Here is a 57,671-nt window from a genome sequence, read left to right as displayed (position 1 = left end):
AGTCACTGTACGAACACCACAAGCTTCTTACCTACCCGAGGACGGATTCAAGATACCTTACGGACGACATGGTGGATACTCTTCCGGATGTTCTCAAGGCAATAAGTCTTGACAAATACAGGCAAACCGCCTTCGGCATACTCAAGAAGCCTGTCAAGAAGTCAAAGTCCTTTGTGGACAACAGCAAGGTTTCAGACCACCATGCAATCATACCGACGGAAGAATCCATGATGAGAGGCTCACTAAGCTACGACGAAAACAATATATACGAACTTGTAGTCAAAAGATTTTTGTCCGTACTTCTTCCACCGTATGAATACGAAGAAAAAACTGTTAAAATGGAAATAGGTGGAGAAATTTTCACGACAACGGGTATAAAGGTAATAAGCATGGGATGGAAATCACTTTCCCCGGAAGATTCCATGGATAAGATGGTGCCTGATTTCAAGAACGGAGACAGTCTGAAAATCAAAAAAGTTGTAAAGACTACCGGCGAAACGTCTCCTCCTCCTTATTTCAACGAGGGAACCCTCCTGTCCGCCATGGAAAATCCCGTCAAATACATGTCCACTTCTGACAAGGACCTTAAAAAGATAATCGGAGAAACAGGCGGTCTAGGTACTGTTGCAACAAGAGCCGACATAATCGACAAGCTCTTCAACACACAGCTCATTGAAGAAAAGGGTAAAAGCATCAGGGTTACAAACAAAGGCAAACAGCTTCTCTCTCTAGTTCCTGACGACCTGAAATCTCCCCTTCTGACGGCAGACTGGGAAAAAAAGCTCGACCTGATATCAAAGGGGAAACTGGACAAAAATGCTTTCATCATGGAAATGAAGGGCTATACCAGGGACCTGGTAAAGGATATAAAAGGCAGTACCGAAAAGTTCAAATACGACAATCTGTCAACTACAAAATGTCCCGAATGCGGCAAGCTAATGCTTGAAGTGAAAACAAAGCACGGCAAAAGCCTTGTATGCCAGGACAGAAACTGCGGCCACAGGATCAACATTTCAAGAACGACCAATGCCAGATGTCCAAACTGCCACAAAAAACTTGACCTTGTAGGCAAAGACGACAACCAGAAATTTGTTTGTCCCAACTGCGGCTACAGGGAAACACTGGCTTCATTTGAGAAAAAAAAGAAAAACCAGAGTTCAAAAGGCGGAAAAAGGGACTTCCAGAACTACAAGAAGAAGGCTGAAAAGGCTGCAAAGGAAGCTGAAATGGCAGACAACCCATTTGCAGCTCTGGCAAAGCTCAACTTGAACAAAAACAAAAATGACAATAAAAAGTAAAAGTCATTTTGCCTTGAACATGCAACTGCAGTGGAAACGGTTCAAAACAATGGGAAGGTGAATTATATGATGGATTTCAATATTTCGCAAATACGAGAAATTACCGGAAGATACAGGGAGCACCATGTAACGGCCTTCAGTGCGCAGATGGCTTTCTTTGTATTTCTTTCAATATTCCCCTTGATTATGTTTATCCTTTCTCTTGCTTCAAGGTTCAATCTGAATATCGACCTGATGTTTGAAAATATCACATCAAGCCTGCCGGAGGATATAGGCATTTTCATAGTAAACTTCATTGACAACTATATAATCAACGACAGCTTGAGCCTGCTGTCCGTGTCAGGTCTTACTGCACTGTGGTCTGCTTCCAGAGGGGTAAATGCACTAATGAGGTCCTTCAATATGGCCTACGGCTACAAGGAAACAAGGAATTTCATCATATTGAAGCTGACAGGAATCTACTACACCCTCCTGCTCATAGCATCCATACTGATTACAATTGCCATGCCGGCACTGGGACTTGGTTTCTTTCACTTTATAAGCAGCTACCTTCCCATATCCGTAAGACTTATAGATACCTTGTATGCGCTGAGGTACCTTCTGTACCTCATGGTGTTCATCTTCTTCATACTGTCTGTGCACAAGGTACTTCCAGCCGGAAAGCTGAAATACAGGGATGTTTATTGCGGAGCTGTATTCTCCCTTATAGGATGGTATATCCTCTCAAGGTCCTTCAGTTTCTTTGTAAGCACCTTCACCAATTATGCCGCTGTATACGGAGGTCTTGCATCAATAGTGATCTTCATGATGTGGCTCTATTTCATGAGTACCGTACTAATGCTTGGAGCCGAAATGAATTCGGTGATAATGCAGTACAGGAAACCGCCGGAACAAGTAGAGTAATTTGGATACCCTTCGAATTGGCATAAAAAATCGCCTGAATCGGCGATTTTTTGTTTATATACACTTTTACACTATTGCTTCGTTTCGATTCTCTTCCAGGAACGCTGCGAAGTCGTCGAGGGTGACTCTTTCCCTGTCCCTGTGGTATCCCTGCATTCCAAGGTCTATTGCAGCTTCAACATTTTCAATCCTGTCGTCAATGAAAATTGTCTTTTCCCTGTCATAGCCCGTCTGCAGGAGAGCCGACTCATATATCCTGTGGTCAGGTTTCTCCATTCCCTCATAGGCTGAAATTACTACCTTCTGGAAATACTTTCTCAGATCCAGGTGGTCAAAGGCCCAGTCAAGGCTCGGCAATGCATTGGATATTACCGACATGTTGTATTTGCCGCTGAGCTCTTCAAGAATCCTCACTGTTTCAGGATACATCTCATAGTGGATTGTATCCACTGTAAGCATGAAAAGCTTCCTTCCGAGGGTCTTGTTGTCCCTGTCTATGTATTCAGATATTGCGTCAAACCTTCCCTTAAGCCATGCTTCCTCTTCATCCCATGTATAGAACCAGTCTATATCCATAAGATAGACCCTGTCAAACTCATTTCCTGCATCCACGGCTTCCTCCACGGAAGACTCCGCATATCCCATTGACAGAAGCAGCTTTCTCACTACATCGTCACGCTTGTTTCTGATGAAGAAAAGCACTCCTCCTGCATCAAAAAATATATTCTCAATTTTCATATGAATCTTCCTCGTCTATAATGCCTACTGCCTTTTTCACGATATCAAAGTCATAACCCTTGTAGAAAAGGAATCTGAATATCTTCTGGTCCCTTTCATGTTCGTCTACGAAGGTCATGGTCTTAAGCCTCTTCCTTGCAACAGACAATGCATTTTCAACAAAAACATTATCATCTATTACGGATATCACCCTGTCGATGGTTTCCATATCTATTCCCTTCCTGTAAAGCTTTGTCCTTATTTTCCTTCTTCCATCCTTGCTGAAACTCAGCTGGTCGTTAATGAAGGATTCGGTGTATTGTTCGTCATTGATGTACCTTTGCTCCTTCAAATAGCCAACAGCATACTCAATGATGTCCTTCTCGAAATCCAATACTCCAAGCTTTTCCCTGACTTCCTTTTCGGTCTTCTGGCTGGCTGTAAGAAACTTGAGTCCCTGGTTTACAGCCTTGTTTCTTTCTTCGCTAATAAGAACCTCCTCGACAAATTCTTCAGTTATTTCCATGTCTTTTTTTAGATTGTATTTCTCACATATGCTTATATTCAATCCAAAGGCATATTCGTTATCAATGTATATACTCATTCTATTCTTGTTCTTTTTTTGTTGTTCAATATTTGTAATTTTCATTATTTCTCCAATTATTGATGGTTTTGATCAATGGACCAGACCACCCTTATTTTAACATATTTGTGATAAGGTTTTCAAATGAATTTGTTTCGGGAATATGCTCCAAACACTTGCAATTTAGCGAAATTATGGTTTAATAGAAATATAATGATATTCAAAGGAGTAACTATGAGCAAGGTATATTTTATAGAAAACGACACAAAAGACTACAGCGAGCTTAGCGGGATAGCCGTCGAACTTTTGAAGAGTATTGAAGAGGATACGGACCACAAATATGAAAAAATAGTTCCCATCAAGGTTCACTTCGGAGAAAAGGGAAACAGGACATTTCTGCCTGAGGATTGCTACCTTGGTGTAATAAACCACCTTAAGGACAAGGGAGTAGAACCTTCATACATAGAATCAAATGTACTTTACAGGGGGGCAAGAACTACAACCTCCAGTCATCTAAAGCTTGCAAGGGAACATGGTTTCACTTCACTTCCGATAATCATTGCAGACGGTGAAACGGGAACTGAGTATGATGAAGTTGAAATCAACAAGGAATATTTTGATGTCTGTAAAATAGGCAAGGCTTACGGTAACTACAGCCAGTTCATAGTAATGAGCCACTTCAAGGGCCATGCCATGGCAGGCTTCGGAGGGGCTCTCAAGCAACTTTCAATGGGATTTGCGGCGAGAAGCGGAAAGATGGCTCAGCATTCAAGCGTTTCTCCTGTAATAAGCAAGAAAAAATGCATCTCATGCGGACTCTGTATTGAAAAATGCAATTTCGATGCAATAACCATGGATGGAACCGCCGTAATCGATGATGAAAAATGCACAGGCTGTGCAGGCTGCATAGCGGTCTGTCCGGAAGGAGCAATAAGAAACAGATGGGACAGCAAGTCCTTCCTTTACAACCTGGCGGAATACGCCTACGGAGCAGCCAAGGGCAAGGATAATATCTATATATCCTACCTGGTGAACCTTACCGTAGACTGTGACTGCATAGGAAAGCATCTTGATACTGTACACGGCAACATAGGAGTTATGGCAAGCAAGGACCCTGTTGCACTTGATGCTGCTTCACTTGACATCCTTCAAAGGGAATCGGGAAAGAACCATTTCGACAAGGGTAGAATCACACTTGAGCATGCAGAAAAAATTGGATTGGGTACAAGAGAATACGAACTGATAAAGCTGTAGGGGCAGGAAAAACCGAATATTAATTCGAAATATGCCAACAAAAACATTCTTTGTCATATTCTGAAATTTGAATTATTGTTCCATGTATGGTAAAATATAAGGAAATAAATATACTACATGGAGGGGTTCATATGAAGATTAGTTGCATACCCAGAGACACAACTGGAACAAGTACAGCAAAGAGACTAAGACAAAATGATTTTATCCCTGGAGTTATCTATGGCAGAGGCATTGAGCCGGAGAATATTTCAGTCAGCAAAAAAGAGATTGAAAGAATACTCAGGAAGTTTGGAGAGAATGCCATTCTCGACCTTACTTTAAGGGACAAATCCTATCATGCCATGGTTAAAGACGTTCACCATGATTATGTTAAAGACCAGCTTTTGCATATTGACTTCTACAAGGTCAGCAAAACTCAAAAAATCCACGTTTCCGTTCCAATTCACCTGGTGAATTCAGAACACATTCAAAAGGATGGAGCTCTGGTTCATCAACTTGATGAAGTTGAAATCGAATGTACTGCAGACAATATTCCTAAAAACATAGACCTTGATGTTTCAGAACTAAAGGTAGGACATGGAATAACAGTCGCAGAGCTTGTTGTGGACGATTCCATAACAATCCTATCCAATGCCGATGATACAATCGTTTCATTGTCACCTCATAGAACAGAGGCTGATGAAGAAGCCGAACTTGAAGCTGCAGAAGGCCAGGTAAGCGCCGAGCCTGTAGTTGTTGGAAGCGAAGAAGATACAGAAGAACAATAACCATTAATATTTGCGGATTTGCCCACGGGCAGATCCGTTTTTATGTTTGATGACAATATTTGTGATATAATAATTAATATGTCTTCATGACATACAAATATAGTTAAAATACAGGAGAAGCCTATGAAAATAACAATAAACACCTATCCCTTCCCCGATGAAGACTTGAGACAGCTGGAATTGGATTTCAAGAATGTGGATTTTTCCTTTGTAAGCAGCAAAAAAGACCTCTTGAATGAAATAGAAGACTCGGATGCAATAATAACCTTCTACCTGAAAAAATCTCAGATGGAGTCAGCATCCAAGCTCAAGTGGATTCAGGCTATTTCTGCAGGAGTTGACCATTTTCCCCTTGACTACATAAAATCCAGAAACATCAATCTTACAACAGGAAGAGGAATCCACAAGATTCACATGACTGAATATGCCCTTAGCATGATGATACTTGGCGCAAGAAGGCTGGACAAGATGATGCTGGATAAAAATAAAAGAAACTGGAATCATGATATACCCCAGAATGAAATATTCGGAAAAAAGCTGGGAATCATAGGGCTTGGTTCCATAGGTATGGAAATAGCAAAAAAAGCCTCCATACTTGGAATGGAAGTATATGGAGTGAAAAGCTTGGAAGATGAAGTGCCCGGAATTGAAAAGATCTATACGCTGAAGGATTTGAAGCAGCTGACATCAAAGTGTGACTATATCATTAACCTGCTTCCCCACACAGATGAAACCGACAAGGTAATTGATGAAGAAATTTTCAATTCAATGAAGAAGGAAAGCTGCATGATCAACATGGGAAGAGGCGGCACAGTGAACGAGGACCATCTGCACACGGCTCTTTCGGAGAAAAAATTCAGGCTCTATATTTCCGATGTTTTCGAAGAGGAGCCCCTGCCGGAAGAAAGCAAACTCTGGGATCTTGAAAACATCGTAATAACACCCCATATCTGCGGTCCAAGCACCAACTATATGAAGAAGGCATACCCAATAATAAAAGAAAATATAAGTCGTTATCTCAATAACAAAGAGTTGATGAACAGATATTCTTTCACAAAAGGCTACTAGAATACAAAAATTATAGTTCGTGTTTTCTTTTTCTTATGGGAATATTGTGATAAAATATATATACAAGAAAGCAACTATGCTGTGTTAAATGCCTAAGCAGATAAATGTGCAAGCAGATAAATGTGCAAGCAGATAAATGTGCAAGCATTTATCAAGAAGTCGTAGAAAGTTTCCATATAAGTGTAATACCAACGTTTCAAGGGATTACACATTTTAACTTTCCTAAGCTGAGACAAGGCAGCTAAGTCAAAGAAGGTGATTCTGTGAAGAAGAAAGAAAGGGCATCCAGGATTCTAACAGAACATATAAAGAAAATCCGAAGCGACATTAAGTCAAAACTTGACGAATGCAGGGAATCCATGTCTGTGGACTCAGTACATGACATAAGGGTTGATTTGAGAAAGCTCATGTCCATATCTGAGCTGACTCTCAATTTCAAAGACGTGGACCAGAAAAACAGAAAATTCCTTAGAAAAATGCAAAAACAGTTCAGCAGCACAAGGGACATTCACGTAGCAATGGATTATGTCAAAAGCAATTTTGACGAATCCGAAGCACTTGAATTCATTGGATACCTTGATACATTGAGAACAGAAAGAGAAAACCTTCTGAGGGACGGATTGATTGAATTCAATACACCAAAACTTATAAAAAGGATTGACCGGCTTGCTTCTGCAGCATCCTCCAGTGAATTCAAGAACAACTTCCCGTCTACACTAAGAACTAGGCTTGACGACTCCTTCCTGGAAGTTGTGAAAAACATTGAACTTATCGACAAGAACGATATTGCAACAATTCACAAGGTCAGGATTTCCCTGAAGCATTTCCGTTATCTTTTTGAAATCCACAGCTTGGTTTTCAAAGAAGAAAAAGAAAGGCTGACCAGCCTGAAAAGCCTCCAGGACTGGCTGGGTGAAATACAGGACCTTACAGTTCTGGAAAAGCTTCTTAAAGACTATAACAAAAAAACAGGAAATGACATCGAAGGAATGACTGCATTCATATATTCCAGAACCGATTTTCTTATTGAAAGCTTTTACAACAAAAGGTACGATGTGCTCTATTTATGGGAAATAAAAACCTGAGGATGTGTTCATATGGATAGAAAGGAACAAATCATAGAATATTTCAATTCACTTGACAGAAGCCTTTTCATGGATATCAACAAGGATCTGGCAGATGTGGATACGGCCCTGCCCATAGGGTATGGCCAGACAGTATCCCAGCCTTCCCTTGTTCTTGAAATGACTCTACTGCTGGATCTTAGGGAGGACTCCAAGGTGCTTGAAATCGGTACGGGAAGCGGATATCAAACTGCCTTCCTTTCAAAATTTTCAAAGACGGTTTTCACCATTGAAAGAATCCGGGAACTCTACGACAAGACGAAAATCCGACTCGAAAACATGGGATTTGACAATGTATATTTCAAACATGAAGACGGTACCATGGGCTGGAAAAAATTCGCTCCCTTTGACAGGATAATGGTCACTGCAGCAGCCAGATTCATACCTCCTTCCCTTCTGGAACAGCTTGCCCCCAATGGAATAATGGTCATTCCCGTTGGTGGATCCAACTACCAGGAGCTTCTTGTCGTAAAAAAAGATTCTGAAGGAAAGGTTTCCACTGAATGCAAGGGTTATGTGAAATTCGTGCCCCTTATAGGAAAATATGAATGAAAATTTATATTGACAACCCTTATCCAATTTATTATAATCAAAAATAATTAAATACACTTTTTCAGGTGCCGTTTATCGGAGAATAGGGAATCGGGTGTAATCCCCGAACGGGCCCGCCACTGTAATGAACAGTGACTGTCACACGCCACTTCACATTCCAATGTAGAGGGAAGGCGGCAGTCACGCAAGAAAGCAACCGCGTTGCGTTAACTGCGTAAGCAGTTATTAAGCCGCGAAAGAAAGTTTCCTTTAAAGCATAATACCAACGATTCAAGGGATTATGAACAGTCTAACTTTCTTGAGCTGAATGTCTAAGTCAGGAGACCTGCCTGGAGAATCAGAATATTCCTCTAAGCAAGGAATACATTCGTATGGACGATGGAAAGTTCACACTTTTATAAGTGTGGGCTTTTTTTATTTTCCTGGAGCCAGTCCGCAGATGATTCCATGTTACAGTTCCCTGTTCACTCGGTGCAACAAATCTGATTTTATAAGGATATTTAATGCACCTCGAATTCACGACCTCACTGTACCATGAAATCACCTGCTACAAGTTTTGACTAAAATATAAAAACTGATTCTACACTTGAAAACTGTGAACAAAAAATTTAACAAAAGGGAGAAAAAAATGGAACTATTGAAAAGAACCGTAGAAAGAATCGAAGGACTCAACGAGGATGTAATGAAGGAATGCAGGGACAGGGTGGACAACCTTATCAAGCCCCAGGGCAGTCTTGGAAAGCTGGAGGACCTTGCAGTCCAAATGTCGGGAATCACTGGAGAAATGTTCCCTGTTCTTGACAACAAGGCAATTATTGTTATGGCAGCTGACCATGGCGTATGCGATGAGGGAGTTGCTTCGGCACCTCAGGTCGTTACTGTTGTTCAGACATACAACATCCCCAAAGGGATAACAGGAGTAGGTGCCCTGGCTGCCGTTGCAGGCGCCGATCTGGTAACTGTGGATATAGGTGTACAGGAAGATCTCGAGTATGGTGATACAATAATAAACAAAAAAGTCAAATACGGTACGGACAATATGACCAAAGGACCTGCAATGACATATGAAGAGGCTGTGAAGGCTCTTGAAACAGGAATCGAGGTTGCCGAATCAGAAATCAAGAAGGGAAGAAAAATAATCGGTACTGGAGAAATGGGAATTGGAAACACCACTCCTTCGACTGCAATACTTTCCGTTCTAGGTGAAATTGCTCCGGAAGAAATAACGGGAATCGGTGCAAACCTTGATGCTTCAATGGTCGAAAACAAGGCAAATGTAATCAGAAGGGCAATAGCGCTGAACTGTCCTGATAAGAAAGATCCAATTGACGTCCTTGCAAAAGTTGGTGGTCTTGATATAGCTGGAATGGCTGGTACAATGCTTGGATGTGCGGCAAACAAGACTCCGTGCATAGTGGACGGTTACATTTCCACTATGGCGGCACTAATAGCCTGCGCCATTGAACCTAAGACAAAGAATTATCTCGTTACATCCCACTTTTCAAAGGAAAAGGGTGCAAAGACTGCAAGCGAACTACTTGGTCTCACTCCTATGCTTGACATGAACATGAGACTGGGAGAAGGAAGCGGTGCCGTTCTCGTATTTAATATAATCGATGCAGCCATAAACATGAACAAGGCAATGATCACATTCCAGGAAGGCGGAATAGGAGTGGTTTAATAGCCAGAAGTCAAGAAGACGGAAAACCTTTTGGCTTTCCGTCTCATTTTTAATCTTCTATCTAAGGTATATCATAAGGCTCCAAACTTTCTACTGCCTTAGGTTCCTCAGGTAATTGCCTGGTCGATAAAATCTCGATAAGGTTGTCATAGTAATAGACCCTTCCCTTACTGCTTTCATTATAGCTTACAATCTTGTCGTCCTCAAGGGTAACAAGATGCTTTCTTACAGTCTGATAGTTGAATCCTGTTTCCTGGGCTATCTGGTTTATGGTGAATACCGGATTCTTATAGATGCTCTTGTAGATGCTTCCTATATACTTGTTGAACATTATATTCTCAACCTTTTCATAGTCCTGAAAATACAGTCTTTCAAGCTCAAGTACAAATTCCATCAGCATCTTTGCCTGGGTCTCTATCATCTTCAGGAAGTACTTTATCCATGGTACCCAGTTCTTATTCTTTCTAATCTGCTCAAGATTCTCATAGTACAGACATCTGTTTCTTCCTATGGCTTCACTAATGAAGAGGTTTGGATTGTCCATGAGTCCAAGCTTGTTTACGAATATGGGAAAAAGTATCCTGCTCATTCTTCCATTTCCATCATCATAGGGATGGATTGATTCAAACTGATAGTGAAGTATTGCCATCTTCACAAGAAGATGATAATCTTCATTGGCCTCAAGATATTCAATAAAATTTTTCATCAAATCATCTATCTTTTCAGCAGAGGGAGGCATGAATCCCTCGGTTGGGTCGCATGCCTTGTTTATCACCTGGTTCGATTCGGTTCTGTAGCTTCCCTTCCTAAAAGGCTCTTCATATCCTTCAGTAAGATAATAGTGAATCCTGTTGAAAAGTCTTTCGTTAAAATCCAAACTACTGAACAGATCCTTTGATTTCGCCAAGGTATCCATATAGTTCTGGATTTCCTTCAGATACTCATGGTTCCTGTTCTTTTCTACGGAAAGCTCAAAATATTCCTTGACCGTAGCCTTGTTTTCCACAAGGTTCATGGAGTCGACGGCTTCCCTGGAATACAGGATATGAAGAAGAATATCCCTGTCCATTCTTAAATATTTTAGAACGGTCTTGTACTCCTTCACGGCTCCGTATGCTTCAACAAGCTCGTCAATATAGTCTTCAGCATTAATTTTTATGTTGGGTGGAAGAAGCTGCGGGGTGAAATTTTTCATTGTTCTAACCTGGCGGTTGTTATACGCCTATTACCTCTTTGACTCCCGGCACATCTTCAACAAGAGTACGCTCGATAATCATTTTTATAGTCATGAGTGCTCCCGGACATCCGCCGCAGGCACCCTGCATCTTAACCTTTACAACACCATCTTCAACTGATACGAATTCCACATCTCCACCGTCTCTCTGCAGAATCGGTCTAATTTTTTCCAGTGATTTTTTTATTTGCTCTTCCATTGTAATCTCCTTTAATCCTTTAAGATTGTTATTTTTTTAACCATTATAGTATAATCCCCTGAGACATTTAAGTCAACAGGAAAGATATTACTCCGGTCACTTCCCTACCATTATATTTTATTATATAATTATATACAAGGGAAACTGTAATATTAGATAATTTCTTCATAAATAGGGAGCTGATTAAATGAAAAACATATTCATGTGCGGTATGGACAGGACCTGCAAACTTATTCATATTATCATCATGGCACTTTTCATACCTGTATTTTTCTATGTTTTCTACAATAACTATTCATATATATACAGCAATACAACACTCATAATGTCTTTTTTATCGGGGTATATGATTCTGTTTCTTTTACGACACTCAACTTCATCAGTAAAAAAACTGCACTACATATCACCCTGGCTGGAAATGGCACTGGTATCCTCAGCTGTATACCTGGACAGGTCCGCTAATTCACTTGGCCTTTTCATGATACTTACAATAGACATAATAATCGACTATGATGAAAAATTCAGCATTCTGTATCTCATAGTCGGCTACATGGTATATTTCTGGCTTTACTACAACAAGACATTCATTTTCAACACCTCGGACCTTGTGATTATATTCATAATAGGAGCACTGCAATACACCCTTACAAACAGTGTCGGTTTTTTTCTTAAGAAATTCATGACTGTAAATGAAAAGCTTTTGAAAACCACTGCAGAACTGAATTCAAAAATTATTGAAGCAGAAGAGACCGCAGCAATAAAGGAAAGGAATAGAATTGCAGGCGAAATCCACGACAGGGTGGGACACGGTCTAACAACTGCAGTCATACAACTTGAAGCTGCAAAGATAGTCCAAAAATCAAATCCCGAAAAACTGGACGAACATCTTGACATGATTAAGGGACAGGTACGGGAAAGCCTTGATGAAATAAGAAAATCAGTCCATTCCGTCAACGACGACTCAATATACATCAATGTAAATGAAAATCTTGAAAAAAAATTTTCCTATATAAATGAACACACAGGTCTGATGCTCAGATGGGATATTCCAGAACTCGACAGCCTGAAACTGCCACTGAAAAGATTCATCTATCTTTCCCTCATGGAGCTCATCTCAAATGCCGTACGCCATGGCAGATGCAAAAAAATCGATATAGACCTGAAAAACGACAGGAACCTTATGCTATCTGTAACAAACGACGGTCATGTACCTGATGCCATAGACTGGGGATTCGGCCTCAACAATATCAGAGACGGACTTGAAGAATTCGGAGGGCATATGGAGATTTCAACATCAAGCAATCTTTTCAAGGTTGAAATTAATATCTAACGGGGTGACAAAATGATTAAAATTATGCTTGCAGATGACCAGACCCTTTTAAGGGATGGACTTAAGACAATAATAAATTTCCAGGAGGATATGGAGGTCACAGAACAGGCTTCCAACGGAAGGGAAGCTGTTGACACAGCCCTTGCCGCAAAGCCGGATGTTATTCTCATGGATATACGGATGCCTGAAATGGACGGAGTTGAGGCAGTAAGAATAATAAAAGATGAAAATCCAGATATAAAGATAATCATGCTAACCACCTTCGACGATGACGATTATGTAGTGGATGCCATATACTATGGTGCCGAGGGATACCTGCTTAAGGATATAGATACTGAAAAGCTTCTTGGCTTCATAAGGGATGTATCACGCGGCGAAACCGTACTGCCTTCAAACATAGCTGCAAAGCTTGCAAAAAAAATCAAAATGGAAAGGTCCACAAGCGAAAATGTAACATTGAATGCCGGGGAACTTACAAACAGGGAAAAAGAGATAGGACTGCTCCTGGCAGAAGGACTTACAAATTCAGAAATTTCACAAAAACTCTATCTTTCAAATGGAACAGTCAAGAATTATATATCCTCCATCTACAGCAAGTTCAACACCAGCAACCGCACAAAGGTAGGCCTCATGATAAAGGAAATGGCAGATCAATAACCAACTCAAACGACCAAATCAAAGGTCGTTTTTTTATATATTACTTTTCCATTACTCCGGTGACTTATCATATTACCATGACTCATTGTATCATTTAACCATAAACAGACAACACACAGCTAATACAAGACTAAAACTCCGTCTGTAATATTTAAGGAGCGATGAAAATGAACGAACTGCTTAATCTTCAAAACCTTGCCCTAATAATGCCCCTTGCATTGCTGCAGATAGGCCTTTTGATATTCTGCATACAAAAAATCATAAGAGAAGGTACCAGAAACCTGAGCAAACCCTTGTGGATATTGATTGTAGTATTCATCAACCTGCTGGGCCCTGTAATGTATCTGTTTCTGGGGAGGAATGAAAATGTATAGTTTCTGCAACATATCAAAACACTTTAAAAATGAAAAGGTGTTGAAAGACATCTCCATAAACATGAATGAAGGTGAAATCTACGGATTTTTAGGCTGCAACGGCGCAGGAAAGACTACCACCATGAACATACTGTCCGGACTTGCATCATACGATTCCGGCATATGTTTGTGGAATGGCAGGAATATTGAACTCGAAAGAATACCACTTGAAATTCCTCTTGGTTATATGATGGAAGAGCCAATATTCTACAACTGGATGACAGGATTTGAAAACCTGTCACTATACAGCTCAAAACCGCCTGAAAAGAACACCATACTAAGGCTTCTTGACACAGTCGGCATGCTGAAATCCTGCAACAAGAGGGTATCATCATATTCAAGAGGCATGAAGCAAAGACTTGGAATGGCATGCGCTCTCGTAAACAATCCTGACTTCCTGATTCTCGACGAACCTACTTCAGCCCTCGATCCTGAAGGTCGAAAGGACATACTTAATCTTGTGTCAGACTTAAGGGACAGGGGAAAATCCATAATATTGTCAACCCATATATTGAATGATGCGGAAGCAATATGCGACAAGGTTGGCATCATCAGAAACGGCAAGACCATACTTGAAGATTCAATGGAGAACCTTCTTGACAATCACCTGTCTCAAATATATTCCATAGAAACGGACATCTCCATAGATGAAAATCTACTCTATTCTCTAATCAGGAAAAAGGTCATCAAAGACTTCAGAAACGAAGGATCTGTCTCCTCTATAACACTCAAAGGAAACAAAGGAATAAACGATGTTCTATCCGTCCTAATGGATAATGGCATGAGAATATTGGAGGTAAAAAGGATAAAACAAAGCCTGGAAAACATATTTATTGAAAGGACAGGTGACAATGATGAAACTTCTGTTGCTTAAGGAATTGAAGGACGGCATGAAAAACTATAGATTTATTATAATGCTTGCCGCATTCATATTCTTTGCAATATTAAATCCTGTGATGACGAAGTTTATCATGCCCCAGATACTAAGGGAACAGATGGGAGACCTGTCGGAAGAATTCATAAGCTCCATGATAGATACCTCCCAGCGAGGAATAATCCGGGCATATATCTCGGATGTTTATGAAGTATGCATCCTGATTTTCATCCTTGTAATGTCCGGCATAGTGTCTTCTGAATTCAGGTCGAGAACCTTGGCAGTGTCCCGCCTTTCAGGAAAATCATCAGCACAGGTTGTTGCGGCTAAATTTGCAGTCTTCAGTATCTTCATCTTTACAGCTGCGGTACTGGCAAACTTCATAAACTATTTCTATGCTTCAACGCTTTTCGGCAAGGGTATAGATGCCACTGCAATGCTAAAATCAGGAACACTTCAGGGCTTATATTTCATATTCATTCTATCATTGGTAATCTTTACAGGTTCATTCTTCACAAAGCCGATGATGACAAGCCTTGCAAGTCTCCCGCCTGCATACGGCATACCTATTGTCGGCAAGCTCCTTGACATCGAAGAATATCTGCCTTCAGGACTCGCCTCCGAGTCCGCACTCTTAAGCATAAGTTCGCCGGACTGGCTTTTTACAAACATTTTGATTACCGTATCATTCATAGCATTGTTTCTCGTAATATCTACAGCAAGACTGGATGATGTTGAATTTACAGGAAGGAGAAAATGATGAAAAACCGAAACAAGATGAATAAAAAACTTATTGCACTGCCCCTGATTGCCGCTTTACTGCTGATTCTGACTGCAGCAACATGGAAGGGAGAACATTTCCCGGGCAAGGACGGCAATATCTATGGCGAAACAATCCACTGCAATTATGACAAGATTGTTTTAATAATTGCAGGATCCGGCCCTACGGACAGAAATGGGAACACTCCCATTTTGAAAGGTAGAAACGATTCATTGAAACTCCTTGCTGAAGAACTTGAAAAAAAAGGAATATCAACATTCAGATACGACAAAAGGACGGCGGGAATAAGCAGGAAATCATATCTCAATCATGATATAAGGTTTGATGATTTCATTTCAGATGCAATATCCGCTGTTGAATATCTGAAAGAAGAGGGATATGAAAAAATCTATCTTCTTGGTCACAGTCAGGGAAGTCTGATAGCATTTGAGGCCGCCTGCGAATTGGAAGTAGACGGTTTGATATCTGTATGCGGACCCTCAGAAAGCATAGATGCGGTTCTCGAAAAACAATTAGGCAACGCCTTTAAGCAGGACAGTATTGAAATAAAAGTCATAAACAATCTCAGGGAGGAAAAAATCACAACTGAAGGTGTGGAAAACATCCCCATGTTCAATGTTGAAAACCAGAAATTCCTCCTTTCCTGGATAGAATATTCACCTGTTGAATCCATAAAAGATGTAAACTGCCCGCTTATTCTTATTGGCGGAACAATGGACAGCCAGGTCTCAACTGAAGATATTGAAAAGCTCCTCATAGCAAATCCCGAAAGTGATTCAATGGTCATACATGGAATGAACCACGTACTGAAAGTCGTATCATCTGAAAAGGAAGATATAAAAACATATACGGATCCTTCCTACCCCGTCAGCAAAGAACTGATTCAGGCTGTGGCAAGGTTTGTTGAGTAGAATATTTCAACGTCCAAAATTGAAATACCCCGACAGAATTGACTTTCCGCCGGGGTACTGCTCTTATTGTTCCACAATTTCTTTGAGGGCTTCGAGCACATCATCGTAATCAGGCTCATCAGCCACCTCGTATACGTGCTGCACATACCTTATGATATTGTCCTCGTCAATTATGATTACCGCCCTTGTAAGGAGCCTCAGCCCTTCAAGGACAAGACCGAATCTGTCACCGAACTCAAGATGCCTGTGGTCGGATACGGTCCTTATGTTGTTGATGTCATTCGCTCCACAAAATCTCTTTTGAGCAAAGGGAAGATCCACAGTCACAGTTATTATTTCAACATCACCGCTCAACTCTTTTGCCTTTTCATTGAAATATGCGGCCTGCAATGAACATGTCCCCGTATCCAAGGACGGTGATGCACTTATTATCTTTATCTTGCGGCTTGTATCATTATAAAAATCAAATACGGACAAATCATTGTTTACAGCTCTGAAATTAGGTGCCTTATCTCCGATTCTCACCGTATCTCCCGTTACCGCTACCTTCTTTCCTCCGAATATTGCAAATTCTCTATCCATAATAGCCTCCTGTAATTATTATCATTCAAGGATTATCTTAATATGATTTTATCACAGGATGGACATGTTTTAAAAGGTGAATTTTCATCCTTGATTCCTGCAGAATGTGTTTTCATCGAATTCATAAACCCTTACAGCACCCTTTATTGTCTTTTCCTTGGCCTTTTCACCGTGGATATCTACTGCATTCTTGTTTTTAGGCTTGTGGTTAAGTGACAGGGGACCGTTTATGCATCCTCCCTCGCATGCCATACCTTCAATGAAATTGCCGTTTAGTTTTCCAAGCCTTGCAAGCTTCAAAGCCCTGTCGCATTCCTTGATGCCGGAGCATACTACAGGCTTAAGCTTCACATCCAGGCCGTATTCGTCTATTGCCCGGTTTATGGCGTTTGTTACCCCTCCGGACCTGGCAAATACCCTTCCATAGAAGGATGCATTGTCTATGCTTTCCTCAGGTGAATTCACAAGGTCTATATTGTATGCATCCAGCATGGCTCTCAGTTCCTCAAAGCCAATGGCATAGTCTATAAATGAATTGTACTCGTTCTTAAGAGTCTCAACCTTCTTGGCGGTGCATGGACCTATGAATACTACCGTTGCATCCTTGTCGGCATCCTTGATGAGTTTTCCCGTAATAACCATGGGAGACAGCGCCGGCGATATGTTTTCTGCAAGATCCGGATAGTTCTTCTCTATATAGCTTACGAAGGCAGGACAACAGGAAGTCGTAACAAAGGATTTGTGCCTGAGCTCTTTTTCTATTAGCTTTGCTTCCGCAACAGCTGCAATATCTGCTCCCAATGCCGCTTCAAGTACAGAGTGGAATCCTATCTTCTTCAGGGAGAAGTTAATCTGTTCAAGGCTAACATCCTCGAACTGGGCAGCAACTGCCGGCGCAACCACGGCATAAACCCTTCTGCCATCTTTTCTGCTGCTGTTCTTAAGAGCCCTCACTACGGACAGGATGTTTGAAGTATCAGTTATTGCCCCAAAGGGACACTTGAAGACGCATTCTCCGCAATTTATGCATTTTTCTTTGTCTATTACCGCCTTTTTCGACTTGTGGTCAATCTGAATAGCCCCTACCTTGCATGAACTTATGCAGGGTCTTCGCACATCGGAAATGGCATTGAACTGGCATGCACTGCTGCACTTGCCGCACTCTATGCATTTTTCCTGGTTTATATGCGCTCTCTTGTTGATTATCTCTATTGCTCCCACGGGACAGCTTTCCACACAGTGATGCGCAAGGCATCCCCTGCAGGCTTCCGTAACGGAAAACCTGTTTATTGGACATTCATCACAGGCTATGTCTATTACCTTTATAACCTCGTCATCATACTGATAGAGCATGTGTTTTATTCTTTCGTTTATGATTGCTCTTTCCATATATATGCAACACCTTGAATCGGACTTTGGTCCCGGTATTATCTTCTTTGGAATAACCAGCAGTTCGTTTATAAGATTGTCCTTAAGCTCAGCCTTCACAAGCTCCTTGAGGACGCTGTATTTTATTTCCTGTACATGGTTTTCAAATTTTTTCATTTCATTCTCCTGCTTCTTCAACCCCCCCAATGCTAAAACTTCAAGGGATTACAAATATTTGGCTTTTACTGCCTTGACAGACGGCTAATAATATATCGACTTCACCGTCTTCCCGCACATGGTCAGTTCCTTCATGAGGGACTCAATTATATTGAACTTGATGTTGTAACCTGCCGGAAAATCTGGATTCTGATGTGCCGGGTTTACTGCCCTTCCTATATGAAAGTTTATATGGGTGCTGTTCTTCACCAATATCTTCACCAGCAGGTCTACACCGTTGTAATCGTTGATCCTGATATCCTCATCAAATGCCGACTGGTTGTAGCATTTCACCTTTTCGAGTGCCTTGCCCAAAGTCAACACTCCTTCAGTGACAAGGTCAAAGCCTTTCATGTATGCAATTGGAGGGATATCCGGAGAAATGGTGTCGTTGTCCACTTCCAGTTCCCTCTTGAGTTCCCTTGATGCTATGAGAGCCGTTGTCCCTCCGCATATGACCTTCTTTCCTTCTCCCTCAGCCATTCTCTCCACCAGAAGGGCGTCCAGATTCCTGTCAAGGGGAGGTCCTGTGAACAGATCCACAACAGAAGGCTTTTTAACCTTTATTGTCATGATTGTCGTGTCGTCTCCCGGCTTGTTATTGTACAGATTGCTGCACACTCCAAGGAAATTACCGTTTATGAGGTTTGACGAATCATTCACATGGTTAAGATTCATGAGGTATTCGTTGATCTCGTCCCATGCCCATCCAAGATTCAGCATCTGACCCACTCCGGCATGAATAGCACCGTCGCTGACAACACTGAGCGAGTCCCCCTCTTCAAGCCTGATCTGGCTCTCAAGGATCTTCTTGCCTGCAACCATGGTTTCCTTCTTGTCCAGAGGGATGTTCCTTCCATGCCTGTAGAAGAAGGCAGGCGGGTTGTCGTATTCAGCAAGGTACATATTCCTGTCCCTGTCTATTTTTATCATTGTAAAGGTGGAATAGGCAAGCTTTCTTACCTGGCAGGTGGGCAGTGTATTGATTATGGTTTCAACCGTATCCCTGAGGGTAGCTCCCTGCTTAAGCATGGTTGATGCAATCTTGGAAGTAAGTGTGGACAGTATGTTTGCCTTGACTCCGCTTCCAAGACCGTCCGATAAAACTATTACAGCCTCATCCTCATTGTTTATAACAACCACATTGTCTCCGCAAAGCTCCTCGCCATGCTTGTTTATGCTTTTGTGGTTTATGTCCAGATAGCAGCTCATTTCAATTCACCCTCTTCATTCTCAACAACCTTCTTAAGGTTAAGGAGGGCAATCTTTGCTTCGGCAGTGGTTTCACCAAGAAGACCTGCTATCTCCTGGGCAACTCTCATCTGTCTGTCTATTACAGTATTGACGGTGTCAAGGGTGTTGAATTTCAACTGCGCAAGCTCGTTGTTCCTTTTTTCCTCATCCGTCACATTTGAGAAAAGCCCGTATATGAGCTTGTGCTCCTTTATGTGAATGATATTTTCCTTAAGCTTAAGGCCATAATTTGGAAAATTGATTTTCTTGTCGATTATGTTTCTTCCTTCTTCAACAACTTTATCAAAGTCGTTTGACGACATTATCATTTCTATGCTCTTGCCCTTTATATTGTTGAGCTTGACGTTGAACGCCTTCTCTCCCTTGGGATTGATGTCAAGTACATTCTTGTCTTCATCAAGAAGTATGAGTATGTTGGGTGAATATTCGAATATTATGTTTGAAAGCCTTTCAGCCTGCATCCTCATATAGGGTATGCACATCTCAGGATGGGAATTCCCTTCATATACCGCAATTGCCTTGTCCCGGCACGAATCATACCCGCATGCTCCACAATTGAGTTCGTCATCCTTTGAATATTTGCCCATTCTTGCAAGGATCTCTGCCATTTCCTCTTCTTCTAATACTGGAGGTTCATATTTCTTCCTTGTAAATATCCTGTCATAGGGTCTGAGTCTTTCAATGTTTTCAAGATAAGTGTCTTCAATATTCTCATTCTCAAGTTCGTCTATGGAATTCATTGCCCTTATCTTTCTTTTATAGATATTGTCGAAATCCTTGGGAACTGCAGGTCCTCCGATACATCCGCCGCTGCATACATTGGCTTCAATGCAGATATTTTCAATCTCTCCATCCCTTAGTGCCTCGAATATCATCATGCAGTTTTCAAGACCGTTCACCGAAATCGGTGTCATGGCGTTTTTAGCAAGGCTTTTTTCAAGTCCTGAAAGTATTCCCCTTTCAAGAGGATATCTGGAGCCTGTCCTGCCAGCTTCCATGTCCGGCATGATTTCATCACAGTCATCAATATTTATATCCTCGTCCCTGAGCCATCCTTCAAGCTCTTCGAAGGATATTACTGCATCTATTATTCCCTGTTTCTGATATCCGCATGCTTCAATTTTTTTGGAAATGCAGGGACCAAGGAATACCACATAGGCATTGTCTCCATATTTTTCCTTGAGAAGCTTGCTGTGAATTATCATTGGCGTATCGACAGGTATTATGCTGTCCCTTATTTCAGAAAAATATCTTCTTATGAGGAGATTTACCGAAGGACAGCAGGAGGTGATTACATTCTTTCCAGGATTATCCTCCATATACTTGCCGTAAAGGCTGGTTACCAGTTCGGCCCCTACTGCCGTTTCTTCAACCTTGTCTATACCAAGGGTCTTGAGGGCCCCTATAAGTTTTTTATAGTTAGGATATATGCCCCTGTAGCTTGGCGCTATGCTTACAACAACCTTTTTTCTCTTCAGGGCTTCTCTTACATTGTCAAGATCGCTGTGTATATTTCTTGCATTCTGGGGACAGACATTGAAGCATCTTCCGCAACCTATGCATTTGTCTTCTATTATTTCCGCCTGGTCATTCACTATCCTTATTGCCTTAACGGGACAGTTCCTTACACACTTGTAGCAATTCTTGCAGTTGGCGGGATAAAAATCCATGATCTTCATAATTGTCTGCTCCATGCAATGTTTTGGTTTATGAATTCCTCGACACTGTCGGGAGATACTGAATAAATTTCCTCTCCCAGCTTAACAGATACTGCATCAGTACAGTGCCCTAGACAGAATGAAGCCTTGACTACAAAGTCGTCTTGAAGTTCATTATCCTTTATCCAGTTTTTAAAACAATCTATTACGTCATACGACCCTTTAAGATGACAAGCACTACCTACACATACAAATATTTCGTTCATTATAATACTCCTCTTTTCCTAATATTAACTTTTCAGTCTATCATTCTGACAAATATATAATTTTGCTTTATACAGGGAAAGATAACCTTTCCTCTTTTCACCGATAGTATACATCCGAGAAATATTAAAGTCAATAGTTTTTGTTAATTTTTTAACTATTGTTTTTATTTTATACAATCCCAGTTTTATGAATGATTGCACGAGTCATACCAAAAGTTTTTATATTACATTACTGAACCTAGTACCGTATTTTAAAACGCCGTTTGTGAAAACGTTACTATCTCGTTAATATTTTAACATCTCTGGTCGAATGCTCACTCCTGGAAGTTCCTGCTGGTTCAACAGAAAAGCCACCTTTCAGTCAGCTATACCGACCTGCAAGTGGCTTTTTGTACAATTTCATTTTTGCCTTGTGAACATTATCACCGAAATTATTATGATGATGCCGCTTACAATATTTAGCCTGAAGAGCTGCTCACCCAGGAAAACTACAGCCATGATTGCAGACAGCACGGGAACAAGGTTTATGAAAAGGGCTGTCCTGGCAGCACCAAGTTCCTTGATTGCCATCTGTTGAATGGTATATCCCAGAACCGAAGGAAAGACAGCCATGTACAATACTGCAAGAAAAGGCATCCATCCTATGGCCTGTAAATCAAGATTTATGAGTTCAGGCAATGCGAAAGGGAATGTGAAGGCAGCAGCCGTCACGAAGGTATATGTTGTAAGTTTCAGCGGTGTGAACCTGTGCATTACCTTCTTTACAATTATCGAATATATTGCCCACATGGCAGCTCCGGTGAACATAAGCAAATCACCTATGTTAAAATTGAAATTTATGATATTTCCAACATTCCAGTTAGACAAGGTAAGAATAACCCCCACCAGTGCTGTCAGTATGAAGAAGGTCTTTCGCGGCGACAGCTTCTCTTTCAGGAACACAGCCGCCAGCATTGCAGTCAGCAAGGGATTTATGGCATTTATCATGGCCGCCTTTGAAGCATCTGTATATTTCAGCGCATAGAAAAAGAATATATGGTATCCTATCATTCCAACTACACCTGTTGCTACGGCATACTTAATATCTTCCCTCTTTATCTTCCAGTTGTCCCCTTCCCTCATAACCATAAAAGGGAATATTATTACCGTTGCCAAGAACATTCTCAGGAATGTGAGAATCAGAGGGCTCAACAGGTGAATCCCCATTTTACCCGCTATAAAGGCTCCTGCCCAGAAAAATGTACCCATGGTCATGAGCAACGAAACTCTTATTTCATTCTTGTTCATATATTTGTCTTTCTCCCGTGGATTGATCAGTTCTCTGCATGCCTGTACCAAGCATACAAACCATTATAGCACAAAACTACACTAACATGTAAATCAAAAGGCTGAACCGCCGGGATGTTTATCGCCTTCGATTCAGCCTTATTTCTATATGAATTCAAATCTTCTTATACCGTTTTCAAAATTGACAAGAAACTTCATGAAGCACCTCCTGCTTCTCTTGTTGTCACACACCTTGAATCTGACCGCATTACCTATTATCTCATAGGATTCAAACTTATACTTACTTTTCCTTAGCTTTGTACAGTCCATAAAACCCTTGAAATATACAGTATAGTATGCATATCCATTCTCGATGTTCTTCAACTCCTCGAAAGAATGCCTTATTCCTTCAGATTCCAGATATGTACGGATCTCAAAATTCTTCTTGCCTGTTCTGTTTTCAAATATTCTTAAATTACTGCAATGCATAGTAACCTCCTGTTGCATATATATTTATCTTATTATTTCTTCTTAATTGTCTTCTTGCTCTCAAGCTTGATTATCATATCCTTCTCGCTGTTCTGAATTCTTTTGATGTCTTCAAATAGTCTTAAGTTACTAAACATTTTCTCACCTCCTTCTGCAGGGAGTCAGGCAGTTTCCACCTCTTCCCTGCGCCTTGTTTCAGTTTCCTTTCCTTCTTCTCTTGCTGCTGTTCCTCTTTTCATTCCATCTTTTAGGTTTCCCATTTTCTTTCCTCCTGTTTTTATTTCAAACTCCTTATGGAGCCGATTTGCATTTTGAATATAAAAAAACCGCAGATTCCATATCTGCGGTCATGTCATACAACGAATCGTATTTAGCAGCATCTTCCCCTCTACCGATGAACCCGGCAGGGAATATGCAAATCAAGATTCGATATTGTTCCATAATAAAACCGCAGATGTGCCTGCGGTAATTTAGACGTATTATTCTAAAGAACTTCTCCTGCAGGCAGCGAAATTGTTGTGTAATCATATGCTGTTGTTGTTCTCATATCACATTGTGGTGTACATTGTAATTTAATCATATCGCTACCTCCATTCATTATTTTGAATATTGTTTTCTTATTCCCCTACAGTATATCATAAAGCATAATGTCATTTGTTACAAAATTATTACAAAAATAAGTTTTTGTCCTGATATTAGAGACATATGTCTTACTCGACAATATGGAATAATTTCACATGATAGCTCCCTGTTCACTCGGTACGACAATCTTAAATTATAATGTAGATTTATCGCACCTCGAATTCACGACCTCGCTATCATGTGAAATTATTCTAACCCCGACTTGGCCAAGTAAATGTTCAAATAAAAAGAGCTATCCTATTTGGATAGCCCCTGTTTTCGATTATTCTGCAGAGTATGGAAGAAGCGCTACACTTCTTGCTCTCTTGATTGCAGTTGTAACCATTCTCTGATGCTTTGAGCAAGTACCTGTGATTCTCTTAGGTAGTATCTTGCCCCTCTCAGTTGTGTATTTTCTCAATTTGCTTACATCTTTATAATCTATATATGTTACTTTGTCTTTACAGAAATTACAAACCTTTTTCCTAGGTCTTCTTCTTTTCTTGTTGTTAAATCCTGCCATTATTCAAACCTCCTTTAAAATGGAATATCGTCATCATCGGTAGGTTGAAAAATATCGTCATCGGTAAAGTCAGGAAAGCTGTCGTTACTTTGAGGTCTAGCCTGCGGTCTCGCTCCTGGCTGATTTTTATCTCCCCAGTCGATAAATTCAACTCTGCTGGCGAGTACTTCAGTTATGTATCTCTTTTCTCCAGCATTTGAAGTATAAGTCCTTGTTTGAATTCTTCCGTTTATTGCAGTCATTCTGCCTTTCGCCAGAAAATTCGCACAAGTTTCAGCTATTTTTCCAAATACTACAATCGGTATGAAATCTGCTGTGGATTTCCCCTGAGCCTGCATCTCACTCTTCTTTTCCTTTGACATTTCCTTGTCTACGGCAAGTGTGAAGTTTGCTACTGCCATACCGCTTGATGGTATAAACTTCAATTCGGGATCTCTTACTAATCTTCCAATAATAACTACATTATTCATATCTGCTACCCCTGTCTATTTTTCGTCTCTGATTATCATATGTCTCAACATTTTCTCGTTGATTCCACAAACTCTCTCAAGCTCTTTTACAACTTCAGGTTTTGCTGTAAAGTTAATGATTGTGTAGTAGCCTTCTTTAGTCTTCTTAATTTCATAAGCAAGCCTCTTCTGACCCCATTCATCAACATTTTCAACAGTACCTTCGTAATCAGCTATGATTTTCTTAAGTTTGTCAAGTTCAGCATTTCTTACTTCTTCCTCAAGATTTGGGAAAAGTATAAAAACTCCTTCGTACTTGTTCAATGTTTTCACCTCCTTTTGGACTTTGGCCCTTTTTTTCAAAAGAGCAAGGATATAAGCTTTGATATTATATCATTACCCGCCGGCTAAAGCAAGCAATATTATATAATTTATTCAATAAATATTTTATGCTATATGAAATCCTCAGGCTGCTTTACAATGTAAACTGCATCATTGCTGCAGTACTTGCATTTATTGCCCGAATGCCTTAATACTTCGGGAGCTTCACCGTTAAAATTCACATAATCGTCTATTGCCATGTCTATATGTTCTTCACATGAAAAGATTTCCTTATTCACTACGATCGTCCTTTTCAACTACAATCCTGATCCTGTCTGCAAAATCCTCAAGGCTCTTGCAGTAGAATTCAAAATCAATGTCTGTATTTTTTGTTGCAAAATCAGCTATTGCTTCAGGCATGAGGTCCCTGAATCTCTTGGATGATTTCTTGCTTATAGTGTAGTTGCTGTTCATTATGAATCCATAATTTTTCATCTTGTCCAGGTTTTCAGCAACATACTGCCTTACTGCCGAAGGTATCTTCCCTGCTATAACAGGCGATACTATTACTATTGATGTATAATCCTTTGGGTCAATTTCATATTTGATAGTTTCTGTATTTTCAAAATAGGCATCAAATATGTTTTTCAGGAATCCGTAAGTACCCTTTGATTCCTTTTCGATTGTTATTTCATCTATTACTCCATTGAGCTTTGTCGAGATGTCATGTGCAATTTTTTCGCTGTTGCCGCTTCTTGTATAGAAAACCACTAAAACACCACTCATGTAAATCCTCCAGCTTTTAATACATACTATATAATAAACCTGTCGAGGACATATGTCAAACAAATGTGATGATTTAATGACTTCAATCTTAAGATTTAATTAATTTAATAATTATCTAAAATGTCATATCAGTTGAAATTATCAGGTTTTTTCTGAAATACCAGCTCAAGGTCAACTGCATCTCCATTTCTAATGACTTTCATGAGGACTTCGTCTCCGGGCTTGTAGTTGAAAAGCTGCCTCTGTACATCGCTCATGTCGTCAATCTCTTCCCCGTCAATTTCCTGAATTACGTCTCCTGCCATGAGGCCTGCCGTCTGCGCCGGCGAATCCTTGAAGATTTCAACCACCACTACTCCATATTCCGGTGTAAGGTCGACGTTTAGCTGCTTTTCATATACCGACACGTCCACACCCTTGATTCCAAGATATACGTCCGTCACCTCTCCGTTTTCAATAACTTCGTCTATTATGCCCTTTGCCATGTTGATGGGAATCGAGAAACCAAGTCCTTCGGCAGAAGTCATCTTTGCAGTATTGATTCCTATTACCAGTCCTTCAGAGTTGAAAAGAGGTCCGCCGCTGTTTCCCGGATTTATGGAGGCGTCCGTTTGAATAAGAGGTTCCATTACAGTATATTCATCTATCTGTATGGACCTGTTGAGGCCGCTGATTATACCTGCTGTTACAGTCCTGTCCAGTTCAAGGCTCAAAGGATTTCCTATTGCAACTACAGGTTCTCCTATGATCAGGTCGTCGGAATCTCCAAACTCTGCTGCAGGAAGACCTGTTCTGTCAACCTTGACTATGGCAAGGTCGATGGTGGAATTGTTCCACAGCAGAGTTCCTGCAGATTCACTACCATCAATGAACTTGACTCTTATTGTATCTGCATCGCCATCTGAAATGACATGGGAGTTTGTCAGTATATATCCGTCGGAATCAACTATGACTCCGGAACCCATTCCTTCATATGTCTGGGTTCCCCACAGCATGCTGTTAACCTTTTCGGTAGTGACTATTCCCACTACCGTATCCATGGACTTTTCCGCAACAGCCGATGCATAGTAGAGATTGTCGCTTGTATCCACATTTATTTCCTTTACGATTCCCAGATTGTCATTGATTTCTTCAATATTTGAATCAATATAATAATATACTCCAAGACCACCTATGATGACACCTGCCAGGGCTCCAGCCAGGGCTGTAAAAAAATACTTCCTGCCATATCCCTTTTTCCTGTAAGAAGGTTGCCCATAAGATTCTGCCATCTGTTCATTTGCCAGTTCTCCATGGATTTCCTCGGTTGATTCCCCAATAGTTTCTTCAGATACATCTTCCAGAATTTCTTCTGAATTTTCCTTGCTTGTTTTTCCTTCAAATTCGCCTTTGTTCATTACAAAACCTCCTGTATTAGATATTGCATAAGGAAAGAAAACTTAAAATCCAACTGCATGGTTTTAAGTTTTCTAAAATAAGTCTATATTTAAATGATATTGATATTTCCTTAATTCTACCTGAATTACAGTACTTTTATGGAACTGCACCTGTCTCTGTGTGTCATCTCCAGGATTATCTCCCGGTTCAGTTCAATTTTATTTTCTGTAAGAATATTGGATACGGTTCTTTTTGCAAGCTCCGGAAAATTGTTCTCCTGGCTCAGATGACCAAGGTATACACATTCTCCTTCACCCTTCATTACATCTATTAGAAATTCACCTGCAGTTTCATTTGAAAGGTGTCCATATTCTCCCATGACCCTTCTTTTCAGGGACCATGGATAGGACCCTACTTTCAAAAGCTCCACATCGTGATTTGTCTCCAAAAGGAGCAGATCGAAATCCAACACTCTGTCCCTGATATAGCTGTTGATGCAGCCTGTATCCGTAAGAAGGCTTATTTTCTTCCTTCCGTCTGTAATATTGAATCCGAAGGGCTCCACTGCATCATGGCTGATGTTGAAGGGCGTTATTGACAAATCCTTTATGTTCACGGCCTTGTCGGCCTCAATGTATCTTATGTTTTCTTCTTTTATCTTTCCCAGCTTGCATATCATGGCATCCCATGTCTTTTTGGATGCATAGACAGGCAGGTCAAAGCGCCTTGACAGTACTCCAACACCCTGAATATGGTCAGAATGCTCATGGGTGACAAATATTCCATCTATGGATTTGGGATCGGCTTCAATCTTTGCCATTTCCCCCTGTATTCTTTTGCCGCTGAGTCCTGCATCTACAAGTATGCTTGTATTTTCAGTACCTATATAGTTGCAGTTTCCGCTGCTTCCGCTGAAAAGGGAACAAAATCTCATATGATTATCCTTTATTCTTCGTCTTCTACTCTTCTGATTTTTGCACCCAGGTTCATGAATTTATTTTCTATGAATTCATATCCCCTGTCCACATGGTAGATGTCATGTACAGTAGATACGCCGTCTGCTGCAAGGCATGCAACTATGAGTGCAGCTCCCGCCCTCAGGTCTGTAGCCCATACATCTGCGGAATTCAGGCTTTCCACTCCTTTGATTACCGCTTTTCTCCCATCAACTTTTATATTGGCTCCCATCTTTACAAGCTCGTCGATATACTTGAACCTGTTTTCAAATATGCTTTCGATTACTATGCTGTCTCCGTCAACAAGTGACAAAAGAACAGTCATTGGCTGCTGGAGATCTGTAGGGAATCCAGGGTATGGAAGTGTCTTGATGTTTACAGGTACAAGTTCATTTTCATAGTGTACCCTGAAAGAATCTCCATATTCTTCTATTCCCATTCCCATTTCCTTGAGTTTTGCCGTAATGGGCTCAAGGTGCTTGGGAATTATATTATTTATTATAAGGTCTCCCTTTGTTACAGCTGCAGCTATCATATATGTGCCGGCTTCAACCTGGTCGGGAATTACGCTGTATGTACCACCGTGGAGTTCTTCAACTCCGGTTATCCTGATCACGTCAGTACCTGCTCCCCTGATATGTGCACCCATTGCATTGAGGAAGTTGGCAGTATCAACCACATGTGGCTCCTTGGCCGCATTTTCTATTACAGTCTTACCTTCTGCGAATATTGCAGCCATCATAATGTTTATTGTCGCTCCAACGCTGACAACATCAAGATAGATCTTGTTTCCAACCAGTTTCTCGGCCTTTACCTTCAGAAGGTTGTCCTCAATTGAAAACTTCGCTCCAAGGGCTTCAAGTCCCTTGATATGCTGGTCTATGGGCCTGACACCTATATCGCATCCTCCCGGATAGGATATTACTACCTCCTTGAACCTGCCAAGACCTGCTCCCAGAAGATAATACGATGCCCTGAGTTTTTTTGTGAGTCCGTTCGGAAGGTTGCATTCAGTAATTTTTGACGTATCAACATTCATGATTCCATCATCTGTAACCTCCACATCAGCTCCCAATTTCTTTAATATATCCCTGTATACAAGAACATCCTGAATTACAGGAAGATTTTCTATTGTACAGCTGCTGCCGGTCAATATTGCCGCCGGTATTATCGCCAGAGCAGCATTCTTGAATCCGCTGATATTAACCTTTCCCTGTAGTCTGTTTCCACCTTCAATGATTAGTTTTGCCATTATTCCATCCTTATATTTATTATCAGACAAGAAAGCAGCTATGCTGCGTTAAATGCACAAGCATTTATTAAGTCGCGAAAGAAAGTTTCCTTGACCGCATAATACCAGCGCTTCAAGGTATTATGCATTTTTAACTTTCTTAAGCTGCAAGAAAGCAGCTGCGCTGCATTATATCCAGTCGTATTCATAATTTTCACTGAAATAATCATATTATAAATGCATGAACATTTCAACAATTATTCCGTTTCTATCAAATATTTAATTATACCATCATCAAAAACGGCCTTCCATGTAGGATCCACCGTATCCTTTACGATATTTTTCCAGTCTTCCCCTGCTTCATCATCGTAATAACAGATTTTTATTTCCTTTAATGTGCATCCCCATATGTCATCATGTTTAAGGAGCCTCAGCAGCGCCTCTTCTCCCGTTGTCATGCCCAGTGTTCCTTGACTTTCTTTGACGGAATTTATTTTTTGCTCTTCAAATCCTGCCACGCCCTTTCCATCAACTATAAATGTAATATAGGAGTTCTCAAGGGAATATTCACCGTACATTTCATGATAAGTAATATTGTAAACACCCTTATCATTTACGTAAATGGACTCTCCATAGCCATCCATATCCATGGAATAGTCTTCAATAAACCTTTCTACATAACCATGTGCCTCTTCCAGGTCAAGATCATAATCCGCTTCAGTTTTCCTATGCTGGTATACAAGCTTTTTCCCATCCTTGATTTGAATATTTTCACTTTCATCATTTCTGTAGTGTTCATCGATTTTAACTTCGTAAAAATTCTCACCCAGGAATTTCGCCAGTTCAGAGCTTTCCCCGTCATAGATTTCATATTCCACTTCAAGAAGTGGAAGAGACAACTGTTCGGAAGGTATTTCCGCTTCAATTGTTATGCCTTGATCCTGCAAAACCTGTATTACGGGAGATACATCCTTTCCCAAACCCGGCCCTATGTCATAAACCTGGGTAAAAAGAAAGGCATCTATGATGATAAAGCCTATTATTAGTATTGTTTTAGCCTTGTTCCAATCCATTTATTCCTCCGGCTCCACAACGGTTTCTTCAATTATAGCTCCCGATATGGCATTGAATACATACTGCCTGTCCGTTGTCCTGATTACCCATACCGTTCTCAAGAGCTGGTCCTTCAATTTTCTCGAAGGGTCAAAATAAGCAAGCTCTATGTTGTAGATGGAATTCAGTATATGGCTTTTTACAGATTCGAATTCAACATCTCCTCCACCGCTTCTTTCAAGGTAAAGACTGGTTACAAAGTCTATGTTTCTTCTGATTATTTCATCAGGCGACAGCACTTCAACCTCTTTCATCGCTGCTTCCATTGATTCATCCATAACCCTTATGAACCTTTTGTACAATACAACCTTGCTTCCAAAGACGTCTATCTGTATGGCCTTTTCATCCCTTACCTGACTGAAGATTATTGGCTTGTCAAGAAGGTTGTAGGAAAAGATATAGCTGTATCCATATTCACCGTCCTTCTGGAAAAGTTCCACTTCGCTCAGATAGGCATTTTCAGGGAATCCAAGAAAATCATCCATAAAGGACAAGGCGACCTTGAAGGACTCGTACACATCGCTTCTTTCAAGTGAGCTGTCAATGGAATCGTAAAATTCCAGCAATCCGTCCTTGTTGATTTTCAGCACCTTTTCATTTTTATATATATAGTTTACGCTGCCGGTGCTGTCTACGCTTTTCCTTACATAGTCAAAGTTCTCCTCAAAATAGTTTTCTGCTATCTCTTCAATCTGCTCGGTATCATCTATATCAATCTCCGATTTGACAAAAACGGGATTCAAGGTCACTTCACTGGTGGAAATGGGGATTTCGTCGGAACCATAGTTCGATACATAGGTTCCCTCATATTTGTCCCTTGCATATGAAACAGCTTTGACATAGGCTTCAAGAAGTTCCTCCGTATTTGATTCCATCGTAAATCCATAGGTTTCATTACCGTCATTTATCAGAAATTCGTCTCGGTCGAAGTCGTATGAAATCCACTTTACATTGCCGATCTGACTTTGAAGCTTATTGTTGTTGGTTTCCATTCCCTCTATAAACAGTACAACCGGAATAGGATTGTCAAACTCAATCCTTATGTTTCTGTTCTCAATCTTCTCCTCGTCGGCGACACCTTCAAATTCTGTATATCTGACCATATCGCCAATGCTTTCTATAAACACATCCCATATTTCCTCACAGCACTCCGAATTATGTATCCTGTATTCTTTTCCGTCTGTAAGAACGTATTTCGCAGGTCTGATCTTGTCCCAAAGGTATATTGACTCGGGAAGTTCCACATTTACCTCATTGTTATATCTTTCAAATGAAAACTTGAGCCAAACCTGTGAAGAAAGAAATATTGCAAAGGTTACAAGAAGAATTAGAATAAGATTTTTAATCTTCTCCTTATGCATTTTTCTCACCTCTTGAACTTAGAGGCATGACTATCCTGAATCTCGTCCCCTTGTCCATGGAGCTTTCTACCTCAATGACTGTATGATGGGCTTCAGCAATATGTCTGGTAATTGCAAGCCCAAGTCCCGTGCCTCCCATTTCCCTGGACCTTGCCTTGTCAACCCGATAGAACCTTTCAAAAATCCTCTTTATATCCGCTTCAGGTATTCCTATCCCATTGTCCTCGATTTCAACCACTGCAAAATCCGCTTCAACATGGCAACCTATTTTTATCTCTCCGTTTTCAGGAGTATACTTGATTGCATTCCCAATGATATTCTGATATATCTGCTCGAGGCCATCCTTGTCGAACATGACTTCAATTTCTTCTGTACAACGGCCAAATACAAGGTTTTGATTTTTATCCTCAGCCCTGTTCTTTAATTTCTCAACAGTCTCCTCCAGTACGGAACATGGATGCAAGGGTACCTTGTTCCATTTGGCCTGCTTGAATTCCATCCTGGACAGCCTTAAAAGGTCCTTGACAAGTCTGTCCATCCTGTCACTCTCATTGAGTATTACATTCAAGAAGCTTTCAGCGGTTTCCCTGTCCTCAAGGGCTCCTCCAAGAAGCGTCTCCGTATAGCTTTTTACTGTTGTTATAGGAGTCTTAAGCTCATGGGACACATTGGCGACAAACTCCTTCCTCATGTCATCAAGCCTTTGCTGCTCAGTAATATCCTGCATGACAAATATCACTCCGCCTATTTCCTCCATCTCGTTCTTGAAAGGAGCATAGTTTATATTGTATATCATGTCATCGATATTTATGATTGCGCTGCCCAAAAACTCATTTTCCACAAGTGCCTCCCGGGTCAGCTGATAATCCAGGTTGCTCAATATCTCATTACCGTCAGTTTCCTTTTCATCGTCTATTTCAAGTATTTCCTTCGCAACCGGATTGGCGTGAATGATTCTGCCCTTCATGTCAAAGGTTATTACTCCGTCAGCCATATAGTTGAAGGTTGTTTCCATCTTGCTTTTTTCCTGGTGCAGGCTTGATATGTTCTTCTTCAGTTCCTTCGTCAGGAAGTTGAACATCATGGCAAGCTGTCCTATTTCGTCATTTGACCTGACGTCAACAACCTGGTCAAAGTTTCCCTTGGACATCTCCCTTGCTTTTTTTGTTACATCCTTTATAGGCCCTGTAATGCTCCTGGCCAGGAAAAACCCAAAAATGACCGTAACAAAAAGGGCCAGCATTGTAGCCCTTGTGAGCATAATGGTCGTCTCGCCTATTGTTTCATACACCGAGTCCAACTGGTAGGTAAGATATATTATCCCTTCAATGGACCCGTCCTTGTTGTTTACAGGATATGCCATATGCTTCACCCTGCCTTCGGGCTGGTCGTAATCTTCTGAAGGTATAGTCTCTACGATGTCTCCCTTGAGGGAATCAAGAACCAGAAGGTTGTCGATCCTCCTGCTTTCATAGGCACTGTCTCCCATAGTACTTCTGACAGAACTGGCAATTATTGTTTTGGCACTGTCATTGAGTATGATGTAAAGGCTCTCGTTGTAGCCTATCTGAACATTGTTTTCTATCAACTCGTCGATGAGCTGGCTGTTTTCAGACCATTCCTCTCCCTGTAGAAGGGAAGAGCTTGCAAGTATGGAGGATATATGGCTTTTCATGGATTCGGTTATTGAGTCAAGCTGTATTTTTTCCAGCTGATCCGTAATGAAGAATCCAACCATGGCCATTGCCATGAATACAAGAAGAAAATAAATCAATGTGAATCTCCACCTGATGCTTTTAAACATTATTAAATCCTCCTGAAGTAGTAGCCGACACCTCTTTTTGTAATTATATATTTGTCGTCCTTGTTTTCAATCTTTTCACGGAGCCTTCTTACTGTAACGTCTACAGTTCTCAAATCTCCAAATTCGTAGCCCCATACCTCCTTGAGAAGATGTTCCCTCTTGAATACCCTATCAGGATTGAGAGAAAGATATTTCAACAGCTCAAACTCCCTGTGGGTCAGGTATATGAGTACGTCGTCCTTGTATACTTCAAGTTTATTGTAATCAAGCTTCAGCCTTCCATAATGTACAATCTTGGTCTTCATTTCCTCTTCAGGATTCTTGTAGCTATTCCTTCTCAAGTTTGACTTGACCCTTGCAATCAGCTCATTCATACTGAAAGGCTTGGTAATATAGTCATCTGCGCCGGAATCAAGTCCTGCGATTTTGTCCGCCTCTTCTTCCTTGGCAGTAAGCATGAGTACAGGCACCGTGGACCAGGTCCTTATTTCCTTAAGCACTTCGAATCCATTCTTGTATGGAAGCATTATATCAAGAAGGACAAGGTCCGGTTCCGATTTCCTTGCCAGCTCTACCGCTTCATTACCGTCAAAGGCAGTGGAAACGTCATATCCTTCCTTTTCAAGATTATATTTAATAATATTTGCTATAGGTCGTTCATCATCTACAACCAATATCTTGTCACTCATTTTATTTCTCCCTTAAATTATCATTTCAAAAACTTTTATGCACGACAATATCCGCCGACTCTGATACCGCAGCATAGCTGTTTCGTCTAGACTACAGAAAGTTTCTATATAAAAACACCTTGAAGCATTGGTGTTTTATTAAAATGTAAACTTTCCTTCGCTGGCAGCACCACTTCGTGGCTGATGCGACATAGTCGCTCTGCCTGGACTACAGAAAGTCCTTTACTTACAAAATCCCTTGAAACGTTGGTATTTTGTTTTCAAGGTTGACTTTCTTACGCGACGATACCGCTACGCGGATAACACAGCATAGCTGCTTCGTCTGATTATAACATATCTTGGTGTATTTTTTCCATCTCTTCGTATAGCGGTTTAAGTTTTTTGTATATATTCTTGTATACCCTTGTGTATATCTTTCTGTAGATCCTGGAATTTTTTTCATCAGGTCTGAAAATGGATTTTTTATGGACCATGTTCTCAATTCCCTGGTCTATGTTCTCGAATTTTCCCAGTGCGGCAAATCCTGCAACTGCTCCTCCAAGGCCAGTGGTTTCAAAGGTCTGGACCCTGTATACCTCCCTGTTGAAGATGTCTGCCGTAATCTGGCATATAGTGTCACTCTGGGAGCCTCCTCCGGACAATGCTATGGCTGTCATCCTTTTTCCTGACTTGTTCTCAAGAGTCTCTATCCCTTCGAGAAGGGCAAAGGCTATTCCTTCTATTATCGCCCTGTACAGATGTTCTCTTGTATGGTAATCATGAAATCCTATGACAGACCCCTTGGCTTCAGGTCTTAGAAGCTCCTGTCCCCAGAAAGGCTGAAGAACCAGACCGTCGCATCCCGGCGGAATATGGTCAAGCTTGTCATCCAGAAGCTTTACGGCTTCCTGAGAACTGCCACCGGCCTCCACAAGCTCCTTGTGGGCAAATTCCTCCTCAAACCACTTCACCATCCAGAACCCTCTGTATATTGTGATTTCAGGATTGTACCATCCCTCTTTTACGGAGGGAAACGGCGGAAACAATGTCACTATTTCAAAATACTTTTTAGCGACAGTCTGTATGGTTGCCTGCGAACCAAGAGAAATGCTTCCCTGTTCAAGATTCCTGCAACCCACTCCTATGGTTTCACAACCCTTGTCAGATCCTGTCGCTGCTACAGGCAGATCCTTGGGCAGCATTGTTTCCAAGGATGCATTGCCGGAAATTCCACCCATAATGGTACAGGGTTTGACAAGTTCGTAGAGATAGCTGTCATCAAGGTCGAATATCTGCCTTTTGATGTCGTTTTTCCCCGCCCATTTAAACCTTTTATAGTCGAATGGAAGATGCCCTATGGTCGATGCCGTACTGTCAGCAAATCTCCCAGTCAATTTATAGTTCAGATAAGTGGAAAGCAGGAGGTACTTGTGGACCTTTCCCCAAACTTCCGGTTCATTTGCCCTTATCCAGTTTGCCCTGAATTCCCTGTTGTATGTCTCGCCTATTCTTTTGAACCTCACAAGCTTCAGGAGAGCATTGGCCCATTGCTTCATAGGTCTTATTTCTTCATTTTTTCTCTTGTCCATCCATATTATGCAGTCACGAAGGGGTTTACCATCCTTGTCAACCACCACTACTGAGTCCCTCTGGCAGGATACGGTAACTCCCTCTATGCGAAAGAAGAGATTCCTGTCCTTTTCATAAAGGCTTCTTGTTCCTATGCATATTTTATTCCATATAATGTCGGGGTCGATTTCCTTCCACCCCGGATTCAATGTCTTGTATTCATCTATTGCAGACTTGTATTTATACAGGAGACTGCCCTTGATGTCAAAAACAAGCACCCTAACACTCTGAGTTCCGCAATCAATGGTCATAAAACAATTTTTGTCCACATTTCCTCCTGGAATTCATTATTCTATCAACAATCAGTGCACTAAATCCATTATAACAGAATTTACAAGGTGTTTGAATGAAATGATTCAGCACTTCTGAAAAGATGATTTCCCGATATTCCCCTTTTTTCATTGAACTATTTGTATTTTTATGTTATATTTGGTATTAAAAAACGAAAAACATTTTGGAGGTTTTATGGAATTTGTTACGTCAATCCATTGTATCGATGGTCGTATTCAGGAAAAAATCAACAAATATCTCAAGGAAAAATATAATGCAAAATACATAGACTCAATTACCGAACCCGGACCTTGCTATGCACTGGCTGACCAAAACGACGAAGACATTGTACGTTCAATATTAAGAAAGGTGGACATTTCCATAAACAAACATGGGTCAAAAGTCATTGCAATATCAGGACATTACGACTGTGCCGGCAATCCAGTATCAAAGGAAGCCCAGGAAGAACATATCAAGGACAGCCTTAAATTTCTAAAGTCCGAATACAAGGACAAGGATGTGGAAATAATAGGTTTCTATATCAATGATGATTGGGAAGTCGAAGAGGAATTGACATTATAAAACTTTTAAAAAACAGTTCAACAAAAAATCACAAAAGAGAAAACCCGGGTTTTCTCTTTTTTTGAAGCTTGGAAAGTCTTCTTGTTTATCGGTCGAAAAGTTTCAATTGACTTTCAAAACCAGCTTTCTATTTGTCATCATCATCGTTGTAGAAGTCATCCTTCATTTCACTCTTGCTCAAGACATCTGCCACTTCAGACTTTTCAGGAAGCATTATCCATAAAAGTATGTAAAGCATTATTCCTATTCCATAGAACCACGAAAACACAAACCATACAATTCTTACTATCGTAGGATCGATATCGAAATATTCAGCAACCCCCTGGCAAACACCCGCTATTTTCTTATTGTCTGTATTCTTATATAGTTTTCTTTCCACTAAACTCATCACCTTTCAATATATTTATTACCTTATTTATACACCTTCACCCTTAAGTATATATTAACACATTATTAGAAATATATTAAATAGGTTGAGTCTTTTACCTTACTTCATCAGTCTGCTGTTCAACCATGTTTCCCTGGTAATCTTGTAATTGCACTCAATATGGTATGAGCCCAGCTGCTCTATAAGCTTTTTCTCTTCCTTGTAGAGTACATGTCCTGCATGTTCAAGGGACTTGACCGAATTTACATTGTCCTTCCATACCTGGGCATGTATTTCATTTACGTTCAAGGTATTGAAACAATAGTCATAGACAAGTTTTCTTGCCTCCTTCATGTATCCCTTCCTCCAGCAGTGCTTAGCTATCCTTTCAACTTCAGCTGGAATAATGACAGATCCGTCGGGATACTCTATAGGCTTCCACACCCAGTAGGTTCCAATGATTTTTCCAGTTTCATTGCTTATTATTGCCCAGGAAATGATCTGTTCAATTTCAGAATATTTTTTAAGGTTCTTTCTGGTCTCCCAGACATTTCCAGGTGCATTGTTTCCAGTCCATTTGTGTATTTCCGGATCCTTGGACAGCTTGTACCACTCCGGTGCATCCACAGGAACATTTATCTCTCTTAAAGTTATTCTCTCCGAATTCAAAATCGGAGTCTTGTCAAAATTTGCCATATCTCCACCCCATTGTATGTATCATTGTAATTATACCCTCACATGCACGGTCTATACAAGTCATAGAGTTCCGATACTTACATGAGAATAATTCAAGAATTAAGCAATGTGTTGTCTTCCATGTAAATACCGGATATGCATATTGCGCTGAACAAACCAAATAATAATTGATACATCCGGATTATACATTTTTGACTGCCCTAAGCTAAGCATAAATAAATCCGCTGAGCTTTCAGCGGACGTATTTTCTTTATAATGTTATTCAAAACCCTTTAGACTAATATAAAACAGGTATGTACAACCCGGGATCCTTCTTGACTCCATATTTCCTTATCTCGAAATGTACATGGGGTCCTGTGCTGTATCCGGTATTTCCTACTGCAGCTATCTTCTGTCCCTGGTACACCATATCACCGACTTCTACATAGAATTTTGAACAGTGTCCATATACTGAAGTATATCCGCCGCCATGGTCTATCTGTACCATATACCCGTAGTCTCCAAACCATCCGGCATATATAACCTTTCCGCCGTCTGTTGCCTTTATTGGAGTTCCTATGGAATTTGCTATATCAACTCCATAGTGGAATCCACCCCACCTTGCACCGTATCTCGACGTTACATATCCTGAAGGAAGAGGATTAATGAATGTTCCTGTACCCTTCCTTGGCGGTGGCTCAATCGTACCATTGTAAACTATCTTGGTAACAGGTTCGGAAATGATCTCTTCCTCTATTACTTCCGTTTCTATCTTTATCCCGTTTTCCCTGATAATCTTGGCATCTACTTCCTTGATTCCATATTCTCCCGACTTCTTCACTGAATATTCGTCGTTGTAAAGCCACGAAACTTTTTCATATTCGGTTTCGTAAGGTATTTTTTCTTCATATGTTGCAAGCTCTACAGTTCTTACACCAATATATGGCTTGGGAATTATGAGTGAAAGCTCGTCTCCCGGATGTATAAGCTCAGAATCAACAGTGGGATTTGCCGATATCAGCTCGTCTACCGTCAAGTTATACTGGCTTGATATCGTCCAGAAGTTGTCTCCCTTTTCAACAACGTGAATCTGCTCTTCCGTAGTTCCCTTTTGCAGATATTGAAGGAGCTTTTCCGCATCATCAATTTCATACTTCGATACCTCACACTGGACTATTTCAACATCCTGAGCGAAATCCAGAGATAGTATTTCCGAATCTTCCATCATCATCTCAAAGGGTTCCTTGATGGCTTCAAGAATTCCTTCCGCTTCTTCTTCGGTTTTAAGTTCACCCAGGATTTCTCCGTCAACCTTTATTCCATAGGCAAGTATATTGTATTCAATCTTGGACGCAATATTATCGACTATTTCGTCGTGAGTGGATATTTCACTGTCTTCAACATGAGTAGAGACATATTCAACCGTATTTGATATTGCCACCTCGGCATGATTTTCTTCCTGCAGCGTATCCCTGAAATCTCCCAGAACTTCTTCAAAGCTTTCCTTGTCCCTAATGTTTCCGACATAATTTCCATCAAAATAAACCTCAAAGGATCTTGTGGCTACTTCATTCAACCTTATTAAATTTGTTAAATGGGAATACAATAGAACTGAAAATGTAAGAATCAACAAAATTGATATATTTACAGCATATGAATTAGACAGGAATTTATCTACTACTTTATTCTTTTTTAGGTTTTCTAGCATTGACTTGAATATCTGCATTGGATTTCTGCTCCGCTGATTTTTTACCCCTTTAATTTACACTACATCATTATATCACAAATGTCTATAACTAAAAAGATAAAATTGTAATTATGATATAATAATATTTGTGTTATAATATTACAAAATCTACAGAGGTGACATTGATGATTTTCAAGCTCCAAAACGAAAAAATCGACTTCGGGAACACTCCCGTTGAAAATATATTTATTAACGACTACATGCCTATGGCAAAAGGTATCCACGTGAAGGTATATCTTCTAGGCTACAAGTATGCAAAAGACAGGGAGGAAACCTTCTCAAACGAGACTATTGCCAAAAATCTAGGTATTTCCCTTAAGGAAGTCTACGACTCCTGGGAATACTGGCAGGACCAGGGCATAGTCGTCATAACAGGCGACAGGTATTCAGCCGGTTCTTCATCAGTCGAGTTCGTGAACCTTAAGCAGCTTTACGTGGAAAACATCTACAAATATGTTCCCGATGCCGGGAAGGAAGAACCGAAAGAAGAAAAGCTCTCCCTTGAAGATGCTGTAAGTGCAAACAAGTCGGAAAGCGTGAGAAAGATGTTCAGGGATGTAGAATTTGTTTTCGGAAGGCTGCTGACTCCCAACGAGAAGAGAAATATTCTGGACAGCATTTCAAAATATTCATCCACTACGGAAATGGTATACGAAACATTCAAATACGCCGTTGAAAAGAAAAACGTGAAGAACATGAGGTATGTAGAATCACTTCTGGCTTCCTGGTACGACAAGGAGATCTTTGATATCGATTCATTGAGAGACCATCTTGGAATAAATGAAAAAAACTACAAATACTACAATACGGTGAGAAAGCATCTTGGCTTTTCCGGAAGGTCGCTGACCCTTGAAGAAAGAAACCTGATAGATTGCTGGGTTGACCAGTGGCATTTTTCAGAGGAAATGATAATAAAGGCACTGTCATACTCTACCGGTACAACAAATCCAAACATGAAGTATTTCAACAAGATTCTTGAGAACTGGTACAGCAAGGGCATATCAAAGGTTGAAGATATACAATCATTTGACAAAAAACCAAGGAAGAAACAGTCCGCAACCACCAAAAACGCCTTCCACAACTTTGAACAGAAGTACAGTAAAATGTCGGAAGATGAACTTGAGAAACTCGCAAAATTCAGTATTGAAGACTTAATAGATGATAAAGAGGATATTTGATGAGACAGGAAATAATAAACGATATTAAAAAGGAATATCAGAAGAAAAGGCTTCGTTCAAAGGCCGAACTCCAGATGAGAAGAACGGAACTCTATGAAATGCTGCCTGAAATAAAAACCATAGACAATACAATTTCAAAATTGAGCCTGGAAGTATCAAGACTTGCCTTTACAAGGCCTGCCAATTTTGAAAAAAAGATGGAAGACTGCAGGGTGACAATAAATGAACTACGTGAAGAAAAAAAGTCAATCCTTGAAAAAAGAAAAATTCCCGATATTTATCTAAAGGAAGTTCATTCCTGCAGCAAATGCAGCGACACAGGATATGTTGACGGAAAGATGTGTTCCTGCTACAAGCAGCTCCTGATAAATGAACTGTATAACATTTCAGGCCTCGGACAGCTTCTTGAGAAGGAAAACTTCGACACTTTTGACCTTTCGAAGTTTGACGATGCCAAATACGGCAACGAAAAGATGTCCCAAAGGGAAAACATGAAGCAGGTCTTCAGGGCGGCACTTCACTATACCGATAATTTCCATAAAAGCAACAAAAATCTTCTTTTCTACGGTGGCACGGGACTTGGAAAGACCTTCACCTGCAACTGCATAGCCAAGGAATTGATGGGCAAGGGTATAGTCGTCCTTTATCAGACAGCATTCAGGATGTTTGAAACAATAAGCGAGCACAAATTCAACAGAAGCGCCGAATCATATGAAAACAAGGACAATTATTCCATGATCTACAATGCAGACCTTCTCATAATTGACGATTTAGGTTCAGAATCAATAAATTCATTTACAAATACAGAACTTTTCAATATATTGAATTCCAGGATGATCAACAACAAGAAGACTATAGTTTCCACAAATCTTTCCCTTGAAAAGATGTCGGAGATTTATTCCGACAGAATCATATCAAGGATTATGAGCACTTATGGAATGATCAAATTCTTTGGAAAAGACATCAGGACAAGGTGAGGATGCAGCAGATGATAACTATAGACACTTTTAGACGGGGGCTTAAGAAGGGCCTCCATGTGCTTGTTGAACTTGGAAAGATAATGCTCCCAATCTATGTTGTGATGGAGCTTTTGGAATACTCGGGAATTTTGGAAATAATATCAATGTATTTTGTTCCTTTCATGTCTATCATAGGACTTCCCGGAGAGGCAGCCTTTGCATTGATTATCGGAGGAGCCCTAAACATTTATGCCTCCCTTGGAGTTCTTGGATCCATTACTCTAACGGCAAAACAGGCAACAATAGCAGCCACATTCATAGCCATATCACACAATCTCATAGGGGAAACCGTGGTGATAAAAAGAATCGGAGTGAATCCGGTATTCATAATGGTCCTTAGGATACTTACATCCTTCGCAGTAGCTTCCGTTATGAATATGGTACTGTAGGTGTCCTATGGAAATATTGACCGTACTTTTAACAGCCGTAAAAAACGGGATCTTTTCCGTTCTTAATCTGGCAAAGATAATCGTGCCCCTCATGCTGGCAATTGAAATACTCAAAGATCTTAAAATACTGGAAAAATTTTCAAAATTCATGTCTCCGCTGACAAAGTTCCTGAGGATCAAAGAAGATGCATCGCTGCCCCTTATAATAGGAAGCATACTTGGACTTTTCTTCGGAGCCGGAGTACTCTTCCAAAGCGTGCAGGACGGAGACCTGGACAAGAGAAGCCTTGTTATCATATCCGTATTTCTGGCCCTCTGCCACGCAGTGATAGAGGATACCGTAATCTTCGTTCCCATTGGAGCCAGCCTTCCCCTGGTTTTGTCCATAAGGATAGTAACGGCCTTCATTATAGCTTTTGCAGCTTCAAGGCTCATAAAGGAACTGTAATTCTGCAAAAATTAACAAAAGGCTTGTTTCCACCTACTAGAAACAAGCCTTTGATTTATTCTTTTATACTATTTTATTCTAATCAATCATCCAATCCATCACTATTGAACGATTATGCCACCAAGTTCTTTCCTTCATCTGCAGCGCTTGAAGCATCAACAGTGTAAAGGTCTGCGCCGATTTCATCCGCAAATTTAGTAGTTACAGGCGCTCCACCTATCATTACCTTCACTTGATCTCTAACTCCAGCTTCTTCCAATGCCTCGATAACCTTCTTCATGTAAACCATTGTTGTTGTAAGCATTGCTGACATGGCTACAATCTTGGCATTGTTTTCCTTAACAGCTTCTACAAACTTGTCCGTTGTAGCATCGACACCTAAATTTATTACCTTGAATCCAGCACTCTCCATCATCATAGCAACAAGATTCTTTCCTATATCATGTAAATCTCCCTTAACTGTTCCAATTACAACAGTACCTACATTGGGCATGTCCTCGTCATTGATAAGGGGCTTTACAAGAGCTATTCCTGAATTCATGGCTCTTGCCGCCATCAATACTTCAGGTACAAACATATCTCCAGCCTTGAATCTTTCACCAACGACCATCATACCAGGCATTAATCCATCATTAATGATTGATAGTGGATCTGTTCCAGCGTCTATTAGACCCTGTACTCCGTTTACTGCTCCCGGCTCATTACCGGCTATTACACATTCTGCTATAACTTCAAAACTCATTTCATAACCTCCAAATATTGTTAATACTATTTTAGTATAAAGCAATTCTGTATTCTTGCTTTAATATTCTGTTTTTTTGTAATTTAAAGTGCTAATTTAACGTTTTCATCAAATTATTTTTCGCGTTTTTTTGTAAATATTTTCCATTTAGCCAGTTTTTGTCAAATTTGTCATATTTTTCTCTTTTTCAGAATATTTATAAAGTGGCACATACAGGGCTAGGACCCCTACGCCTACAATTGTTGATGACCAGCCGGAATCAAGGCTATTGAGATATACCAACCCCACCAGGAAGAGCGGAATATTTACAAAAGCGAATGCAATTATGACCTTGTCCCACAATCTAGGAACCCTCAAGCCTTTTGTATTTTCTTTACCGGATTTTGTACTTTTATTATTCTTCTCCCTTTTATACTTAACATAGGAGTAGAGACTTATTCCGTTTGCCAGTGCATATCCCAGTGACGATGCAGCAAGTATTGCAGATGGGGACTTGAGCATTATCAAGCCATAATTCAATATTATAATTGAAATCATTGCATTTACAGGTACTCCATATTCATTTGTCCTGCTGAAAATTTTTGGCAGACTGTTGGTAGATGCCATTGAATGCATGGCCCTTGAAGCTCCAAGAAATCCTGTTTGAATTATCATCAGCATCGCTGCAACCAGCATTATGGAACTCATTATGCCACCTGTACTGCCAAATGTCATTTTAGCTATTGTAAGAATAGGCGGCTCAGTGCTGTTTATGACTCCATCCACTCCCAGCAGTCCTATGCAGACAGTCTGCACCAGTACGAATATAACCATGCAGATCGCTCCGCAGCTGAAAAGGGCCTTTACTACATCCCGTTTCGGGTCCTTGTACTCCGGCCCGTATACCGCAGCAGTCTCCCATGCACAGGCGCTCCATTGAGCCATGCCGAAGATACCGAAAATGACAAGAATGTTTTTAACGTCAAGGGTGAAATCTGCAGGCATCCAGTTGTTTGTAATGTTTGCCATATCCACCCTTCCCAGAGCAAAGGGGGCAACAGCCAGCACTATTAAAGGAAGCAACGATACTATGTTAAGTATGTAGCCGACCACCGCTCCGCTTTCAAGCCCCTTCCTGTTGAACATATGCATTCCAAAGAATATGAGCGTCCCTATTATTAATGTAACGAGCTTGTCCGGATAGTTACCAAGGACGGGCATGACACTTACTGCAAAATCCTTAATGGAAAGTGTGAATATTGCAAGTATTGGGCTCCAGGCGAACCAGTAGCTCCAGGCGCTGAATCCTCCTATGAAGTCGGAATATCTGTTTCCACCGCTCTTCAGTATCTTCTGCGAGTATCCGGGAAGTCCCGACGCATCGGGAAAGTCAACAGCCATCTCGGCATAGGCAAGATTCTGGAAGAATCCCTGTCCCACGGATATTGCCCATACCAGTATTGAAAATGCATACATATATGAAGTGAAATACACTATCGACGGCATTATCAACAAGGGTACCCCAAGAGCTATGGACAGCCCCTGCTTCCAGTCTATGTTTCTTTGTAACTTATTTTCCATAACATCTCCTAGTCTTTAATTTAAAGTATTACCATTCTATCTCTTATTTAATTGAAATTCTTGCACAACATCTCAATACTTTTGCATTTTATTAAGCTTAATGCACAATATTCTTAGAACAAAGAGCACTCCGAAATCTCCAACATTCCTGCCAGTGCATCAAAGTCATTAAAAAAGCTGGATAAAATCCAGCCTTCAGGTATCAATTTTGTTTATTGAAGTTTTGACGTTCCATTTTGGTAATTTAATCCTTATATGCCACAACATCAATCTCAATATCAAGATTCTCATAAAGATCACTTACAGCAACAGTCACCCTTGCCGGATAACTATCAGCAAAGAATTCCTTGTAAACATTATCCATCTCTTCAAACTTGTCCATAGATGATATATAGATGTTGCATTTCAGCACTTTGTCCATTCCGGATCCAGCCGCAATCAGAACATTTTCTACATTTTGAAGAGTTCTTCTTGTCTGCAATCCCACGCTATCCCTTTCCATTTCACCAGTATCCGGATCGATACATATTTGTCCAGACAAATAAATCATGTCATTATGGACTACTGCCTGAGAATATGCCCCAACAGCTCCAGGAGCCTTCTTGGTCGATATTATTTCTTTCATATTCTACTCCCGTCTTCCTTAAGCTTGTCTTGCCGCATCTCTTTCATCCTGCTCCTCTGCCAGCCTACATCCTGTAGGTGTAAGACAAAGACCTCCATTGCAGGTACACCTCAGCTCACTGGGAAGCTGTGCTCCAACCCTGAACATTGTCTCTGTCGACTCATCAAGGGGTATGCATGCATCAAATCCACCCATTATTATATTGGCTGATACTACTGCATTTGCACTGGCGCTAGCGTTTCTACTTATGCAAGGTACTTGCACCAGTCCGGCAACCGGATCGCATATTATTCCCAATATGTTTTGTATTGCAACCGAAGCTGCATCCAGAGCTTGTCCGACAGTTCCTCCCATGTAGTGCATAAGTCCGCCGGCCGCCATTGCAGAGGCTGCTCCAGGCTCCACTTGGCAGCCGTATAGCTCTGCTGAGAAATTGCAGTCCTTGGCCATGCACACACCGATTATCGCTGTCGCCAACATAGCTTTTACTTTGTCGTCTTCACTGGCTTCTACTGATTTTGCAGTTCCTAGGATCACTCCCGGAATAACTCCTGCAGACCCTCCCGTTGGCGCACATAGAACAACTCCCATTGCACTGCTATACTCCATAGTAGCTATAGACCATGGTGTTATAATATCCAGAACACCCATACTGAGCCACTTGCTCTTGTCCTCGGATTTTTTTGCTATCTTTCCGGACGTTGGTTTCAGTATACCGCTCATGTCTATATCACCCTTCATGGCTTCGGCAATGCCGTCCTCCATAATTTTGATGATTTTCTTCATGAAACCAATGATTTCTTCTTCTTCCCATCCGCTCCTTGCTTTTTCATACATAAGAGCAAGTTCCCAAAGCTCTTTACCTTCTTTTTCTGCAATTGCAAGCATCTCATTAGCTGATTTAAAAGGAACGTCGCCATCAACATTTGAAAGAACGGCAAGGACCGGTTCAATCACATTCACGTCCACCACACTATCTATAACTTTCAGTTTTTCAATCAGATCATTCGAGACGTTCTTTCTCAATTTAACATTGACGAGTCCTCTATCTTCAAAAGTAGAATAATCTATTTTCTCATATTTGTCGATATTTGACTTAATTTCAAAACATAGTTGCTCAAGACTTTTGTCGTCAGACGTATTTGCGAAAACAAGGAGTTCATAAGCATCGCCGACTATTGACACCGGTAAATTGTCTATTGTAAGCAGTTTAACTGTTCCGCCTCCGGTTGAGTCAGCCTGCACTATCCGCTCTTCACCATCATCACCCGTTAATGTTATTCTTGAAATATTTGGTACTATAGCTTCAAAATCACTTATCTTGAACTGAATGTCAATACCCATTTTTCTTGCAGTCAGATGGGCATTTCTCAATTTAGGATCTTCAGGCCTATTGCCAAGCAAACCCGATGTAAAACCGAGATCTGTCTTTTGTCCCTTGTACATGTTTGTATACGCGCCTTCTCTTGCAAATTCAACAACCGCCTTCTTTAAATTACCCCTAAGAAGCTGACTGCTCAAAAAACCTATTCTTGCAGGTCCGCAAGTATGAGAACTCGAAGGCCCTACCATAATCGGTCCAATTATATCATTAAAGATACTTGGATTTTGTCTTTTCATTATAACCTCCTGATTCAACTGTATAGCTAAATTAATAAATTTGAATTTTTTAATGAAATTTAAATGAAGAAGCATGTAGTAGCTATCTACAGCTTTCTGATTGGATGCCTTGCTTAAATAACATGAAATGAAATCGTTATAGAAATGCGAATTGATTACAAACCAAGTATACAAAAAAAAAAAAGAATATGCAAGAAATAATTTCAAAATTATGAAAAAATATGATATAATACATCCATAAAGACGATTAATTTCATTAATATGTAATTAATCTTGATAAAATGGAGAGTGAAGTGAAAATGGCAAAAACTGAAACAAATATGACAGATATTGAAGAAAGAAAAATAGGAGACAGAATAAAGGAAATAAGAAAAGAAAAGGGATTGACCTTGAAACAGTTATCAGAAATGCTGGATTTATCAATAGGCTATTTGAGCAATCTTGAGAGAAATCTAAACAGTCCAACATTGGATTCGTTGCAAAAAATTTGCGAGTCGCTTGAAATAAATATTGTAGACCTGCTGGAAAAATCTCCTAAAGATAATCTTCTCGTGACAAAAGACGAGAGAAGAGTTGTCTTTGAAAAGAAAGGAGAAATAAGATATGAAATGGTTAACAGCAGTGAAAAAAATCTGAAAGGAGTCTGTATAATCATGGAACCGGGAGCCAACTATAAGAATTTCTCCTGGGGACACAATTCTGACGAACTTGGAGTCGTAATCAAGGGAATGATGAAAATTGATACAAATGATAATGAATACATTCTCAATGAAGGTGATTCCCTATATATTCCGGCACATACATCCCATTCTTTGATAAATATAGGGAAAGATCAATGTATAAGCTACTGGTTCAATACAGAAATGCCCAATTCCGACAAATAACCAACTAGAAAGTTAAGACTATCTATGATTAGATGGTCTTTTTATTTCAAAATAATGAAATACGTTTATATGTAAATGATAGTTGCTGTGTTTGCATCATCATGAAACAGATATTTACGTCGGATATATTCTACAATTTTGAAATTATGGATACAAACGTTTTTTGTCCATATACATCGCGCACATCTCTATAGCGGCCATTTATCAACCCTTTAGCATTTCAGCGCGTTACTGGCGTCTTATGACAGTAAATTTAAACTTGACAAGGAGCCTCAAAAATTGTATTCTAATTTCATAAAAATGAAATTTAATAATTATGAAATTTATCGTTCGATATGCGGATTGAAATGATAAATAACAAAATTAAGGAAAATGTTTTTCCTGGAGGAATGATTATGAAAAAAAATAATGGTTTTTTGTCAATGATTAACAAATCGCTGTTTTTCCCACCAGCGATCATACTAACGATAGGAGTTTTATTAGGAGCTTTCAATCCAGAAGGATTTGGAAAAGGTTCTTCCATTGCATTGAATTTTACATTGAAATATTTCAGTTGGGCATATTGTATCGGAGCAATAATTTTGACAGTATTCTGTTTCTGGGCAGGTTTTAGTAAATACGGAAGAATCAAACTAGGCGGACCAGATGCAAAACCAACAATGGGTCGTTTTACATGGTTTGCAGTTACATTCACATCATCACTGGCAATAGGAATCAGCTTCTACTGCGTAGCTGAGCCGATGATGCATTATATGAATCCTCCTACATTCCTGGGAATAGCCGGAAGTTCCGTGGAATCGGCACAAATAGCATTAAGATATACATATCTGCACTGGGCATTTATTCCTTTTGCTATATATGTAAGCGCTGGTGTAGCATGCGCCTTTATGTTCTACAACGCGAGAAGATCTTTCAAAGTGAGTTCTTCCCTGTATCCATTAATCGGAGACAAAGTCGATGGTATGATCGGCAATACAGTTGATGCTTTGGCAATCTTCGCAATGGTTGGAGGAATCGGCACATCCTTCGGACTAGGAACACTTCAAATCGGAGCAGGAATGGATTATCTTTGGGGTTTTGAAACAGGTCCTGCAGCATGGACTACTATAATATGTGTAATGGTAGCAATATATACTACTTCCGCTTGCACCGGTTTACATAAGGGAATCAAATACATTAGTACTGCAAATATGTATATGTACTTCTTCCTGTTGTTTGCTGCATTCATATTTGGACCGAAAATAAGCATTCTTGAAAATATACTCACAGCAGTAGGAGACTACCTGGACAACTTGATACCCATGGCATTCAACCTTGATCCAATCAAGCAAACAGGATGGACCAAGGATTGGACAATGTTCTACTGGGCATGGTGGCTGGCATTCGCCCCATTGACGGGACTCTTCATGGTTAAACTTGCCAAAGGAAGAACAATTAGAGAATTTGTTACGATGAATCTGATAGCACCTGCAACCTTCGTAATAATATGGTTCGGAATTTTCGGCAGCGCCAGCATATTCATGGACCATTTCGGTGGAACTGCTATAGGAGAAACAATTAACCAGTTTGGAGCTGAGGTAGCGCTGTTTGCATTCCTAAAGGAGCTTCCTCTAGCCGGTATCACAAGCGTGGTTGGATTGCTCGTCGTTGCAGCGTCATTCATCACCCAAGCTGAAGCCGTGAGTCTGACATTGTCTACAATGACTACAGTCGGCTTCGACGATGCAGGTAATGAACAAAACCCACCTCGACCCGTAACTATTTTCTGGGGTGTATTAATGGGGGCAATAGCACTGATTCTTCTTCTGACAGGAGGAGCAAAAGCGTTGCAAACTTCCGTAATCGTTTGCGGACTTCCAATCATAGTTCTGCAGTTAGTTATGGCAGGAGCTCATGTTAAAGCCATGATAAACGCCAAAGATTATGACCAGGTAGGCACTTTCGATGAAAACAATCAGGAACAATATATAAGCCAGCTTTAAATCTATAAGAAAAACCGAAGGAGATTAACAATGCAAGCAAAAGGTAATTTTGTTACAAATGAAGATATTCAAAAAATACATGAAGCAGTAGTAAATATACTGTCTGAAAAAGGTGTTAGATTCTATGATGAAAAAGCGCTGAAAGTCTTCCGAGAAAACGGAGCGAAAGTCGAAGACGAAATCGTGTATATTGACAAAGAACTTCTCAATAAAGCTTTAGCAACGGTACCGGATAAATTTGAGTTAGAAGGAAGAGACAGCAAATATAATGTAACCGTGGGTGGAGGAGATCCTGTTTTTTGTCCCGCTTACGGACCCGTATTCGTAAAGAAAGGTACTGAAACCAAGTCTGCAACATGTAATGATATGGTAAGGTTTACCAAACTTGTTCAGAGCAGCAAGACAATCAACATGCTTAATCCATATGTAGTGACTCCACAAGATATAGATGTAGACCGATTACAAATGTACCAACAAGCTGTATGCCTTAAGTACGGAACAAAACCTACGATGGGTATAACAGCAGGATATGACATGTCAAAAAAATGCATCAAACTCATTAAAGATTTCTATGATAAACACGATAAACACGTCGTGATTGGACTTTGCAGCGCCCTGTCTCCGCTATCATATGATGAAGCAATGATAGGAGGAATCTTCGCTTACGCCGAAGAGAACCAACCCATAATCTTCGGATGCGGCGCACTTCCGGGAGCCACTTCACCAGTTACTTTGGCAGGTACAATGGCAGTTGCAACAAGCGAGCTTTTGGCTGGAATAGTACTTGCACAACTAATAAATCCGGGAGTTCCAGTTGTATTCGGCAATGTAGCAGCATCTACGGACTTGAGATATGTAACTCCAGCAATAGGAACTCCAGAGGCAGGACTTATAGCGATGTTCTCAAGAGCAATTACAAAATTTTATGGAATCCCATGCAGAGGTGGCGGAGCCTTAAGCGATTCAAAGCTACCCGACATGCAGGCAGGTATAGAAACCATGTTCACCCTGCTTCCTGCAATAGTATCAGGAATAGATTATGTAATTCATGCCTGCGGAATACTGGATTCGTTCAATATTATTAGTTATGAAAAATTCATAATTGATGAGCAATCAATAGAAATGACAAAACGATTTGTAAATGGATTCGAGATAAACGATGATACCCTGGGTCTTGATACTATAAAGACAGTAGACCACGGAGGACAGTATCTGGAACAAATGCATACTGCTATGCATTTCAGAAACGAGCATTTTGCTCCTAAACTGTTCGAGAGAGCTTCCTTCGAAGTATGGGAAAAGAATGGAAGCAAAACAGTTCTGGATAATGCCTTGGCCGAAATGGACAGCAGACTTGAAGGGTACTCGGAGCCTGAAATGACAGAAAGACAGAAAGAATTGATTTCTGAATATCTAAATATAAAAGGAGAGGAAAAATGTACTATATAGGAAGAGATATGGGGATTAACCATATTAAAGCAAGAAAAAATCACAGTTGTTATGGAATGGGTTTGGGTATAATGATTTTAGACGAAGTATATCCGGGCTTTCCAGGAGACGTAAGAAATGCCAGCGCATTTCCCTACCCTGTACAATATGATATAGTCAAGGATATCGACATCTTCAAACTTGTATGGGAAGAAAACAAAAGCCAATGTCTGCAGCCAATATTAGATGCAGCCAAAAGACTTGAAAAAATGGGCTGCAAGGCTATCGCCGCAGAATGCGGGTATTTTGCCTATTTCCAGCCTGATGTTGCAGGATATGTTGATATACCTGTATTTATGTCAAGTCTTTTACAGGTTCCAATTATCCAGCAGACTATAGGACCAAAGAAATCAGTAGCAATAGTTGCAGCACAAGGGAAGTTCCTCAAGGATGAACATCTCAAGAACGTAGGTATCGATCCAAACAGCAATATTATAATTGCAGGAGCACAGGATGAATATGGATGTTCACAATTCGATTCATTATGGGATCATACAAAACGTCCAGAAATACCTGAAGCATACTATGATAAGTCTGAAGAGGATATGATAAAAATGTGCAAGGATCTCAAGGCTAAGAATCCCGATCTTGGAGCAATAATGCTTGAATGTACAGGAATGCAACCTTTTGCAAGAGCTATACAAAGAGAGGTTGACCTCCCCGTTTACAGCTGGGGAACACTACTGGACTATGCATATTCGGTAGTAAACCATAGAGATTATTACGGTCATGTTTAATACCAGTCACTAGAAACCAAAAGAGAACCTGTCAATAAATTCGCAGGTTCTCTTTTATAATATTTAACCAATCTTTTCAAATGCTTCCCAACATCGTTATTTGCATTAATCCGATCTGCATATATGGCAAAACCCCTCTTTATTTCTTCAAAAAATAAGCCACCTTGTAATATTCTATATCATAACCTTCCCCGGCAAGCATTTTTGAAATCTTTCTAGGTCCGTATCCCGCTTCCTTGAATTCAAGTATCAGTTTTTCCGCAGCCTCATCTATTATATCCTTCCTTTTCACAACGGAACCATTTGAAGACTCTTCTCCAATTTCAAAAGGAAGGTGCTCTATGCCTATCTCTGTTAAAATCTCCGTTTCATCACCAATATCAGATATCAAAGGCGCAGCGGCATCTATGCTGAAGTTGACGACATCCCTGAACTGCCTGATGTTTCTAGGATAGCTGGCATTGAGTATTGCAGATTCAGCCTCGGGACTGAAGACCACATTGTATCTGATTCCATGGAGTTCCTCCACTGCCTTTATATACTTGTCTACGAAATAGTGGAAAAGATTCTCCCGCTCCTCTATTCTCCTTTCCTTCAACGAAGGAATATACAACTCGTACTGGGCAAGCCTCTGGTAAAGCTCAGGAAGCATCTCATCCTTAAGGTTCTTGGTTGAGGCTGCAATGATTATGACGTCGACGGGAATCTCCCGCCCTCCGCCAATCCTCCTTATCTTTCCGGACTCCACAGCAGTGAGGAGCATGGTCTGGTAATTTTCAAGGGCGTGTGCTTCATCGAGGAAGAGTATGCCTCCGTTTGCCTGTTCGAACAATCCCTTCTTCTGCTTTGACCCCGTGTAGGCCCCTTCCTCGCTGCCGAAGATTTCCACAGCCGCTATGTCCGGATTAGTGAACTGTCCACAGTTTATTTCAATGAAGGGTGCATCGCTGTCTATGACCCCCACCTCCTTTGCATACTTGTATATGAGGTTGGCCATCATGGTCTTGCCCGTTCCCGATTCACCTATTATTATGGAATGCCTTGGCCCCGCAAGGGATCCCACAGTCCTTCTTGCCTTCAGCAGAACCTCCTTCAGACTTCCCGAATTCCCTATTACCGAAGAGAAGTTGTCTTCCGGCCTGTTGAGGGATATGTGCAGTTCAAGATATTTCACCTTCCTGTTGAGCTCGTCTATTTCCTGTATATCCTTGAATATGGAAAAAGCACCCTTGAATTCACTTCCTACATATATAGGGAAAGAGCTTACCACATATTTTTTGCTACCTACATAATGTATTTTCTTGTCGAAGATAGCATGTTTGTTTTTCAGCACCTTAAGGAGTACGGCATCAGGATAATAGTCCGCTATGGGAGTGCCTATCATGTCCGCTGCCCTGTTGTTTGAATAATCCGCCGATATCTGATTCACATATACCAGTATTCCATTCTCATCAACCACATTGATTCCGTCATTACTCCTGTCCAGTATCTTTTCGAAAAGCCTGTCCCTGTATAGATCTTCATATTTAAGCATAAAACCGCCCCTTTTTCTAACGTTTATTACAACACTTTTTGCAATATTCTAACATTTACAACGATATTTTTCAAGAAAATTACGCATTTTCAACGTTTTATATATTGGCACGGTTCTTGTATATATTGTCTGCATAGATTGATTTGAAGGTAATTTTAAATCACACATAAATATAATCACGGAGGTTATTATGTCAAAGATAACAGAAATTAGATGGCATGGTCGTGGAGGCCAGGGTGCTAAAACAGCTTCCCTGCTATTGGCTGATGTTGCTTTCAACACAGGTAAATATGTACAGGGTTTCCCGGAGTACGGTCCAGAGAGAATGGGGGCACCTATAACAGCTTACAACAGAATAAGCGAAAACAAGATTAGAGTACACTCTAACATTTATGATCCCGAGTTCGTAGTGGTTGTTGACGAGACACTTCTTGAAACAATACAGGTAACCAAGGGGCTGAAAAAGGAAGGCGCTATAGTAATAAACACAGAGAAGTCACCTGAAGAAGTAAAAGGGCTCCTCAACGGATATGAAGGAAATGTATTCACAATAGATGCAAGAAAAATATCGGAGGCAGCTCTCGGAAAATACTTCCCAAACACACCGATGCTTGCAGCAATAGTAAAGGTGAGCGGAGTAATGCCGGAAGAAAAATTCATCGAAGAAATGCAGCATTCATTCGAGCACAAGTTCGCTTCAAAGCCTGAGGTTATCGAAGGAAACATGAACGCTCTTAAAACAGCTCTTCAGGAGGTTAAATAATGGAAAAGAAAACAAATATAAATGAAACTATTGTTTGGCAGGACATCACTCCAGGGGGAGACATACTTGCCAGCGGAAACTCAGCAGAGTTCAAGACAGGCGACTGGAGAACGGACAAGCCAATCGTGGACATGGAAAAATGCATACACTGCCTTCTTTGCGTGCCTGTATGCCCTGACACTTCAATCCCTGTTGAAGACGGAAAAAGACTTGAATTCGACTATGACCACTGTAAAGGCTGCGGCGTTTGCGCTAAAGTCTGTCCGGTTAACTGCATAACTATGGTACCGGAAGGCAAATAAGGAGGATAAAATGGCAATTAGAGAAAGATTATCAGGAAACGAAGCTGTAGCAACAGCTATGAGACAAATAAATCCCGACGTAATGGCGGCTTTCCCAATCACACCATCTACGGAAGTACCTCAGTATTTTTCAAAATACGTGGCTGACGGTCTCGTAGATACGGAGTTTGTACCTGTTGAAAGCGAGCACAGTGCAATGTCTGCATGTGTAGGTTCACAGGCTGCGGGCGCAAGAACATTCACGGCTACATCATCATGCGGTCTTGCACTTATGCACGAAATACTTTACATAGCTGCTTCAAACAGACTTCCTATCACAATGGCAGCAATAAACAGAGCTCTTTCAGGACCTATCAACATCAACGCTGACCACTCCGACACAATGGGTTCAAGGGATGCAGGATGGATTCAGATTTACTCCGAAAGCAATCAGGAAGCATACGACAACTTCATCCAGGCAGTAAGAATTGCAGAACACAAGGATGTAAGACTGCCTGCAATGGTATGTCAGGACGGATTCATAACAAGCCACGCCGTTGAAAACATAGAGCTTATAGAAGACGACAAGGTAAAGGACTTCGTTGGAGAATACTATCCTGAAAACTACCTTCTTAACTCGGACCAAAATCTGTCTGTAGGACCTTACGACTCTCCTGCATTCTACATGGAGCACAAGAGACTCCAGGTGGAAGGAATGAGAAACGCAAAGAGAGTAGCTCTTGAAATAGCAGAACAGTTCGAGAAGATGACAGGAAGAAAGTACGGACTTTTCGAGGAATACAGACTTGATGATGCAGATGCCGCAATAGTAATAATCAACTCTGCTGCAGGTACTGCAAAGGATGCAATAGACAAATTGAGGGAAGAGGGAAAGAAGGTCGGTCTTCTTAAGATAAGACTCTTCAGATCTTTCCCCGCCGAAGAGATAGCAGAAGCACTAAAGCATGTAAAGGCCATAGCCGTAATGGACAGATCGGACAGCTTCAACAACCAGGGTGGTCCTCTTAATGCGGAGGTCAAGTCTGCCCTTTATGGAACTGAAAACGCACCGAAGATAATTAACTACATCTACGGACTTGGCGGAAGAGATGTAAAGGTTGAAAACATAGAAGAAGTATATGCTTCATTATTTGAAATAATTAAGACTGGAAACACTGGAGAAACTTACAGATACCTTTCAGTTAGAGAACAGGAGGCACAATAATGGCTTACAATTTGAAGAAAGAACTGGCAAAACCGGAAAGACTGGCCGGCGGCCACAGAATGTGCGCAGGATGCGGAGCACCTGTAGCTGTCAGAGCGGTAACAAGGGCTCTAAAGGAAGAAGACAAGGCCGTTATTGGATGTGCTACAGGTTGTCTTGAGGTTTCTACATTCATGTACCCGTACACTGCATGGAAGGATTCATTCATACACAACGCATTCGAGAATGCAGGAGCGACTGTCAGCGGCGTCGAAGCGGCACACAAGGCGCTGCTAAGAAAAGGTAAAATCAAGGACGACTACAAGTTCATCGCATTCGGCGGTGACGGCGGTACTGCCGACATAGGATTCCAGTCCCTTTCAGGAGCCATGGAAAGGGGACATGACATGGTTTACGTATGCTACGACAACGGAGCCTACATGAACACAGGTATCCAGAGATCCTCTGCAACTCCGCAATACGCAGACACCACCACTACACCTGCTGGTACGGTTTCAGACGGAAAGCCTCAGGGAAGAAAAGACCTTGCAGCCATAATAGCAAACCACAACATACCATATGTTGCACAGACCACTTTCATCAAGAACTTCAAGGACATGCACGAAAAGTCCGAGAAGGCGATCTACACCGAAGGGGCTGCATTCATGAACGTACTTGCTCCATGTCCAAGGGGATGGAGATATCCTGCAGAAGACCTTATGAAGATGTGCGAGCTTGCAGTTGAAACATGCTTCTGGCCACTGTTCGAAGTTGTAAACGGAGAATGGAAGCTTAACTACATGCCTAAGAACAAGCTTCCGATCGAAGAGTTCCTCAAGCCGCAGGGTAGATTCAAGCACCTCTTCAAAAAAGGCAACGAGCACCTTATAGCAAATATCCAGGCGGACATAGACAAGAGATGGGAACAGCTTCTAGTAAGATGTGGAGAAAAATCAAACATCAAGGAAACAGTCTAATCAATTCATAAATGCTGAAACAAGTTACAAATCCATGCGTGGTGCAGAACAGTTACCTCCTATGCATGGAGACAGTGCCAGTTGCGTAATCCGCAGCTGGTACTGTCGGAACTAACCACACGGAGAAGGGCTCAAAAGGCCCTTTTCCGTTAAAAAACTCCTTATAAACTACAAGGGAACAACCGCACCGGTATTTTTATTTAAATTATTATATATATGAATGTTTTAATCCACAATGAGTTTCGTTACAATTCACTCAATCAACCGTATACAGTTGAACCGTCTATATACTATAGATTTCATGAATTGACTCAA

Annotated in this window: 59 protein-coding genes and 1 riboswitch (1 of these 60 running past the window's edge); of the genes, 27 read left to right on the top strand and 32 right to left on the bottom strand. The window is 40.7% G+C overall.

All coding sequences use genetic code 11. From position 1 onward, the window contains the following. Together BUB05_RS10785 and BUB05_RS10780 are read left to right on the top strand one after the other, a co-directional pair. Nucleotides 1-1,298: the 3' portion of a DNA topoisomerase 3 gene (locus tag BUB05_RS10785; RefSeq protein ID WP_073049622.1), read on the top strand. It extends 895 nt beyond the left edge of the window; 1,298 of the gene's 2,193 nt are visible here — the last part of the coding sequence; its start codon lies beyond the left edge, outside the window; the stop codon is at nt 1,296-1,298. Nucleotides 1,299-1,364: 66 nt separating this feature from the next. Continuing rightward, the gene (locus tag BUB05_RS10780) at nt 1,365-2,201 is read left to right on the top strand and encodes a YihY/virulence factor BrkB family protein (RefSeq protein WP_073049621.1); all 837 of its coding nucleotides are present in this window, start codon (nt 1,365-1,367) and stop codon (nt 2,199-2,201) included. Nucleotides 2,202-2,267: 66 nt separating this feature from the next. On the opposite strand, the gene BUB05_RS10775 is transcribed toward BUB05_RS10780, so the two are convergent. Further along, nucleotides 2,268-2,939, bottom strand: coding sequence for an HAD family hydrolase (locus BUB05_RS10775; RefSeq protein WP_073049620.1), 672 nt, complete (start codon nt 2,937-2,939; stop codon nt 2,268-2,270). Further along, nucleotides 2,929-3,567, bottom strand: a complete 639-nt coding sequence (locus BUB05_RS10770; RefSeq protein WP_073049619.1) for a RecX family transcriptional regulator — start codon at nt 3,565-3,567, stop codon at nt 2,929-2,931. Before BUB05_RS10770 ends, BUB05_RS10775 begins: the two co-directional genes overlap by 11 nt. Before the next feature lie 168 nt (nt 3,568-3,735). Between BUB05_RS10770 and BUB05_RS10765 the strand changes: the two genes are divergently transcribed. The 6 genes from BUB05_RS10765 to cobT all read left to right on the top strand — a co-directional run bounded on the left by BUB05_RS10765 (nt 3,736) and on the right by cobT (nt 9,947). After that, nucleotides 3,736-4,755, top strand: coding sequence for a DUF362 domain-containing protein (locus BUB05_RS10765; protein WP_073049618.1), 1,020 nt, complete (start codon nt 3,736-3,738; stop codon nt 4,753-4,755). 131 nt (nt 4,756-4,886) lie between these two features. Then, on the top strand, nt 4,887-5,522 hold the full coding sequence (locus BUB05_RS10760) for a 50S ribosomal protein L25 (protein WP_073049617.1): 636 nt from the start codon (nt 4,887-4,889) through the stop codon (nt 5,520-5,522). A gap of 123 nt (nt 5,523-5,645) precedes the next feature. Further along, entirely contained in the window at nt 5,646-6,590 is a 945-nt protein-coding gene (locus tag BUB05_RS10755) for a D-2-hydroxyacid dehydrogenase (RefSeq protein ID WP_073049616.1), read from the top strand. 263 nt (nt 6,591-6,853) lie between these two features. Next, complete coding sequence (locus BUB05_RS10750) at nt 6,854-7,675, top strand: CHAD domain-containing protein (RefSeq protein ID WP_073049615.1); 822 nt, start codon at nt 6,854-6,856, stop codon at nt 7,673-7,675. A 12-nt stretch (nt 7,676-7,687) separates the two neighbouring features. Continuing rightward, nucleotides 7,688-8,266 carry a protein-L-isoaspartate(D-aspartate) O-methyltransferase gene (locus BUB05_RS10745; protein ID WP_073049614.1) on the top strand — a complete coding sequence of 193 codons (579 nt, stop codon included), beginning with the start codon at nt 7,688-7,690 and terminating at the stop codon, nt 8,264-8,266. A gap of 46 nt (nt 8,267-8,312) precedes the next feature. Continuing rightward, nucleotides 8,313-8,613, top strand: a riboswitch (cobalamin riboswitch). 281 nt (nt 8,614-8,894) lie between these two features. Continuing rightward, nucleotides 8,895-9,947 carry a nicotinate-nucleotide--dimethylbenzimidazole phosphoribosyltransferase gene (gene cobT / locus BUB05_RS10740; protein ID WP_073049613.1) on the top strand — a complete coding sequence of 351 codons (1,053 nt, stop codon included), beginning with the start codon at nt 8,895-8,897 and terminating at the stop codon, nt 9,945-9,947. Nucleotides 9,948-10,008: 61 nt separating this feature from the next. Here cobT and BUB05_RS10735 read toward each other — a convergent pair whose 3' ends face one another. Together BUB05_RS10735 and BUB05_RS10730 are read right to left on the bottom strand one after the other, a co-directional pair. Continuing rightward, on the bottom strand, nt 10,009-11,142 hold the full coding sequence (locus tag BUB05_RS10735; protein ID WP_073049612.1) for a Fic family protein: 1,134 nt from the start codon (nt 11,140-11,142) through the stop codon (nt 10,009-10,011). Between the two features lie 19 nt (nt 11,143-11,161). Then, nucleotides 11,162-11,380 (bottom strand): NifU family protein, encoded by a 219-nt coding sequence (locus tag BUB05_RS10730; RefSeq protein ID WP_073049611.1) that lies wholly within the window; start codon nt 11,378-11,380, stop codon nt 11,162-11,164. 187 nt (nt 11,381-11,567) lie between these two features. Between BUB05_RS10730 and BUB05_RS10725 the strand changes: the two genes are divergently transcribed. The 6 genes from BUB05_RS10725 to BUB05_RS10700 all read left to right on the top strand — a co-directional run bounded on the left by BUB05_RS10725 (nt 11,568) and on the right by BUB05_RS10700 (nt 16,346). Continuing rightward, nucleotides 11,568-12,710, top strand: a complete 1,143-nt coding sequence (locus BUB05_RS10725; protein ID WP_073049610.1) for a sensor histidine kinase — start codon at nt 11,568-11,570, stop codon at nt 12,708-12,710. 12 nt (nt 12,711-12,722) lie between these two features. Next, nucleotides 12,723-13,367 carry a response regulator gene (locus BUB05_RS10720; RefSeq protein WP_073049609.1) on the top strand — a complete coding sequence of 215 codons (645 nt, stop codon included), beginning with the start codon at nt 12,723-12,725 and terminating at the stop codon, nt 13,365-13,367. 167 nt (nt 13,368-13,534) lie between these two features. Beyond that, a complete protein-coding gene (locus BUB05_RS10715; protein WP_073049608.1) occupies nt 13,535-13,741 on the top strand; it encodes a PLD nuclease N-terminal domain-containing protein in 207 nt (68 codons plus the stop codon). Next, nucleotides 13,734-14,654 (top strand): ABC transporter ATP-binding protein, encoded by a 921-nt coding sequence (locus BUB05_RS10710; protein WP_073049607.1) that lies wholly within the window; start codon nt 13,734-13,736, stop codon nt 14,652-14,654. The genes BUB05_RS10715 and BUB05_RS10710 overlap by 8 nt, the downstream gene beginning before the upstream one ends. Beyond that, nucleotides 14,632-15,414 (top strand): hypothetical protein, encoded by a 783-nt coding sequence (locus tag BUB05_RS10705; RefSeq protein ID WP_175548552.1) that lies wholly within the window; start codon nt 14,632-14,634, stop codon nt 15,412-15,414. The genes BUB05_RS10710 and BUB05_RS10705 overlap by 23 nt, the downstream gene beginning before the upstream one ends. Continuing rightward, nucleotides 15,411-16,346, top strand: coding sequence for an alpha/beta hydrolase (locus BUB05_RS10700; protein WP_094762863.1), 936 nt, complete (start codon nt 15,411-15,413; stop codon nt 16,344-16,346). The genes BUB05_RS10705 and BUB05_RS10700 overlap by 4 nt, the downstream gene beginning before the upstream one ends. A 63-nt stretch (nt 16,347-16,409) precedes the next feature. Here BUB05_RS10700 and tpx read toward each other — a convergent pair whose 3' ends face one another. The 20 genes from tpx to BUB05_RS10600 form a co-directional block, all read right to left on the bottom strand. Further along, complete coding sequence (gene tpx / locus BUB05_RS10695) at nt 16,410-16,928, bottom strand: thiol peroxidase (RefSeq protein ID WP_073049604.1); 519 nt, start codon at nt 16,926-16,928, stop codon at nt 16,410-16,412. A gap of 84 nt (nt 16,929-17,012) precedes the next feature. Next, nucleotides 17,013-18,473, bottom strand: a complete 1,461-nt coding sequence (locus BUB05_RS10690) for a monomeric [FeFe] hydrogenase (protein WP_073049603.1) — start codon at nt 18,471-18,473, stop codon at nt 17,013-17,015. Nucleotides 18,474-18,557: 84 nt separating this feature from the next. Further along, nucleotides 18,558-19,724, bottom strand: a complete 1,167-nt coding sequence (locus BUB05_RS10685; protein WP_073049602.1) for a SpoIIE family protein phosphatase — start codon at nt 19,722-19,724, stop codon at nt 18,558-18,560. Beyond that, complete coding sequence (locus BUB05_RS10680; protein WP_073049601.1) at nt 19,721-21,445, bottom strand: [Fe-Fe] hydrogenase large subunit C-terminal domain-containing protein; 1,725 nt, start codon at nt 21,443-21,445, stop codon at nt 19,721-19,723. The genes BUB05_RS10685 and BUB05_RS10680 overlap by 4 nt, the downstream gene beginning before the upstream one ends. Further along, nucleotides 21,442-21,690: an NAD(P)H-dependent oxidoreductase subunit E gene (locus BUB05_RS10675; protein ID WP_073049600.1), complete on the bottom strand. Its 249-nt coding sequence runs from the start codon at nt 21,688-21,690 to the stop codon at nt 21,442-21,444. Before BUB05_RS10675 ends, BUB05_RS10680 begins: the two co-directional genes overlap by 4 nt. A 399-nt stretch (nt 21,691-22,089) precedes the next feature. Further along, entirely contained in the window at nt 22,090-22,977 is an 888-nt protein-coding gene (locus tag BUB05_RS10670) for a DMT family transporter (RefSeq protein WP_073049599.1), read from the bottom strand. A 144-nt stretch (nt 22,978-23,121) separates the two neighbouring features. Continuing rightward, complete coding sequence (locus BUB05_RS10665; protein WP_073049598.1) at nt 23,122-23,445, bottom strand: hypothetical protein; 324 nt, start codon at nt 23,443-23,445, stop codon at nt 23,122-23,124. 904 nt (nt 23,446-24,349) lie between these two features. Further along, on the bottom strand, nt 24,350-24,589 hold the full coding sequence (gene rpsR / locus BUB05_RS10660; RefSeq protein ID WP_073049597.1) for a 30S ribosomal protein S18: 240 nt from the start codon (nt 24,587-24,589) through the stop codon (nt 24,350-24,352). 14 nt (nt 24,590-24,603) lie between these two features. Then, the gene (locus tag BUB05_RS10655) at nt 24,604-25,059 is read right to left on the bottom strand and encodes a single-stranded DNA-binding protein (protein WP_073049596.1); all 456 of its coding nucleotides are present in this window, start codon (nt 25,057-25,059) and stop codon (nt 24,604-24,606) included. A 15-nt stretch (nt 25,060-25,074) separates the two neighbouring features. Continuing rightward, entirely contained in the window at nt 25,075-25,362 is a 288-nt protein-coding gene (rpsF, locus tag BUB05_RS10650; protein WP_073049595.1) for a 30S ribosomal protein S6, read from the bottom strand. A 128-nt stretch (nt 25,363-25,490) separates the two neighbouring features. Beyond that, entirely contained in the window at nt 25,491-25,658 is a 168-nt protein-coding gene (locus tag BUB05_RS10645; protein ID WP_245819856.1) for a CxxH/CxxC protein, read from the bottom strand. Next, a complete protein-coding gene (locus BUB05_RS10640) occupies nt 25,651-26,145 on the bottom strand; it encodes a flavodoxin family protein (RefSeq protein ID WP_073049594.1) in 495 nt (164 codons plus the stop codon). The genes BUB05_RS10645 and BUB05_RS10640 overlap by 8 nt, the downstream gene beginning before the upstream one ends. 128 nt (nt 26,146-26,273) lie before the next feature. Further along, nucleotides 26,274-27,542: a S1C family serine protease gene (locus BUB05_RS10635; RefSeq protein ID WP_094762861.1), complete on the bottom strand. Its 1,269-nt coding sequence runs from the start codon at nt 27,540-27,542 to the stop codon at nt 26,274-26,276. A gap of 125 nt (nt 27,543-27,667) precedes the next feature. Further along, the gene (locus BUB05_RS10630; protein WP_073049593.1) at nt 27,668-28,456 is read right to left on the bottom strand and encodes an MBL fold metallo-hydrolase; all 789 of its coding nucleotides are present in this window, start codon (nt 28,454-28,456) and stop codon (nt 27,668-27,670) included. 11 nt (nt 28,457-28,467) lie between these two features. After that, the gene (locus BUB05_RS10625) at nt 28,468-29,730 is read right to left on the bottom strand and encodes a UDP-N-acetylglucosamine 1-carboxyvinyltransferase (protein WP_073049592.1); all 1,263 of its coding nucleotides are present in this window, start codon (nt 29,728-29,730) and stop codon (nt 28,468-28,470) included. 236 nt (nt 29,731-29,966) lie between these two features. Then, the gene (gene yycI, locus BUB05_RS10620) at nt 29,967-30,782 is read right to left on the bottom strand and encodes a two-component system regulatory protein YycI (protein ID WP_073049591.1); all 816 of its coding nucleotides are present in this window, start codon (nt 30,780-30,782) and stop codon (nt 29,967-29,969) included. Further along, nucleotides 30,783-32,183 (bottom strand): hypothetical protein, encoded by a 1,401-nt coding sequence (locus BUB05_RS10615; protein WP_073049590.1) that lies wholly within the window; start codon nt 32,181-32,183, stop codon nt 30,783-30,785. Continuing rightward, complete coding sequence (locus tag BUB05_RS10610) at nt 32,176-33,987, bottom strand: HAMP domain-containing sensor histidine kinase (protein ID WP_073049589.1); 1,812 nt, start codon at nt 33,985-33,987, stop codon at nt 32,176-32,178. The genes BUB05_RS10615 and BUB05_RS10610 overlap by 8 nt, the downstream gene beginning before the upstream one ends. 2 nt (nt 33,988-33,989) lie before the next feature. Further along, a complete protein-coding gene (locus BUB05_RS10605) occupies nt 33,990-34,676 on the bottom strand; it encodes a response regulator (RefSeq protein ID WP_073049588.1) in 687 nt (228 codons plus the stop codon). A gap of 326 nt (nt 34,677-35,002) precedes the next feature. Continuing rightward, a complete protein-coding gene (locus tag BUB05_RS10600; RefSeq protein WP_094762860.1) occupies nt 35,003-36,553 on the bottom strand; it encodes an FGGY-family carbohydrate kinase in 1,551 nt (516 codons plus the stop codon). A 196-nt stretch (nt 36,554-36,749) separates the two neighbouring features. Here BUB05_RS10600 and BUB05_RS10595 point away from each other — a divergent pair, with 196 nt between their 5' ends. Next, a complete protein-coding gene (locus BUB05_RS10595; RefSeq protein ID WP_073049587.1) occupies nt 36,750-37,136 on the top strand; it encodes a carbonic anhydrase in 387 nt (128 codons plus the stop codon). A 127-nt stretch (nt 37,137-37,263) separates the two neighbouring features. Here the strand turns inward: BUB05_RS10595 and BUB05_RS10590 are convergent, their stop codons facing one another. The 3 genes from BUB05_RS10590 to BUB05_RS10580 all read right to left on the bottom strand — a co-directional run bounded on the left by BUB05_RS10590 (nt 37,264) and on the right by BUB05_RS10580 (nt 39,904). Further along, on the bottom strand, nt 37,264-37,524 hold the full coding sequence (locus BUB05_RS10590; protein WP_094762859.1) for a PspC domain-containing protein: 261 nt from the start codon (nt 37,522-37,524) through the stop codon (nt 37,264-37,266). A gap of 99 nt (nt 37,525-37,623) precedes the next feature. Beyond that, nucleotides 37,624-38,199, bottom strand: coding sequence for a GNAT family N-acetyltransferase (locus tag BUB05_RS10585; protein WP_073049585.1), 576 nt, complete (start codon nt 38,197-38,199; stop codon nt 37,624-37,626). 277 nt (nt 38,200-38,476) lie between these two features. After that, entirely contained in the window at nt 38,477-39,904 is a 1,428-nt protein-coding gene (locus BUB05_RS10580) for a M23 family metallopeptidase (RefSeq protein ID WP_073049584.1), read from the bottom strand. 146 nt (nt 39,905-40,050) lie between these two features. Between BUB05_RS10580 and BUB05_RS10575 the strand changes: the two genes are divergently transcribed. The 4 genes from BUB05_RS10575 to BUB05_RS10560 are packed head-to-tail and all read left to right on the top strand — an operon-like array spanning nt 40,051 to nt 42,959. Beyond that, the gene (locus tag BUB05_RS10575; RefSeq protein ID WP_073049583.1) at nt 40,051-41,103 is read left to right on the top strand and encodes a DnaD domain protein; all 1,053 of its coding nucleotides are present in this window, start codon (nt 40,051-40,053) and stop codon (nt 41,101-41,103) included. Then, a complete protein-coding gene (locus BUB05_RS10570; protein WP_073049582.1) occupies nt 41,103-42,080 on the top strand; it encodes an ATP-binding protein in 978 nt (325 codons plus the stop codon). Before BUB05_RS10575 ends, BUB05_RS10570 begins: the two co-directional genes overlap by 1 nt. Before the next feature lie 11 nt (nt 42,081-42,091). Further along, the gene (locus BUB05_RS10565; protein ID WP_073049581.1) at nt 42,092-42,511 is read left to right on the top strand and encodes a nucleoside recognition domain-containing protein; all 420 of its coding nucleotides are present in this window, start codon (nt 42,092-42,094) and stop codon (nt 42,509-42,511) included. Between the two features lie 7 nt (nt 42,512-42,518). Next, nucleotides 42,519-42,959 carry a nucleoside recognition domain-containing protein gene (locus BUB05_RS10560; protein WP_073049580.1) on the top strand — a complete coding sequence of 147 codons (441 nt, stop codon included), beginning with the start codon at nt 42,519-42,521 and terminating at the stop codon, nt 42,957-42,959. Between the two features lie 112 nt (nt 42,960-43,071). Here the strand turns inward: BUB05_RS10560 and BUB05_RS10555 are convergent, their stop codons facing one another. From BUB05_RS10555 to BUB05_RS10540, 4 genes are all read right to left on the bottom strand, one after another. After that, nucleotides 43,072-43,701 carry a cobalamin B12-binding domain-containing protein gene (locus BUB05_RS10555; RefSeq protein ID WP_073049579.1) on the bottom strand — a complete coding sequence of 210 codons (630 nt, stop codon included), beginning with the start codon at nt 43,699-43,701 and terminating at the stop codon, nt 43,072-43,074. Nucleotides 43,702-43,848: 147 nt separating this feature from the next. Then, nucleotides 43,849-45,261 carry an APC family permease gene (locus BUB05_RS10550; RefSeq protein ID WP_073049578.1) on the bottom strand — a complete coding sequence of 471 codons (1,413 nt, stop codon included), beginning with the start codon at nt 45,259-45,261 and terminating at the stop codon, nt 43,849-43,851. 244 nt (nt 45,262-45,505) lie between these two features. Then, the gene (locus tag BUB05_RS10545; protein ID WP_073049577.1) at nt 45,506-45,886 is read right to left on the bottom strand and encodes a Rid family detoxifying hydrolase; all 381 of its coding nucleotides are present in this window, start codon (nt 45,884-45,886) and stop codon (nt 45,506-45,508) included. A gap of 18 nt (nt 45,887-45,904) precedes the next feature. Beyond that, nucleotides 45,905-47,506, bottom strand: a complete 1,602-nt coding sequence (locus BUB05_RS10540) for an L-serine ammonia-lyase, iron-sulfur-dependent, subunit alpha (RefSeq protein ID WP_073049576.1) — start codon at nt 47,504-47,506, stop codon at nt 45,905-45,907. A 299-nt stretch (nt 47,507-47,805) separates the two neighbouring features. Between BUB05_RS10540 and BUB05_RS10535 the strand changes: the two genes are divergently transcribed. The 4 genes from BUB05_RS10535 (at nt 47,806) to BUB05_RS10520 (ending at nt 52,597) form a co-directional block, all read left to right on the top strand. Continuing rightward, on the top strand, nt 47,806-48,390 hold the full coding sequence (locus BUB05_RS10535; RefSeq protein ID WP_217683720.1) for an XRE family transcriptional regulator: 585 nt from the start codon (nt 47,806-47,808) through the stop codon (nt 48,388-48,390). Between the two features lie 395 nt (nt 48,391-48,785). Further along, nucleotides 48,786-50,372: a BCCT family transporter gene (locus BUB05_RS10530; protein ID WP_073049575.1), complete on the top strand. Its 1,587-nt coding sequence runs from the start codon at nt 48,786-48,788 to the stop codon at nt 50,370-50,372. Nucleotides 50,373-50,402: 30 nt separating this feature from the next. Then, nucleotides 50,403-51,821 carry a trimethylamine methyltransferase family protein gene (locus tag BUB05_RS10525; protein WP_073049574.1) on the top strand — a complete coding sequence of 473 codons (1,419 nt, stop codon included), beginning with the start codon at nt 50,403-50,405 and terminating at the stop codon, nt 51,819-51,821. Then, a complete protein-coding gene (locus tag BUB05_RS10520; protein WP_175548550.1) occupies nt 51,809-52,597 on the top strand; it encodes an aspartate/glutamate racemase family protein in 789 nt (262 codons plus the stop codon). Before BUB05_RS10525 ends, BUB05_RS10520 begins: the two co-directional genes overlap by 13 nt. Nucleotides 52,598-52,736: 139 nt before the next feature. On the opposite strand, the gene BUB05_RS10515 is transcribed toward BUB05_RS10520, so the two are convergent. Further along, nucleotides 52,737-54,131 carry a sigma 54-interacting transcriptional regulator gene (locus BUB05_RS10515; RefSeq protein WP_073049573.1) on the bottom strand — a complete coding sequence of 465 codons (1,395 nt, stop codon included), beginning with the start codon at nt 54,129-54,131 and terminating at the stop codon, nt 52,737-52,739. A gap of 190 nt (nt 54,132-54,321) precedes the next feature. On the opposite strand from BUB05_RS10515, the gene BUB05_RS10510 reads away from it, so the two are divergent. The 4 genes from BUB05_RS10510 to BUB05_RS10495 are packed head-to-tail and all read left to right on the top strand — an operon-like array spanning nt 54,322 to nt 57,356. Continuing rightward, the gene (locus tag BUB05_RS10510; protein ID WP_073049572.1) at nt 54,322-54,894 is read left to right on the top strand and encodes a 2-oxoacid:acceptor oxidoreductase subunit gamma family protein; all 573 of its coding nucleotides are present in this window, start codon (nt 54,322-54,324) and stop codon (nt 54,892-54,894) included. Then, on the top strand, nt 54,894-55,196 hold the full coding sequence (locus BUB05_RS10505; protein ID WP_073049571.1) for a 4Fe-4S binding protein: 303 nt from the start codon (nt 54,894-54,896) through the stop codon (nt 55,194-55,196). Before BUB05_RS10510 ends, BUB05_RS10505 begins: the two co-directional genes overlap by 1 nt. 10 nt (nt 55,197-55,206) lie before the next feature. Beyond that, nucleotides 55,207-56,400, top strand: coding sequence for a pyruvate ferredoxin oxidoreductase (gene porA / locus BUB05_RS10500; protein ID WP_073049570.1), 1,194 nt, complete (start codon nt 55,207-55,209; stop codon nt 56,398-56,400). Continuing rightward, entirely contained in the window at nt 56,400-57,356 is a 957-nt protein-coding gene (locus BUB05_RS10495) for a thiamine pyrophosphate-dependent enzyme (RefSeq protein WP_073049569.1), read from the top strand. The genes porA and BUB05_RS10495 overlap by 1 nt, the downstream gene beginning before the upstream one ends. Nucleotides 57,357-57,671: the final 315 nt, after the last annotated feature.

This window comes from Dethiosulfatibacter aminovorans DSM 17477, assembly GCF_900142005.1.
GTDB classification, from domain to species: domain Bacteria; phylum Bacillota; class Clostridia; order Tissierellales; family Dethiosulfatibacteraceae; genus Dethiosulfatibacter; species Dethiosulfatibacter aminovorans.
This window is presented reverse-complemented; position numbering and strand designations above follow the sequence as displayed.

Excerpts from the sequence above, each read along its gene's own strand:
- BUB05_RS10525 (WP_073049574.1), top strand. The coding sequence starts at position 50,403 with ATGCAAGCAAAAGGTAATTTTGTTACAAATGAAGATATTCAAAAAATA.
- BUB05_RS10510 (WP_073049572.1), top strand. The coding sequence starts at position 54,322 with ATGTCAAAGATAACAGAAATTAGATGGCATGGTCGTGGAGGCCAGGGT.
- yycI (WP_073049591.1), bottom strand. The coding sequence starts at position 30,782 with ATGGATTGGAACAAGGCTAAAACAATACTAATAATAGGCTTTATCATC.
- BUB05_RS10550 (WP_073049578.1), bottom strand. The coding sequence starts at position 45,261 with ATGGAAAATAAGTTACAAAGAAACATAGACTGGAAGCAGGGGCTGTCC.
- BUB05_RS10570 (WP_073049582.1), top strand. The coding sequence starts at position 41,103 with ATGAGACAGGAAATAATAAACGATATTAAAAAGGAATATCAGAAGAAA.
- BUB05_RS10495 (WP_073049569.1), top strand. The coding sequence starts at position 56,400 with ATGGCTTACAATTTGAAGAAAGAACTGGCAAAACCGGAAAGACTGGCC.
- BUB05_RS10630 (WP_073049593.1), bottom strand. The coding sequence starts at position 28,456 with ATGAGATTTTGTTCCCTTTTCAGCGGAAGCAGCGGAAACTGCAACTAT.
- rpsR (WP_073049597.1), bottom strand. The coding sequence starts at position 24,589 with ATGGCAGGATTTAACAACAAGAAAAGAAGAAGACCTAGGAAAAAGGTT.
- BUB05_RS10675 (WP_073049600.1), bottom strand. The coding sequence starts at position 21,690 with ATGAACGAAATATTTGTATGTGTAGGTAGTGCTTGTCATCTTAAAGGG.
- BUB05_RS10685 (WP_073049602.1), bottom strand. The coding sequence starts at position 19,724 with ATGAGCTGCTATCTGGACATAAACCACAAAAGCATAAACAAGCATGGC.
- BUB05_RS10610 (WP_073049589.1), bottom strand. The coding sequence starts at position 33,987 with ATGTTTAAAAGCATCAGGTGGAGATTCACATTGATTTATTTTCTTCTT.
- BUB05_RS10735 (WP_073049612.1), bottom strand. The coding sequence starts at position 11,142 with ATGAAAAATTTCACCCCGCAGCTTCTTCCACCCAACATAAAAATTAAT.
- BUB05_RS10595 (WP_073049587.1), top strand. The coding sequence starts at position 36,750 with ATGGAATTTGTTACGTCAATCCATTGTATCGATGGTCGTATTCAGGAA.
- BUB05_RS10680 (WP_073049601.1), bottom strand. The coding sequence starts at position 21,445 with ATGAAGATCATGGATTTTTATCCCGCCAACTGCAAGAATTGCTACAAG.
- BUB05_RS10555 (WP_073049579.1), bottom strand. The coding sequence starts at position 43,701 with ATGAGTTTTGAAGTTATAGCAGAATGTGTAATAGCCGGTAATGAGCCG.
- BUB05_RS10505 (WP_073049571.1), top strand. The coding sequence starts at position 54,894 with ATGGAAAAGAAAACAAATATAAATGAAACTATTGTTTGGCAGGACATC.
- BUB05_RS10540 (WP_073049576.1), bottom strand. The coding sequence starts at position 47,506 with ATGAAAAGACAAAATCCAAGTATCTTTAATGATATAATTGGACCGATT.
- BUB05_RS10635 (WP_094762861.1), bottom strand. The coding sequence starts at position 27,542 with ATGAACAAAGGCGAATTTGAAGGAAAAACAAGCAAGGAAAATTCAGAA.
- BUB05_RS10585 (WP_073049585.1), bottom strand. The coding sequence starts at position 38,199 with ATGGCAAATTTTGACAAGACTCCGATTTTGAATTCGGAGAGAATAACT.
- cobT (WP_073049613.1), top strand. The coding sequence starts at position 8,895 with ATGGAACTATTGAAAAGAACCGTAGAAAGAATCGAAGGACTCAACGAG.
- BUB05_RS10520 (WP_175548550.1), top strand. The coding sequence starts at position 51,809 with ATGTACTATATAGGAAGAGATATGGGGATTAACCATATTAAAGCAAGA.
- BUB05_RS10605 (WP_073049588.1), bottom strand. The coding sequence starts at position 34,676 with ATGAGTGACAAGATATTGGTTGTAGATGATGAACGACCTATAGCAAAT.
- BUB05_RS10705 (WP_175548552.1), top strand. The coding sequence starts at position 14,632 with ATGATGAAACTTCTGTTGCTTAAGGAATTGAAGGACGGCATGAAAAAC.
- porA (WP_073049570.1), top strand. The coding sequence starts at position 55,207 with ATGGCAATTAGAGAAAGATTATCAGGAAACGAAGCTGTAGCAACAGCT.
- BUB05_RS10640 (WP_073049594.1), bottom strand. The coding sequence starts at position 26,145 with ATGAGTGGTGTTTTAGTGGTTTTCTATACAAGAAGCGGCAACAGCGAA.
- BUB05_RS10565 (WP_073049581.1), top strand. The coding sequence starts at position 42,092 with ATGATAACTATAGACACTTTTAGACGGGGGCTTAAGAAGGGCCTCCAT.
- BUB05_RS10765 (WP_073049618.1), top strand. The coding sequence starts at position 3,736 with ATGAGCAAGGTATATTTTATAGAAAACGACACAAAAGACTACAGCGAG.
- BUB05_RS10755 (WP_073049616.1), top strand. The coding sequence starts at position 5,646 with ATGAAAATAACAATAAACACCTATCCCTTCCCCGATGAAGACTTGAGA.
- BUB05_RS10580 (WP_073049584.1), bottom strand. The coding sequence starts at position 39,904 with ATGCAGATATTCAAGTCAATGCTAGAAAACCTAAAAAAGAATAAAGTA.
- BUB05_RS10560 (WP_073049580.1), top strand. The coding sequence starts at position 42,519 with ATGGAAATATTGACCGTACTTTTAACAGCCGTAAAAAACGGGATCTTT.
- BUB05_RS10720 (WP_073049609.1), top strand. The coding sequence starts at position 12,723 with ATGATTAAAATTATGCTTGCAGATGACCAGACCCTTTTAAGGGATGGA.
- BUB05_RS10730 (WP_073049611.1), bottom strand. The coding sequence starts at position 11,380 with ATGGAAGAGCAAATAAAAAAATCACTGGAAAAAATTAGACCGATTCTG.
- BUB05_RS10710 (WP_073049607.1), top strand. The coding sequence starts at position 13,734 with ATGTATAGTTTCTGCAACATATCAAAACACTTTAAAAATGAAAAGGTG.
- BUB05_RS10535 (WP_217683720.1), top strand. The coding sequence starts at position 47,806 with ATGGCAAAAACTGAAACAAATATGACAGATATTGAAGAAAGAAAAATA.
- BUB05_RS10625 (WP_073049592.1), bottom strand. The coding sequence starts at position 29,730 with ATGGCAAAACTAATCATTGAAGGTGGAAACAGACTACAGGGAAAGGTT.
- BUB05_RS10725 (WP_073049610.1), top strand. The coding sequence starts at position 11,568 with ATGAAAAACATATTCATGTGCGGTATGGACAGGACCTGCAAACTTATT.
- BUB05_RS10530 (WP_073049575.1), top strand. The coding sequence starts at position 48,786 with ATGAAAAAAAATAATGGTTTTTTGTCAATGATTAACAAATCGCTGTTT.
- BUB05_RS10760 (WP_073049617.1), top strand. The coding sequence starts at position 4,887 with ATGAAGATTAGTTGCATACCCAGAGACACAACTGGAACAAGTACAGCA.
- BUB05_RS10665 (WP_073049598.1), bottom strand. The coding sequence starts at position 23,445 with ATGCATTGCAGTAATTTAAGAATATTTGAAAACAGAACAGGCAAGAAG.
- BUB05_RS10515 (WP_073049573.1), bottom strand. The coding sequence starts at position 54,131 with ATGCTTAAATATGAAGATCTATACAGGGACAGGCTTTTCGAAAAGATA.
- BUB05_RS10700 (WP_094762863.1), top strand. The coding sequence starts at position 15,411 with ATGATGAAAAACCGAAACAAGATGAATAAAAAACTTATTGCACTGCCC.
- BUB05_RS10780 (WP_073049621.1), top strand. The coding sequence starts at position 1,365 with ATGATGGATTTCAATATTTCGCAAATACGAGAAATTACCGGAAGATAC.
- BUB05_RS10575 (WP_073049583.1), top strand. The coding sequence starts at position 40,051 with ATGATTTTCAAGCTCCAAAACGAAAAAATCGACTTCGGGAACACTCCC.
- BUB05_RS10615 (WP_073049590.1), bottom strand. The coding sequence starts at position 32,183 with ATGCATAAGGAGAAGATTAAAAATCTTATTCTAATTCTTCTTGTAACC.
- BUB05_RS10775 (WP_073049620.1), bottom strand. The coding sequence starts at position 2,939 with ATGAAAATTGAGAATATATTTTTTGATGCAGGAGGAGTGCTTTTCTTC.
- BUB05_RS10590 (WP_094762859.1), bottom strand. The coding sequence starts at position 37,524 with ATGAGTTTAGTGGAAAGAAAACTATATAAGAATACAGACAATAAGAAA.
- BUB05_RS10715 (WP_073049608.1), top strand. The coding sequence starts at position 13,535 with ATGAACGAACTGCTTAATCTTCAAAACCTTGCCCTAATAATGCCCCTT.
- BUB05_RS10545 (WP_073049577.1), bottom strand. The coding sequence starts at position 45,886 with ATGAAAGAAATAATATCGACCAAGAAGGCTCCTGGAGCTGTTGGGGCA.
- BUB05_RS10670 (WP_073049599.1), bottom strand. The coding sequence starts at position 22,977 with ATGAACAAGAATGAAATAAGAGTTTCGTTGCTCATGACCATGGGTACA.
- BUB05_RS10745 (WP_073049614.1), top strand. The coding sequence starts at position 7,688 with ATGGATAGAAAGGAACAAATCATAGAATATTTCAATTCACTTGACAGA.
- tpx (WP_073049604.1), bottom strand. The coding sequence starts at position 16,928 with ATGGATAGAGAATTTGCAATATTCGGAGGAAAGAAGGTAGCGGTAACG.
- BUB05_RS10655 (WP_073049596.1), bottom strand. The coding sequence starts at position 25,059 with ATGAATAATGTAGTTATTATTGGAAGATTAGTAAGAGATCCCGAATTG.
- BUB05_RS10770 (WP_073049619.1), bottom strand. The coding sequence starts at position 3,567 with ATGAAAATTACAAATATTGAACAACAAAAAAAGAACAAGAATAGAATG.
- BUB05_RS10690 (WP_073049603.1), bottom strand. The coding sequence starts at position 18,473 with ATGAAAAAATTTGAAAACCATGTACAGGAAATAAAATACAGCGTCCTC.